The following is a 57,671-nucleotide window of genomic DNA, read 5'->3' on the forward strand; positions in this document are numbered from 1 at the left end:
CAAATGGAACCTACGAGTGATTTGTAACACCATTTTAGACTATGCCATTCAAGTGAAAGGGATCAGTCGCGAAGAGGGCCTCGATTTGTTAATGAATGGCGCTTTCCAAGAGCGCGCAGAGGCTGAAGGCAAGTGGCGCCGTGCAACCTTAAGCCAAGTTCAGCTCACCAGTTATTACTCAGGTTATCGTGAAATTTACGATTTCCGAGAAGCACAAAAGCAAAAGCTAGGTGATGATTTTGACCTCAAAGCCTTCCATGAAGAGTTCCTAAGTTTCGGCAGCGCGCCGGTCAAATACATTCGCCAACTAATGAGCAAATAACAATAACAATGCCAAAAGCATAACCATCTGCCACTCCCACACCATTGTGTGGGAGTTTTCCAGCAGGAAAAGTGCTTTTCATCTGCGAAACCTCAAACTATATCAACCCGCATTCATACTGGCTCAATTTGAGGGAGTAAACTTAGCTCTAACTTTGTTAACGACAAAATATACTTGCCTCAAATAGACCACTTAGTTAAACAAATGACTATAAAAATGCCGACAGGGTTGTCGGCATTTTGGACTAATCAAATTTACTTTGATTATTTCACAATGTTCATTTCATCAAGCAAGTTTTGAGCATTATCCACTTTGTCCATCACCCACAGCATATAGCGCGAGTCGACATGGATTGAGCGGTTTAGGTTTTTATCATAATCCCAGTCGCCGATGATGCTTTCATACACGCCATCAAACAATAAACCGACCAACTCCGCTTTACCATTAAGGGTTGGTGAGCCGGAGTTACCGCCGGTGGTATCCACATTCGATAGGAAGTTAACTGGTACTGTGTTCATGCCGCCGGTGTATTCGCCATACTCTTTATTGCGAATAAGCTGTTGCTGCTTTTTCGGTGCATTAAATGGCTCAGCGTCGGTATTTTTTGCCAGCAAGCCCTCTAAAGAAGTAAATGGCGTTGCCTGCATGCCGTCTTGCGGCGAGTAACCCTGCACGGTACCGTAGGTCACACGCAAAGTGCTATTGGCATCAGCATACACAGGTTTGCCTTGCGACTTATTAAAAGCGATGATGGCTTCCATTAAAGCTGGACGCGCCGATTGCTGCTTACCAGCCAGTTCCTTTTCTTGGTCTTCAATGCGCTTCATAACAGGATATACTGCCTTAGCGTATTGAATAAATGGATCGGCACTTTGGTTTAATTGTTCCAGCTCAACATCCATCATCCAAAGGCGTGCTTTTTCATCCGCAAGCTTGGAATTGGCGTACATTTCATCAAGTAATGCTTGCTGCTGTGCTTTATTAAAACCATTTTCAAGCTGCAGTTGCTTGTCCACTTCAGCTAAACGTTCCGATTTCGGTAAAGCAGCATATTGCTCAATAAAGTGCAACATAATGGCTTTATCTACGGCTTCATCATAACGGCGTGACATACGCTTTAAGCGTGCTTCAATTTTTGGTAAGTCTCGAGTTTGATAGCCACTTTCACGTTCCGCGTCCGGCTTTTGTTGCTCAACAGCTAAACGATAAAGCATTCTTGCTGTGGACATCATCTGCGAACGATGAATATATCCAACCATCATGTCGCGCTTATAATGCTGCTGCGATTCAGCAACCAGATCGCGCAGTTGTGATAATACCTCGCCGTATTTTTGTTGTCGCGCTTCATCGGCATTAATCCATGCCAACAAGTCTTGTTCAAACTGCTTTTTACGCTCAAACATGTCGCCTTTTTGGAAGCTTTCAATCATCGAGCCAAAGTTTTTAATGTAGTTGTTATACCCGGCAATGGTGCTTTCATAAGCAATACGGGCTTGCGAGCCCTGTGGCGCGTTTTCTTCAATCAAGGCAACATACTTGCTGTTATGCTTGCGTACCATGGGGTAAACCGTATTAAACACATAATCGACTTCAGAAGCGATGCGGTAACGGTTAGTACGACCTGGGTAGCCTGTCACCATGACAAAGTCCCCTTCTTGCACGCCCTTAGCGCTAACACTTAAAAACGACTCAGGTGAATAAGGGACATTGTCTTCAGCGTATTCAGCAGGCTGACCATCTTTACCGACATAAGCACGGTAAAAAGCAAAATCACCGGTGTGACGCGGCCACATCCAGTTATCGATATCGCCACCGTATTTACCTACGCCCATCGCTGGTGTGTACGCTAAGCGCACGTCTTTTATTTCCAACGATTTAATTAGGTAATATTCTAACCCGCCATGAAACGTATAAACATTACAGCGATAGCGCTCATCTTGCTCACATTCAGAAACTAAGGCCTTGCGCTTGCTATCAATGGCGTCAAAACGCGCTTTCCCCGCCAGTGAGGCTGTCCCTTCATTAACTTGCTCAGTGACGTTATTGACTTCTTTTGTCACATATATTCGTGAACCAGGTGCCGCTGGTAAATCTTCGCTTGGAGTTTTAGCTAAAAAACCATTTTCTAAAATATTGTTTTCTGTGGTTGAGTTGTACTGGATAGACCCATATGCACAATGATGGTTAGTCACCACCAGGCCTTTGGGCGAAACAAAAGAAGCGGTACAACCACCGAGACTAATTACTGCGTTCATCGGGAACTCGGTCAGTTTTGAAATGGACTCAGGATCGATTTCCAAGCCTTTTGCTTTAAGTACAGACTCAAGTTGAGGTAATTGATGTGGCTGCCACATCCCCTCATCGGCACTTACAAACGATGAGCAGGCCAACACCATGGCCGTGGAGATAGCTTTAAAGCGCATATTTCCTTCCTATTATTAATTGTTCGTCTTTACCACCTGCATTGCTTATGATGGTGGTTGCTTGCCAAAAAGATTGTGGCAAATGCTGACATTATTATTTTATTCAACCGTGATAATATCACCTTAAATTGACTCTGTTAGCAACTAAAATCGCTGAAGTTTATAAACCAATGTAAATATCACCACAGCTAAAGGCCTAATTTAAGCTCATTTTGCAGTGCAAAACCGCGCTAAAAGAACAGCAATTTTTACATCATTTATTCTGCATAAATGTTAGGATCGCGGCAATTTTCAGTAATGAGTCGAATTTATGCTTTCGTGTAATAACATCACCATGCAATTTGGTGCCAAACCCTTGTTTGAAAATATCTCTGTTAAGTTTGGAGATGGCAACCGTTATGGTCTGATTGGCGCTAATGGCTGTGGTAAATCCACCTTTATGAAGATCTTGAGCAAAGAGCTCGAGCCCAGCGCCGGTAACGTCAACTACGACCCCAATGAACGCATTGCCAAGCTAAACCAGGATCAGTTTGCCTATGAGCAATACTCAGTGGTTGATACCGTGATCATGGGCCACAGTGAGCTGTGGGAAGTTAAACAAGAGCGTGACCGCATTTACTCATTGCCTGAAATGAGTGAAGAAGAAGGCATGAAAGTGGCCGACTTAGAAACTCAGTTTGCTGAAATGGATGGTTATTCAGCAGAAGCAAAAGCCGGTGAATTACTGCTAGGTGTGGGTATTCCAACCGAGCAACACTTTGGCCCTATGTCTGAAATCGCCCCAGGTTGGAAGTTACGTGTGCTGCTCGCTCAGGTCCTGTTTGCCGAGCCAGATATCATGCTTCTGGACGAACCGACCAACAACTTGGACATTTACACCATCAAATGGTTAGAAGATGTGCTTAATCAGCGCGACTGCACCATGATCATTATTTCCCACGACCGTCACTTCTTAAACTCAGTTTGTACCCATATGGCGGATATCGATTACGGTGAGCTGAATGTTTACCCTGGTAACTATGATGAATACATGTTTGCTGCCACGCAAGCGCGCGAACGCTTATTAGCAGACAACGCCAAGAAAAAAGCACAAATCGCCGAGCTGCAACAGTTTGTATCGCGCTTCTCAGCCAACGCCTCGAAAGCCAAGCAAGCCACTTCACGGGCTAAGCAAATTGATAAAATTCAGTTAAATGAAGTCAAAGCGTCAAGCCGCCAAAACCCATTTATTCGCTTTGAGCAAGAAAAGCCGTTGTTTCGAAATGCCCTCGAAATTGACGCCTTATCACAAGGCTATGACGAAACTTTATTCAATAACTTAAATGCCTTGGTCGAAGTCGGTGAAAAAGTCGCTATCATCGGTGAAAATGGCGTGGGTAAAACCACCCTACTGAACACCCTAGCTGGACGCAAAGACCCACAAGCCGGTCACTACAAGTGGTCAGAAAATGCCAATATTGGTTACTACGCTCAGGACCATGCTGATGAATTTGAGCAAGACATGGACTTGTTTAAATGGATGGAACAGTGGCAACAACCGGGCGACGATGAACAAGTGGTACGCGGCTTCCTTGGTCGCATGCTGTTCTCACAAAACGACATTAAAAAGTCAGTTAAGGTCATCTCTGGTGGTGAACAAGGCCGCATGCTGTTTGGTAAAATCATGATGCACAAGCCCAATATTCTGCTGATGGATGAGCCAACCAACCACATGGACATGGAGTCCATCGAGTCATTAAACTTAGCGCTTGAACAATTCGAGGGCACCTTGTTCTTCGTTTCTCATGACCGCCAGTTTGTTTCATCCCTTGCAACCCGTATTTGGGAAATCAAAGACGGCAAAATCATCGACTTCCAAGGTACTTACGACGAGTATTTAGCGAAAAAAGAAGCTGAAGAGTTGTAAGCCTTAGCGTTTGGTGGCAGCGGATCCGTGCGCTGCTACCAACCCATTGTTGCGATTAGTAAAATACATCGAATTCATTCTTTTCCTCGAAAATTCTGATTAAAAAGTAGACTACTTGAAATTTGGTTGTTAGGCTAGGCCCTGAGTTTTGACACTAACAAGAGGATTCAGCAATGGAACGGTTACAGAACATGTATTCGATCATGCTGCTTTCGAAGCTTAAAGCAAACTTTCCCCAACCCTGTGAGCTCAGTGAGCAATCCTTAGCCATTCCTCACACCCAACAAGATCACTTCGAAGACGTCATTAACACCCATCTCAGCCAAGGTTTAATTGAACAAGTTCAACCTAGTCATTATACCCTTACGAATAAAGCACTTGGGATGTTTGGCGACTCAGAGTAATAATCTTAGTTAGCTAACCAGTACAGCAATTATACATTTGGCAGCAAGCGCTCGCCCTCCTGCTGTCGAATCAGAATTGATATAAAAAAAGCGCACCGAAGTGCGCTTTCAAGTTATTAACCCGAATAACAGGTTAACTAGGGACTGTTAGCATCAGACTTTTCTGCGTCTAAAGCCTAATAAACCAGCTAATAACGCCAGCGTACCAAACATAGAACCACCCGATGAACCATCATCATTATTACTGTTATCATTGTCATCCGGATCAGGTTGTTGATCGATTAAGGTGTTGGCCACTGGATCTAAATCTTGCGCGGTATTGGCCGCATCATCAATAATTACCACGCTGTTGATGGTGACAAAATTCGCAGCTCCAGGTTCGCTGCTGCTGTCTTTACACTGCTCATCAGTATAATCGACCAGCGGCACATTGCCACATCGTGGCACCTCTGAAATTGCCTCCAGCACCGCCATGCCATCACCCATTACTTGGCCAAACACAGTAAAGCCGCCATTGCTGACATCTAAATTCGCGCTGTTGTCAACGAGATTAAAGAACCATTGGCTGGTGGCGCTATCAGGGCGACCTTCTACCTTTGCCATGGCAATCGTGCCAGCTACATTTGACCACTTTGGCTCATTGGCAACTGGGTCAAAGGTTTCAATGGGTGTCAATGGGATCTCGCCATCGTATTTAAAGCCACCGGCTTGCACCACAAACTCAGGAATAACGCGATGGACAACACTCTCTTTGTATCTCTCTTGCTGCACATATTGCAAGAAATTATCGACAGTCTGCGGTGTAGACTCGTCGAACAGATTGACTTGAAAGCTACCATGGGTGGTTTGGAACTCCACAATGGTGGCATTGGCTGCGCAGCTAGCGAATACAGACGTCGCCAGTAAAAAGGCCTTTAACTTAAACATACTTCATCCAGTTCGTTGTTTTATTTATATTTGCAGTACAGCATAAAGGCATTCTCTCAGCGCTACCAGCAAATGCGCACTGAGCGTAACATTTAAAAACATTTCCCTTGATAACCTTTACAGCCAAAAAAAGCTCAACAATCTCCGGCAATAGCCAAGCTGTTTAAAATCCAGCCACACCCGCGCAACTTTCAATCAAATAATTACATTTCATCGCATAACTGCTCGGAGTAGACCGTTTATACATGCAACATTTAGTCATTTTTTATATGATGCGCCCGATTATAATTCAAAATCCAGGACAACAAGTATATGAGTAACCCTTCACAAGCAACGATGGAGATCCCCAGCCGCACCAGCAGCTGGACTAAGCATGACACCCATTGGGTGCTGAGCTTATTTGGTACCGCAGTGGGTGCCGGTATTCTATTTTTGCCGATTAATATTGGTATTGGTGGCTTTTGGCCATTGATCATCATGACGCTGCTGGCATTTCCAATGACTTATTTAGCGCACCGCGGTTTGGCCCGTTTTGTGCTGTCTTCAAAGCGCGATGATGCCGACTTTACCGATGTCGTAGAAGAACACTTTGGCGCCACCGCAGGACGACTCATTTCGCTGCTGTACTTCTTTTCTATTTTCCCAATCTTGCTCATTTATGGTGTTGGTTTAACCAATACCGTAGACAGCTTTATCGTTAACCAATTAGAACTAAGCTCGCCACCTCGAGTGGTGTTATCGGGCATTTTAGTGGCCGGTATGATTGCCATTATGCTTGGCGGTGAAAAACTGCTGCTGCGCGCTTTTGCCGTATTAGTATACCCTTTGGTGGCGGTATTACTGTTTTTATCACTTTACCTAGTACCGAACTGGCAAATGCCCACTATCACTACACCTGATGCCGGGCAGTTAACAGAGCTGCTGTGGTTATCGGTACCGATTGTGGTGTTCTCATTTAGCCATGCCGCAGCGATTTCAAGTTTTGCTAACGTCCAACGTCGTCACTACAAAAGTGAGGCAGTAGTAAAATCAGAAGCCATTTTGCGCAATACATCCATGATGCTGATTTTATTTGTATTACTGTTTGTATTCTCGTGTGTGCTATCGCTCACGCCTGAGCAAATGAATGCCGCAAAAGACGCCAACGTGTCAGTGTTGTCGTACTTGGCCAATGTCTACAATAATCCATTTATTGCCACCCTTGGGCCATTAGTTGCCTTTATTGCCATTACTTCGTCCTTCTTAGGTCACTTTTTAGGTGCCCGTGAGAGCTTCAATGGCCTAGCCACCAAACAGACTAAGCTGTCATTAGCCGCCGCCGACAAACTTGGCATTGCTTTCATGTTTGTGGCCATTTGGGCATGTGCCGTAGTTAACCCAAGTATTTTAGATATGATGGGCGCCATTTCTGGGCCAATCATCGCCATGATTTTATTTATCATGCCCACCATTGCCGTGTTTAAAATACCCGCACTCAAACAGTACAAAGGCCATTTAAGCACTTATTTTGTGCTGATTGTTGGTCTATTAGCGGTATCGGCTTTGCTCTACAATATGCTGGGTTAAACCGCATTCCCCTGTGTGCAGGTGCCCCGTGCTCCTGCACACTCTCCGCATCACTTCGAATGGCAGCAACGCTGATTTTATGGTAGTTTTCCATGTCCAACAGCAAGCCAGCAATACTGCCCATGAAATTTGACTTCTCGTCTAGTACCAATAACCAAATCAATTCGCTACATCAGTATTACCTTAGCTTACCTGAGGCCGAGCAGCAGCTGTTGCTGGTATTAGCTGTGGTCTACAAACCCATATCGGCTATAAAACTTAAACGCTTATTGCAGCGCTTAGAAAGCCAAGGGTTAATCGCAAATAGCGGTTTTGCTGACGGAGTATCCCACAGTCAAATCATGAGCTGGCGGGCGGCTGAAATGGTGACCTTCAACGAAGAAGGTGTGCAGATCAACTTAAAGCTGGCCACTTTGTTAAGCCAGCACGCTCTGCAAAACGATCTATTTCTTGCCATTCTTAATGTGGCTGAAGAGATAGCACCGGTACTCAATGCCTACGAGTGGGAACGCCAGTACAGTGATGAACAGCGGCTGTTAAGGGACTTTTTATTACTGAATCAACTGGCCAAGGCGCGCCCGCACATGGCCATCAACAAAAACCCACAGCAGGTTTGCTATAAAAGTAACCAAGCCCTGCTGCCATTGTATTTTTATCCGTTTCACGTTGATGACTTTATCACTCTAGCAGCAGACATTCAGTATCAAGCGTTTGCCACGCTGCTATACAGCTTAAAACAAAGCGGTGAAAACCTAGAACACGCCATTCGTTGCTTAGGGCAAGTAGAGCAGCAACAAGATAATGCCCTACTCACTTCTTTATTGGCGGAATATCGCCTTTACCAAGGCCAGCTGCAGCAAGCCCAGCGGCTATGCCAGCAAAGTGACAGCAGTTATAACCTCCAGCTGCAAGCAAGCTGTGCATTTTTTAACGGCGACGATAATGCCTTATCGCTATTTGATAAGGCCATTAAAGCCAAAGATAAAATCAGCAAACGCAAGAAGCAGTATTTGGGCAGAACATTGGGGGTTATTCACAAATTGGCGTTATTACAGCAGGCCAATAACAGTGACGCCAGTCAGTTTGAGGTGTTACAGCAACAGCTAGAATACCAAAGCCAAGACAGCAAAGAGCCATACAGTAACTTTTACGTCAATAATGTTTTACTGTATTGCAGCGAAAGCCTATCGCAGAGTCACAGCTACCAAAGTAGCCATCTCAATTACAGCAGTTTGGCCAATTCCCACCGCTTTGATTATATGCTTGGGCAGTTAATTAATGCTTATGCCCACTACTGGTGCGATCAACAGCTTGGTGCTGAGCACATTGAAGCCCTAGAGCGCTGCCAGCTTAGCTTTAACGAAATGGGGTTGACCCTGTTTGCGACTTTGGCGATGCAACTATTAGCCAAGTTACAAGGGCGTAGTCACTCACTGGATGCGCAAAACCAGTTTGATATGACGCAGTTAGTCGCCAAAAAATCCCCTTGGGATCTTGCCCTCGACAAACTCATTGCATTACAACCGCAAACCCAAAGCACAGCGCCCGTGGACACAGAGCAGCGCATAGTATGGCAAATGCGGCAGGGTCGCTTTGAGGTTGAGTTACAACCACGGCTGCAAAAACGCGGCAAAAATGGCTGGGGCAAAGGCAAAACCCTAGCCCTTAAGCAACTCAAAGAGCACCCCGAGCAGTTTCCGTTTTTGTCGACCAGTGATAAAAAGCTTCTCGATGCCATTACTGCGCAGTCTGGCTATGGTTACCATGGCCGCGCTGACTATTGCCTAGCGGGGATCCCGGCATTAAAAGCCGCGGTTGGGGCCGATAATATTTACCATGAAGAAGACTTAACCACCACCATTGCCATTAAGGCGCGCTCACCGGAGCTACTTATTCGCCAACAAGGCGATGAGTTATTGTTAACTATCCCCCATTTGCCCAGTTTTTTTGCCGTGAAACAAACTTACTCCTTAGTGCAAACGTCACCTCACGTTTATGAGTTTATTATTTTTAATCCGTCACATATGCAAGTGGCAGAGGTGATTGGTGAGTCGGGGTTAACGGTGCCGATCAGCGCCAAACAAAAAGTGCTGCAAAGTATCACTGCCATTGCCCCTTACTTAAATGTGCAATCGGATATTCCCGGCATTGATACTGGCCTAGACAGCATCACTGCCGACAGTCAGTTAGTGATAAACATTCAACCCTATCATCAAGGTCTCGATTTCCACTGTGTGGTCATGCCCTTCGGCGACCAAGGACCGATATTTCAACCTGGGATTGGCGCCGCAACCGTAAGCGCCGACATTGCCGGTAAACGCTTATCAACAACACGTGATTTAATCACCGAGCAACAGCGCCTAGACCAACTAGACCAGCATTGTCCGTTATTTTTACAAATGACCGATAACCGCCTGAGCTTATCGCAGATGGAAGAGGCCTTAGAAGTGCTGCAAGAGCTGGAGCAGCTAGTGCAACAAGACCCCTGCCCAATGGCATTAAAGCTGCGCTGGCCCAAGGGCAAAAAGGTAAAGCTCAGCAAAAAGTTAGAGAGCCAACACTTACAATTGGCAATGACCAAAAAGAATCAATGGTTTGATATGACCGGAGAGCTTAGTGTGGATGATGGTGAAGTGCTTGAGCTGAAGTCACTGTTAAAAATGGTGGCAACCAGTAACGGCCGCTTTATTGCCTTTGATGGCGAACAAGTGATTGCCTTATCGAGCGAGTTAAAGCAGCAACTTGATCTGCTTAATCATGCCACTGAACATGGGCAGTTTCACCCTTTAGCCAGCCCCATCGTCAGCGAAGCCACCACAGGTATGCGAATGAAAACCATACCGGCTTGGCAGCAACAAAGTGAAAAAATGCAGCAAGCCAGCAGCTTAACACCCGCCTTGCCAAGCACCTTACAAGCGCAATTGCGTGACTACCAGCACGCTGGATTTGATTGGGCCATGCGTTTGGCGCATTGGGGGGCTGGGGCGTGCCTTGCCGATGACATGGGACTGGGTAAAACACTGCAAGCCTTGGCCGTGGTGTTAGCCCGGGCAGAGGCCGGGCCGAGCCTTATCATTGCCCCGACATCGGTGTGCTTTAACTGGCAACAAGAAATACAAAAATTTGCTCCAACCCTCACTATTAAACGCTTCGCGGACTACGCCACCGCCAGCGAACGAGCGGAAATGCTAGCAGAGCTCGCCCCGTTAGATTGTGTCATTATTAGCTATGGGTTATTGCAACGCGAAGTGGAGCTGTTAAAGCCCATTACCTTTGCAACCATAGTCGCCGATGAAGCCCAAGCGTTAAAAAACCCCATGGCGAAACGCTCACAAGCCGCCTGCGCACTTAAGGGCCAATTTAAAATGATCACCACAGGCACCCCCGTCGAAAACAACCTTACCGAGCTGTGGTCGTTGTTTCGCTTTGTGAACCCAGGGCTATTAGGTAACCTCAAACGCTTTGCCGAAAAATTCTCACAACCCATTGAAAACGTAGAAGAAGACAGATTAGCGGCCCACCGCGCCCGAAAAGGCCTAAAGCAATTGATCCAGCCGTTTATTCTGCGCCGCATGAAACATCAAGTGCTCACCGAGTTGCCACCACGTACCGAGATCAATGTCCCGGTTCAGCTCAGCGAGGAAGAGCAAGCGTTTTACGAAGCGCTGCGACAAAATGCCATTGATGAGCTGGCCGCCGCCAGTGAACACGACAGCGCTAATGAGCAGCGCTTTAAAATGCTCGCCGCGTTGACCCGCCTGCGCCAGGCCTGTTGTCACCCAAAACTATTAATGGCCGAAAGCCAACTCAGCAGCGCCAAGCTAGCAGCCCTCAGTGAGCTGTTAGTGGAGCTGCAGCAAAACAACCATAAGGCCCTTATTTTTAGTCAGTTTGTGGGCCATTTGCAGCTCATTAAAAGCCACTTAGAGCAACTTGGGATACGTTATCAATATCTTGATGGCAGTACCCCGAGCCAAGCTCGTCAACACGCGGTAAACGCCTTTCAAAAAGGCCAAGGCGACGTGTTTTTGATCAGTTTAAAAGCCGGCGGCTCTGGCCTAAACCTTACCGCTGCCAATTATGTGATCCATATGGATCCATGGTGGAACCCGGCAGTTGAAGCGCAAGCCTCAGATAGAGCTCACCGCATAGGCCAGCAACGCCCTGTGACCATTTACCGCTTAATCGCAAAAGGCACCATTGAGGAGCAAATCGTCGCGCTGCATCAACACAAAAAAGATCTCGCAGAGCAGTTATTAGCAGACACCGACAAGGCCTTAAAACTGAATGTGGATGATGTACTAGCGATGCTTAAGGAGCCGCTGTAGCGCAGATCTTTGGCGCTTTGTAGGGCAGCTTCAGTAAGTCAAAGTAGTTTTGCCCCAGCGCAATGCGACGGAACGCAGCATCGTTTACCGCTTTAAATAAATGGCTATTAACGGCCACTTCCTCTCGGTAGTCAGCTAAGCGCTTATTGCTACTGGCAACAAAGTCAGTGCCTGGTAAAAAACGCTCAGGGTAAGCATTCAGTAACTCAACATACTGCTTGGCAATCTGTGGCTCATGGAAGTAAAAGTCATATAAGATCCGCCACGATAAATCGGCTTTAAATTTCGGGTATTGCTGAAATAATTGAGTGAGTGTCTCGATGTGTAACTGCGGCGAAATATCGCTCAACTCCTTTGAGAGTCCCATGTGCATCCAAACGATGTCGTTCTCTGGATACTGGGCCAACATCGCTTGCAGCAGTGGTAAGTAACGTAAAGGTTGCTGGTTATCCCCTAAATCGGCATGAATGGCTAATGGGATATTTTGCTCCCTAAGCGCTGCCATAAACGGCTGCCACTGGGCAATGGTCGCCAAGCTCACCGCTTGATGGCCGTTGTCGAATTGCGCGGCTTTAACCATATTAACCTCGCCCATCCAGCTGAACACATCACCATATTGCTCTTGCAGTGCTTGCATCGTGGGTAAAATGGTCGCGGGACGATTTAAGTCGGCAAAGGTCATGGATAAAGTAAGATGCACTTTATTGCCATCATAGGCTAAGAGTTGCGCTGCATTTTTACGGTCGTTCTCGAGCGTAGGCGCGATTATATTACTATAGCAACCGCGTTCTCCCACACAGTTTGGCTTACGCTGATAGGTTTGCCCTATGCCATAAATATTGACGAACAATACACCACTGTTAGCAGCCCAATCGACGAGCTTGTCAAAAGCCACCGCTTGGCCCCAAAATGGCTTAAAATGATGATGAGCATCGACCACAAAATGATGGGACTGGGTTGTGCGATCGTAGCATTGGCTGTTTGCAGGGCTAAATTGCGCTAGAGTTCGCGAAGCCGCACCAACATGCTGACAAGCAACCAGCATGAGACAAATCAGCGCCATTGCTAGCCTTTTTACTGCCATACAAATACGTTTAATCCCTTGTTACCAAGGCACTTTGCCACGGAGTATGTCTTTATACATCACCCAGTCTCCCCAGAGACTATAAAACGGGTGCTTGAAGGTGGCCGGTTTATTTTTTTCAAAGAAAAAGTGTCCCAGCCAAGCAAAACCGTAACCTGCCAGCGGTAACAGCCAAAGCAGTTGCCATTGCTGTGTCAGCAAGGCGTATAATAAAATGGCCAGTACCAAGGTAGAACCGATAAAATGCAATCGCCGACAGGTTTTATTTTTATGCTCAGCAAGGTAGTACGGGTAAAACTCGCTGAATGAGTTGAACTCAGCCGTGGTTTTTTTCATTGTTAAGGCTTCGATATTTGGATCACTACGCGACGGTTTTTGCCGCGACCAATGGCGTTTTCATTGGTGGCAATATGGCGTTTTTCGCCAAAGCCGTCGGTGATGATTTTGTTTTCTGCAACGCCAAGTTCTGCCATATAGGCTTTAATGGCTTCAGCCCGCTTTTTTGACAATACCAAGTTGGTATTACGACCGCCATAGCTGTCGCTGTACGCCGAGATATAAATTTGTTCAATGTTAGGATCGTTATTGAGGTATTCGCCAATCATATCGAGGCGTTTACGTGACGACTTCGTCAGCTCACTGGAGTTCTTTTTATAATTCATCACCGTAAAGGCAATGTCTTCAAAGCTAAACGGTAGCAAGTTATCGCGGCACTGTAAAAAGGCCCAATAGGCCTGTTTAAAATTCACCGACGACAAAGACACCGCAATGCGGTCAACATCGTTTTGCCAATCTTGGTAATAAAACGTTGGGAAAAAGCCCTTCTCCAGCTCACTGAGTAACTCCCAAGCCACGTCGTTGGTCAGTTCCCCATCGAACTTTTTCAGTAGTTTCATTTGGCCAATTTTACGTGCTGGCTTGCCCGCTCGCCACGCCGGCGGAACCGACTCAAGGCCGGCAAAATCGTACGTCTCAGGGCGGATCATCATGTCGAGGTTAAACGTGAGGTTTTTATTTTTACTGGCATTAGCTGAGAATATCGCCTCGCCGTAATAAGGCACTTCGTGATTTAGGGCGCAACTTAAGCGGCTGGCTTTATCGACATTCCAGTGCGAAGTATCTGCATCGGCAGCATATTGCCGCATCGCTGCATCGGCATTGATACTGACCCCTGATGCCAATACGCCAAGCCAAACTATTGATAATTTGAACATTCTCACTTGATACTCCACTACGTTTACAGCCGCACAGCGACGCCAGCTTGATGACTGCTATTGTTAAAGCCATTTACCGCGTATTCAAAGCAATAAATATACCAAAAGCAATTTAGCGACCCCTCGCATCTTGGCGGCGTATCAGTATAATAGGCCGCTCAATTTCATAAACCAAGAAGATTATGTCTGATACTGAGCAAACGCTATTTTCAAAACGCTTCCGCGGCTTCTTTCCTGTAGTTATCGACGTGGAAACCGCAGGCTTTAATAAAGATACCGACGCTTTACTCGAAATTGCCGTCACTATGTTAAAAATGGACGACGATGGCATTCTCAGTTTAGATCAGACCGTACACTTTCATGTTGAGCCGTTCGAGGGCGCCAATATAGAACAATCTGCTATTGAGTTTAATGGTATTGATCCGCACTCTCCACTGCGTGGCGCCGTCGCCGAAGGCGATGCCATCAAAGAAATCTGTAAAGCAGTGAGAAAAGCACAAAAAACAGCAGGTTGTACCCGCTCTGTGGTAGTCGCGCACAATGCCGCATTTGACCATGGCTTTTTAAACGCCGCCATTGAGCGCAATAAAATTAAACGTACGCCATTTCACCCCTTTGTGAGCTTTGATACCACTTCTTTAGCGGGATTAGCATTAGGCCAAACGGTATTAGCTAAAGCATGTCGCACAGCTGGCATTGAGTTTGATAATAGCCAAGCCCACAGCGCGCTGTACGATACCGAACGCACCGCCGAGCTATTTTGTTATATCGTCAATAAGTGGCAAGCGCTAGGTGGCTGGCCGTTGCCACAGAGCGATGTTGAAACCGAACAAGCGAGTGAGTAAATATTACTTTGCTTTGTTATGGGTTCAATTATGAGCAAGTATTAATGCAGACTGCGACTAAGCCGGTTCTGCAGTTTGTGCGGTAGTAAACTGTTGGGTAATTTTGCCCTCATGTAATTTGACATGGTTAGGCGGGTAAATTCGCGAGAATTGCTTTCTATCTTTAGCGATGGTGACTTCGGTACCCGGGTGCAGCAGCTCATTCACTGTTACCCGGCTTAATCGCGCTAAGCGCTGAATTTTTTGCTGCACTAAACGCATGTTACGCTGGTTGCGGGCATAGTGTTTGCTCACTTGAGTTTCACTGCTTTGCAATCGAGCTAAATAAGCGTCGCGCTTAGCTGAAGGCGCTGAGGCTTCCGCTTTATTTTTTGCTTGCTTAATATCGATGGCTTTGCCAGCCAGTACCTTCTCTAATTCAGCAAATTCACGGTACTTTTCGTGTAGTGAATCCCAGTCTTGGGCAATGGCAATGCGCGTCTTGGTACCCGATGGCGCGCCAATTTCACCGGCTTCGATGCGCATGGCATCGAGAATATTACCGCCAATAAGCTTACCTCGTGGCTTGTCACCCTTACCAATTTTTATCAAACGCTTAGAAGCCAGATCGCAGTGCAGGGCTTGGCGTTCAATGAGAATATCTTGCTCACTTTCCACATGGCAGTACTGGGCGTAACCCAAAGACACCGAACGTTTGGATTTAATACTGCACGAAAACGGCTCACCCTCAACACGCTTACGGCCAATAGCTCCAAGCATCACAGTAATGGCGCCGTTACTTTCTATTTCTGCTGACTCCACAAAGCCAATAACGGTAATATCGCCAGAGGCTTTGACGCGCATGCCGTCTTTAATGTCACCGCTGACGATGACACTGCCATCAAACTCAACATGACCAGTGGTCACATCAATATTGTCGTAACACAGCACGTCGTCTACGCGGATACCGCGAGGAATGGCCACAGGTACGCCTTTGGCGTCTGCAATAAGGAGGTTTACATCATCTGGGTCTAATTTTGTGCCCTCTGATACTTCAAGGGCCGCGTCTTTACCTGGTTTCGCTTCAATTGGATCACCAAACACAGTATAGCCAGGCTCGCCTTCGGTAGGTGGCACTTTCTTCATCAGTGGGCTGCCAGGCTTAACGGTTATAATAGCGCCTAAATTACGCATATCGACTTTACCACCACTGGCTGCTTGTGGGCTTAACACTCTGTCTTGAGCTGTCATGCATAACCGCACAAATTTCGCATCGCTGCCGTCTTTCGCACGCTGGCCGGTGGCAACAATACCACTGTAAGTATGGCCTGCAGGTGATTCTAACTGTTGGCCCAAGAGGTTATCGAGGGCTTTGGCGCTGACCCCTTTTTTGATCCCCGCTTTTCGAAGTGCCTGTTTGGCCCTATCCATGCATACCATTTTGCCACCTCTAGCGGTGCAAATGCGCGCTTCAGCCAACATATTGCCTTCTTCAATTTTTATAGTGATCTCAGCATCTATGGCCTTAGCAACAATCAACGAGTCTTGCTTTGGATCATCACTTTCAGTAAAAAGCTGGCCAATATTGGCATGAATGATTTCAAAATCCGCATACGGCGAGCCTTCGATCATCTCAACTAATTGAGACGTACTCGCCGGAAAACCGGATTCTACAGGATGAGAAAGCAAGTAAACGTAGCCTTCATCCTCATCAAAACGAAATAACGACATTCATTAACCCTACAAAAAAAAGCATTTAGTTATTATTCTTATGTTTAATTGACAAAATGCGCAATTGCTTCATTTGAGCACAACTTAAACAGCTTGTTAAGCTTAACCTTACCTTAATCGCTACAAATTATAAATGAATGTAAACGAATTTCTGCACAATCAACACAACTTATTATTATTGCTATAGTTATCGGCAACCAAGAAAAACACTTTAGCCCCCAGAGATAGAAATTAGAATATTCACACTAAAGACTTATTCCGCACTTTTAGCCACTTATAGACCAGTAAAAATTAGCAATGTAAGCAAGTGCCACTGCAGTGATAACATATCGCCTATCACTTTTATGCCGGTTTACTCAACAATGCCCCCCCCCTTGGTGTTGGCCTTTATCACCCGCTTACTAGCAACCACAGCAAATGCCCGCCACTTAACTCCATGATTAGTCGTTGAGAAAGTAAGCAAACAAGCTCGGCAACTATTAAATACCGTGATAAGCCATTGTAATGCCATTGTTCCCATGTATAATGAAAGCATAGTTAGCAAATAATTCAGCAAAGCTAACAAGTACTGAATTTATTCAGGGGCTGATTAGGATTCGACAGGATTCATGAAGCCTGAGGTGCATGTCGAGGTGCGGTTGGCCTCGTAAAAAAGCCGCATTTTAAAGTAATCGCAAACGACGATAACTACGCTCTAGCGGCATAATAGCCCGCTAGCACTTCCCAGGGAATGTTTGTGGTCCCTGTCACGAAGTGTCATCCTACACAAACTCGCTACGGAAACCCTGGCCGGGGTTGAAGGGCTAAAACTAAGCGGCCTCGCCTTTACTGATCGTGTTCGTCCGAGCTTTAAAGGTTAACCAATAGACGATACTAAACATGTAGGACCGAAGGTCGAGGTTTTCTGGACGGGGGTTCAAATCCCCCCAGCTCCACCAATACCAAGAAACCCTAAGTTACGATTAAAATCAATGGCTTAGGGTTTTTCTTTGCCTGCTATTCGGGGAACCTTTTTGGGTCAAACATCCACTTTCCATCCACAAAGTGTCCACATCGTGACCATATTCTTTCAAGAACGTGTTTTGGGTCAATCCATTTAGATATTTTTAAACTGTATCATTACCATCTAAAGTAGCGATGAAAAAGAGAGCTTTTATCACTCTAGGTGGCCTAATTGCTACAACAGTAATTAGTTATAAGCGGCTCAAAGAGTGAGTCGCGGCTGAATAAAGTCCAAAAATGCAGAAATTCGCGACGAGACAGCACTGTTTTTGTAGTACACAGCATGCACCGATTCGCGGCGATTGGGAGTGATGATTTCATTGGAAAAAACTGGAACGAGTGTCCCTTCGCTTATGTCTTTGTGCACCATAAAGTTTGAAAGCAAGGCCAGCCCTTGCCCGGCGATACAAAGCTGTCTAATTGTTTCACCGCTTGATGCCCGAAGGCCATAACGCAGTTCCACCTCTTCTCTGAGGGGCCATTTATTTAAACTTGATGAGTCGCTAAAGCCAATTAACTTATGACTGTTCAAGGTGTTTAATTTACCTGAAGCAGGGTGTTTTTTGAGGTACTGGGGGCTGGCGACTATGTGTAACTTACTTTTTCCTAGGTAGCGCGCGTGTAAGTTTGAATCACTTAAATCACCAATTCTTATAGCAATATCCGTTTTGTGCTCGAGAAGATCAATAATGCTGTCATGACTTGTGATATCGAGGGTAATATCGGGAAATGCTTCACTAAATTCGGCTACTAAAGGAGCTAACTGATGGAAGACAAACGGGCTGGCAGCATCCACTCTGAGCTTACCTGAAGGCGCACGCTTTAGTAGGCGAAGCGCTTCCTCTCCTTTTTCCAACACATTTAAACCGTCTCTGACATAACTCAAAAAGAGTTCCCCCTCCTCTGTCAGTTCGAGCCGGCGAGTGGTGCGGTTTAATAGCGTTACATTAAGCGTGCCTTCTAGGCGAGAGACAGCACGGCTTACTTTTGCTACCTGCTGATTTAATAAATTAGCCGCACTTGAAAAGCTGCCCGTGTCGACAACGCTCAGGAATGCCTCCAAGTCTTCTGTTTTTGATGAAACCGGCATCAGCCACCTAATATTTGCAATTTAAACAAATGTATTTTGTCATTAATACTGTTTTTTGCAAACAACAATATCGTCACACTGTGCGCACTGTATTAACGGCTCTTTAAGCACAGCTTTTGCTGATTGAGCCAAAAGTGAGGTGTCGCTATCGACGCCCTCATTCTTATTTACTATTGCGAGGATAAACATATGCCTATTGCATTACTTGCGCTTACGTTAAGCGCGTTTGCCATTGGCACCACAGAATTCGTTATTGTTGGCTTGGTACCCACAATAGCAGCAGATCTTGGTGTGACTTTACCTAGTGCCGGCTTACTGGTGAGCCTATATGCCGCTGGTGTGGCTGTTGGTGCCCCGGTTTTAACGGCCTTAACCGGAAAGTGGAACAGAAAAGACGTATTACTGAGCCTTATGGCATTGTTTGTTGCCGGCAATCTACTGGCATGGCAAGCCCCAAGCTACGAAAGCCTAATCGTTGCACGTATTCTCACCGGCCTGGCCCATGGAGTGTTCTTTTCTATTGGCTCCACTATTGCCACAGGCTTAGTTACCAAAGAGAAAGAAGCGAGTGCCATTGCCATCATGTTTACTGGGCTAACCGTAGCTCTGGTTACAGGTGTTCCTCTTGGTACTTGGATTGGCCAAAACTTCGGCTGGCGTGCTACTTTCTTGGTGGTATCGGCACTGGGTACTGTTGCACTTATTGGTAGCGCATTGCTGGTCCCGAACAACTTAAAGCAAAGTAAACCGGCATCGCTTAGAGAGCAAATGAAGGTGCTGGTTCAGCCGCGGTTGGTGCTGGTGTATCTGATGACCATTCTTGGCTACGGCGGAACATTTACGGCTTTTACCTACCTTGCGCCCATCTTACAACAAGAAGCAGGTTTCGCCCCCTCCGCCATTAGTCTGATCATGTTAATTTATGGTGTCTCTGTTGCTGTTGGAAATATTTATGGCGGTAAACTGGCTGACAAGCAAGGTCCTATCCAAGCACTCACAATTATCTTTTCCGCTTTATCACTCATTTTATTTGCTCTGACATTTACAATGGCAAGCAAAGTGGCCGCAGTCATCACCGTTCTGGTTTGGGGCGCATTTGCATTTGGAAATGTTCCAGGCCTTCAAGTTTACGTGGTGCAACTTGCCGAGAAGTTTACACCAAACGCTGTGGATGTGGCCTCTGGTTTAAATATCGCAGCATTTAACATTGGTATTGCCTTGGGCTCAGTTTTAGGCGGTGTCATTGTTGACGACATGCAGTTATCTGATACAGCTTGGGTTGGTGCACTGATCTCCGTAGCTGCACTCATGGTAACCCGTTACAGCGGCTTCCTTGATACACGTGCACTAAACAATACTACAAATGCCGAAAGCGCATAGGGGGTTCCATGAGCAATACCTTTGATAAATTGGCACAGCAAGGTTTCTCTGTGGGTGTTGAACTTCCTTTAGATAATGACTGGGCCCGCTTTGACGCAACCGCTGGTAAGCCGTTTGGCGTGCCTGACCTGACACAACATCATAGCCGTGTGCAGCTGGCTGATCAGTTGGGCTTTAAAGCTGCATGGGTAAGAGATGTTCCAGTTTATGATCCCAACTTTGGTGATGCGGCCCAAGTATTCGAGACCTTTACATACCTGGGCTACCTCGCTGGCATTACTGAAAATATATTACTGGGGACCGCGGCAGTGGTTTTACCCCTTAGGCAGCCATGGCTTGTCAAAAAAGCAGCGGCAACAGTGCAAAAGCTTAGCAATAATCGCCTAATCCTGGGAGTAGCCAGCGGTGATAGGCCTATCGAATACCCTCTTTTTGGTGTTGAGTTTGAAACGCGTGGCGAGCAGTTCAGGCAGTCGCTAAATACCATCCGAAACGGCAATGCACAGCTTACGAACGGCATGGCCTTGTTGCCTTCATCGACCGCGGCTCCACTCTACGTCGCGGGACTCGCTCAACAGAGCCCTACCTGGGTGGGAGAAAACATGGACGGCTGGCTCGCTTACCCAGGAACACCAACTGATCACGTGAAACGTGTTCAGTTATGGCGCAATGTGGCAGGCAATAAACCTTATGTCAGCTTTATTCACCTTAATTTAGTTGCAGACGATGAAGCACCGATAAAGCGTCACCGATTTGGGGTTGAAACCGGTGTCAATGGGCTTTTCGAAGAGCTAAAAGCAATGAAGGATGCTGGTGTCGACCATATTGGTTTGCATTTCAGGCGCAACACACAACCAGTAGAACATGCCATGCAAAGTATAGCAGAGCATGTATTACCGCAATTTCACTAATATTCAAAAGCAACAAGGAGACTTTATGACCAATACAAGTCAATTCACTGCAAAAATACCGTCGCTGGGTATGGGTACCTTTCGCTTAAAAGACGATGAAGCTTATAACAGTGTCACCATGGCCTTGGAGGTCGGTTTTCGCCATATCGATACAGCACAAATTTACGGAAACGAAGACGCAGTGGGTCGTGCCATAAAAGACAGCAAGGTTGCACGTGAAGACTTATGCGTTACTACCAAAGTGTGGAACGACAAGTTAAACAAAGCAAGCTTTGTCAATAGTGTGAAAGAGAGCCTAGCTAAACTGCAACTATCGTATGTAGACCTTCTTCTCATTCATTGGCCGGCACCAGAAAACGGTGAGAGCATGGAAGAGTACTTAGGCGAATTACTTCGTGTTAAAGAAATGGGACTGAGTAAAGAAATTGGTATTTCTAACTTTACGGTTGATCAAGTTAAGCAAGCGGTCAGCATTTTAGGTGAAGGTGTCATTACCACCAACCAAATAGAAGTCCACCCTTACCTGACAAATGAAAAAGTACGGGCAGCGTGTGACCAACACGGCATTGTGGTCACAGGGTATATGCCATTTGCCGTCGGTAAAGTTTTACAGGATGACACCATTATCAATATTGCAAAAAAGCATGGTGTTAGCGCAGCAGAAATTGTTGTGGCATGGGAGCTGGCACACGGTCTGGTAACCATCCCATCATCAACCAAGCGCAACAACCTCGAAACCAATTTCAAAGCACAAGCGCTGACATTGGATGCACAAGATATCGCAGCAATTGACGCACTTAATTGTGGTGATCGTCAGGCAGATCCAGATTTTGCACCTGACTGGGACTAAGTAAAATTAGCCAGACGATACTCATCGCTGGCTTCCTTCATACTTAAAAATGTAACTGATTTAAACCTTAGGAGGTGATATGCAGACCAAAGTATGGCAGTTTGACCAAGCAGGTGCAGCACTACAGCAAAAAGTTCAAACTTTAGCTGCGCCAGGCAATGGCCGCATTCTTGTGCGTAATTATGCAATCGGTGTTAACCCAGTCGACTGGAAGTTTATCGATAACAACCCGCTTGACTGGAAAAAAGGGCATGTGCCTGGTGTCGATGGCGCGGGAGTCGTTATTGCTTTGGCTGAGGACGTAGATCAAAGTTTACTGGGCCAACACGTTGTTTATCATCATAGCCTCAACGAGAACGGAAGTTTTGCCACTCATACTGAAGCATACGCTAACCGAGTCATAACTCTTCCCGATGGCCTTGACTTTGCGCTTGGTGCGGCACTGCCTTGCCCTATGCTAACCGCTTGGCAGGCATTCACTAAGGTGCCTGTTAGAAAAGGAGCGAAAGTCCTAGTTAGCGGCATAGGCGCTGTCAATAAGCTCCTGGTGCAAATGCTAGTGCAGGCAGGCTTTGATGTTCATGTTATATCAAGCAGTATTACTCAACGTCAGGCCGATGATATGGGTATAAGAGCCATCCATCGAGCCAGCCCTGAAGGACATGCATTTTATGCCCTGTTTGATGCAAATGGACCAGACTATGCGGCGTCATTGGTGCCACTGCTCGAAGCAAATGGTCATGTAGTGAGTATATTGGGTCGCATTGAAAAGCCCGTTGATGAGCCCTTCACTCGCACTATTTCCTATCATGAAATCGCACTTGGCGCACTCCACACTTACGGCGACACACCTCAATGGCAGCGGCTTATCAAAGACGGGGAGGCTTTACTGAAGCAAGTTGCTCAGGGGAATTTACAAGTTGAGACTCCCCAACTATTTAATTTTGACCAAGTAAATGATGCTCTTCGGTTTTCTAAAGAAGATAAGCGAAAAGCGGTGATCACAGTACCACAAAGCAGCTACCACTGCGATTTGACGCTCCAAAGTGCCCGCTGATACTACCCCGGCAAAGGAATAAACTCTTGATCATCATTTGGCACCTTGGCAAAGTGACCGGCTTGCCAATCGTGTTTGGCTTTATCGATTAACGCTTTGTCGCTGGCAACAAAGTTCCAGTCCATGTAGCGTTTGCCTAGTGAGCGGCCACCGATAAGGGCTAAGATTGTGTCGCTTTGTGCTGTTACTTGAATGCTTGCTTCATGGCTAAATACGGCCATGGTGTGCTCGTTAAGTTGGGTGTCTTTGCTGGTGAGTTTTCCTTTAACAACGTACACGCCTAATTCGTCGGTTTCTGGCAGTGTGAGTGTTTGTCCTGCTTGCAGACGAGCTTCGAGGTAGAGTGTCTCGGAAAAGGTTTTCACTGGGGAGGTAATACCATAAGCGGAACCTATTAATACTCTGATGGCCACACCATGCTCTAAGGTGCTTGGGATGCTGTTGCCTGGGTAGTGGAGAAAGTCTGGTTCACACTGTTCTTCATGCTCTGGCAGTGCTAACCACAGTTGCAGCCCATGCATACGTTGTGGTGCGGCTTTTATTTCTTCTCGTTGCCGCTCAGAATGGACAATGCCGCGCCCTGCCACCATCAGATTCACCGCACCTGGGGTGATCACTTGCTCTGTGCCCAGTGAATCGCGGTGCAACATTTCCCCCTCAAATAAGTAAGTAACTGTGGCTAAGCCAATATGTGGATGAGGCCTAACGTCTACCCCTTGCCCTTTGGTAAATTGTGCAGGCCCCATGTGATCAAAGAACACCCACGGCCCAATGCTGCGACACGCTTTTACTGGAATACTGCGCCGCACAGTAAAGCCACCTAGCTCTTTGTCTTTTGGCGTTAGCACCAGCTTTATCGCACTGCAACCATTGCTCACGCTACAATCTTGCTCTACAGAAGTTGATAAATTACTCATGACTCACTCCCCCTTCATGATCTCGCTTAACAGTGCAACACATTTATTGTGAGCATACACCTAATGACTTATTTTGCCTTTAGTCATTGATCTTAACCGCTGCCCACAGCTTTAGCTTTTCAATAACCTCTTGCTCAACAATGGGTTTGCTAATGTAATCGTTCATGCCTGCGCTTAAGCATTTTTGCTTATCGCCTTGCATGGCGTTGGCTGTCATGGCGATAATTGGCAACCCTACGTTATTCTGACCGGCCTCCCCGGAGCGGATGGCTTGGGTGGTTTGATAGCCATCGAGTTCGGGCATTTGGCAATCCATTAAGGCTAAGGTAAACGGCTCTGAATTGTCATGCTGTTTTAGGGCCTCAATTGCTTGTACACCATTTTCGGCGACGTGTGTTTTTATGCCGTGATTGCCAAGTAATTTAAGTGCCACCAGCTGGTTGACTTTATTGTCTTCCACTAACAACACATGTAAGTTTTCTGCCCAGGCTGTCATACCGTCAGAGTCTGCTTCGGCTTCAATGGCTAACGCGGTTAAGTTGTGTTTTTGCAGTCGACTAGCAACTTCTGAGCATACTAACGATAGCGACTTTATTAACGCCGCCTGTGTGATGGGCTTATAAATATAAGCGTCTAAATCAAACTCATCCATGCTTTGTTTGCTGTCTTGCTCACTCAAAGGCCCCATCATGACCCACTTTGTTTCACGGCTAAGCAGTTGCTTTGTTTTTTCGAGATGTTGTTTGTGTAGGCTGTTATCGAGTATCACTAAGTTATAATCACGCAGCTTTGCTATTAAGCTCTGCTGTAATATCTCCACTGCTGTTTGCAAGGTATCAGTGACTGTCACAGCTACGCCCCAACGTTCCAACTGCTTTCTAATAGCCGTTGTGTTTGCACTGTTACCATCCACTAACAACACGTTTAGGCCGAGGTCCTTGAGGCAAAGCGCGGCTTTTTCCCTTTCGGATATGACTTCCACTAAACAGGTAACCGCAAAACAACTTCCCACACCCATTTCGCTGGTGACGCTAATATCCCCTTGCAGTAATTGGCATAAGCGCTTAGTAATGCTCAGCCCTAAACCCGTGCCGCCATATTTTCGTGTTGTGGAAGCATCCACTTGGCTAAAGGCATCAAAAAGAGTGGCCAGCTTCTCTTGCGGGATACCAATACCGGTGTCTTGAATTTGGCAATGAAAATAGGCATACCCGGTTTCTTTTGCTGACTGCAAATGCGCGGTTATTACGATTTCACCTTGCTCGGTAAACTTGATGGCATTGCTGAGAATATTACTTAAAATTTGTCTTATGCGCCCAGGGTCAGACTTCACTTTAACGTCTTTAAGCTCTGCTAGGTCGAGCACTACCTCTACCCCTTTACTGTGCGCACTCAGAGCTAACGACTCGGCCAGCAGCTCAATCAGCTCGCGTAATTCAAACTCAAGGCGCTCTAATTCAAGCTTATCCGCCTCAATCTTAGAAAAATCTAAAATGTCGTTAATCAGTGTCAGTAACGAGTTGGCACTGGCATTGGCCACCTCAACGGCATGGGCTTGCTCCCCATTTAGTGTTGTGGACTTCAACAGATTGAGCATGCCTATAACACCATTCATCGGCGTTCGGATTTCGTGACTCATATTGGCCAAAAATTCCGATTTTAATTGTGTAGCAACATTGGCTTGCTCAAGCGCTACAGACAATTCTTTCGCCTGATTTTCTAACGAAGCAGTTTTTTCAGAAACCTGCTGCTCAAGCTTAGTGACAAACTGCTTTTGCCTGTTAATCTCATGCTTTTGTAGCCGAGTTCTTAAATAAATCGCCAAAAAAACAAGGCCAGATAACACCAGCAGATACAGCGCATATGCCCACCAGGTTTGCCACATTGGTGGCGCCACATGCAGATTAAGCTTGAGTGGGTTATCGCTCCACTGACCATGACTATTGGTTGCCTTAACCCATAAGGTATAAGAGCCGCCATCAAGATTAGTAAATGACACACTATTACGGTTTTCAATCTCAATCCACTGGTCGTCATAGCCCTCGAGCTTATAAGCATAAAGGTTCTTGTTCGGTGCAATAAAGTCTAATACGGCGAATTCCACCGAGAATACATAGTCGAGGTATGACAGCTCAATGTCTGTAACATAAGCGTAAGGTTTATCGAGCTTCACCGGCTCACCTAAGACATTGAAACCAGTTAAAATAACATTGGGGTTAAAATTGTCGGCGCGGATATCATCGGCGCTAAAGTACTCAATGCCGCGCTGGCTGCTGGTAAACAAAGTATCATTTTTGGCCACCACTAAACTGCCGGGGTAGTAATTTAAGCCTAACAGACCATCGTGACCATCAAAGTTCTTCACTGTTTGCGTGTCCGGTGAGTATTTAGACACTCCTTTATTGGTAGTGAGCCACAGGTTGCCCTTTCTGTCATCTGCTATGGCTCGGATCAAGGACGTTGGTAAGCCATCCTTTTCACTGGTGTGCTCAAATCCTTGTAGTTCGGGTATGTATTTATTCAACCCCTTTTGCGTTGCAATCCATATATCTCCCTCCGAAGACTGGTGTATATCCTGAACTAAGCTCCCCAATAAGCTATGGCTGTTGTCGTTGTCTTCTTTAAAGGCAACAAAGCGTTGCGTTTCTTCTTGCCAACGGCTGACTCCGCTGCCAGTCCCCACCCACATAGTGCCCTTGCTATCTCGGAATATTTTTAACACCTCAGGGTGGGTTAACCCTTGGCCTTTATTCAAGCGCTGGAACACCTTGTTACTATGGTCGTAAATATAAATGCCATGTTTATACGTCCCTATCCACAACTTACCGGTGTTATCGCTGCTCAGTGCTCGTATTTCTCTAAATTCTTGATAGCCTGGTTTGTCTCTGGGGTAATGAACAATTTCTATGGCCTGTGAGTTAAGATCAACTCTAGCCAACCCTTCATCTTGCGCTAACCACAAGGTGGTGCTGTTTTCTAAATACACCACAGGGCTTTCCAGTAACCGGTTCGGATCAAAGCCAGCTTCTGGGGTAAAAATTGCTTCATATAGGGGCATCAATTGCTGTTGCTCAACTTGCCACTTAAAAATTTCTGACTTGGAGTTTGCGATAACAACATCGCCATTTTTGTCCGCTGCAATACCATTGGGAGCCATTAACCTGGCGTCTTGCAAAGATTTAAACTGTCGATTTGGTACTAGTTTAAAGATCCCATGTACCTCATTGGTTATCCACAGTGTGTTGGCACGGTCTTCAAAAATGATGCGCAGCCCCTTGTTATGTTCTAAGTCTAGGCGTTTAATTTGATTTTCGGCGGGGCTGTAACGGTAAACGCCGTTGCTAGTAACAAACCATATAAACCCTGCATGATCTTCAATCATCGAATTCACTTGCCCAAGCGTTTCAGGTGCTACCGTTCCAAATGGCGTAAACTGGCCGTTTGAGTGATTAAAAACAAAAGGGCCTTGTTGCGTGCCGACATACATACTGCCATCACGGGTTTTTAATATATGACGGATTTCATTGCTACCGGTGGGGGTTTTATTGTTAGGCTCGGGGAAAAAGTAACTCGCGTGTCCAGTTTCTTTATTTACTAAGTTTAAGCCATAACTGGTGGCCACCCATAGGGATTGGCTATCGTGACCTTCTATGTCCCAAATGCGGTTATGAGAAAGCCCTGGGGTAGTCTCGGTTGCTTGCAATAGGCGTTTAAAGCGGTTATTTCCTAAAAACAGATTAAGCCCTTGATCATAAGTCCCCAGCCAAATACGGCCATCTTGGTCTTGGTAAAGCGACTGCACTCGGTTGGCAGAGAGAGAGTCGCCTCGCATTGGGTCATGCGTGTAATTTTTGAAAACGCCTGTTTTAGGGTCATATTGGCTTACTCCGCCTCCCCATGTCCCTATCCAAATTTTGCCACTGCGTGCGAGCATCAGGTTTCCGGCATCGTTGTGAGGCAAAGCATCGGGGTTCATACTATCAAATTCAAACCGTTTTACCGCCGTCCCGTCATAGCGCATTACGCCATTTTCTGCGGTACCAAACCAAATTCGGCCGGGATGATCTTGAACAATGGAGTAAATTTCGGAAGAAACAAACCCGTCCTCAGCACCGTAGGCTTGTACGGAATACTCGTTTGCTAACGGGGGCACTTTTGCATGAGTAGTATTGAGCAGCAAAATAAAAAATATACAAATAACCGGTACTAAGCCAAACGGTTTTGCCATAAGTATTTTTTTACTAAAGGATAGTGCTCTAAAGCCTAGTCGATAGAATGAAATTTAGCTATGTTAAACCGTGCTGTTTTGCTTGTGTTTCCAGCGCCACTGGCTTCCATGGCACTACTTATCTGAACGTCTTATTGGCTGTAGACTTAGCCCTTTTCCCTAACGGTAAAACTCGGGCTTGATGGCGTATTTTTGCGCAATTTCATCTAAACGGCCATCAAGTTTTAGTCTTAACACTCCCAAATCAAGCGCCAATAGCAGTGCTTCACTGTTCTTGTTGGTGGGCGAAAAAGCAATGTAAGCGGGCTCTAGTGGGCTAATGGATCCCACTGTTTGTAATTGCTCCACCACACCTAACTGCTTAGCTTGATACCACACCACCGGCCCAGCATCAACATACACATCAATGCGGCCACTGAGCAACAAGTTTAAACTGCGCCTTACCACATTATCACCCGATAACAAGGTCACTTTGCTACGATTATCGCCTTGGTGCGACTTGATGTAAGCATTAAGCAGGGTGCCATAATCATAGCCACGTACGGCGCCAAGCTGTATTTTTGCTAAGGATTGCTGATTTTTATAGCGCCAGCCGTTGTCTTTAAGGGTAAACAAGGTATTAGGACTCAGCTGTAAAATTGGCACCTTAGGAAAGTGAAAGTCAGGTGCATCGCCACTGAACGCCCCAACAATGGCATCCACCTCCCCCGCTCGAGCTTGATGTATTGCCCGCATCCACGGCATTTCTAAGTAGCGTACTTCATAACCTGATATCGCTAATGCTTCACTGGCCACCTCAATCATAAAGCCGGGGTTGCTGTCATTTTCTGAGCAATTCACTGGGCACCAATTATCGCCAGCAATGACTACCGGCTCGGTATCATTGGCACTCGAGCTAGCACTAAACGTCATCAGCAATAAAAAAGTAAACCACATGGCAGATAATAATTTGAGCCAAAGTACTACAAGCTTAGCCAAGCTATCCTGGTTGAGCAATTGGTCATATATTATTAGATGTTATGCCCTACCGCTGCAAAGTGGATGCTAACGCAGTGCTATAACAGCTGTTTTTTTCATTTTACCATAATCATTGCTGGGATTTGCGCGCTAACTACACTACTCTATTAACACAGAATTAGTCGTAGGAATGACAGTGTGCTTCACCCATCATTAAGTAATCGTCTTAGCAACAAAATAGTGCCGCTGATTGCCGCCCTTATTGTGTTGCTTGCCGGACTCACTTATGGTGCTTTTTTATATCATCATGAACAAAACTTACGACAAGAAAAACTCTATGCCGCCCTTTATAATCGCCTAGATCAAGTCAATGAGTCGGTCACTGAGCGAGTAAACCTGTATTGGTATGGGATCTTAGGTTTACGCTCAGCAGTGCACGCCAAACGCGATGCTCAGTTCGATTACACCGCTATGCAGCGCTACATGGACACCTTTGATTTTGCAGCAGCGTATCCAGGGGCTCGTGGAGTGGGCATGGTAAAATATGTGGAGTCACAAGAACTCCAGTCATTTTTAACCGAAGCAGCGGCTGAGCGCCCCGATAACGCCTTTGATATTCGTACCTTAAACCAACCGCAAAGTAGCCACTTTGTCATTCAATACATCGAACCTGAGGTGAATAATTATGAGGCTGTGGGCTTAGATATTGGCTCTGAAGCTAGTCGCCGCTTCGCTGCTCTAGAGGCGGCAAAAAACAATGAGCCACGACTCACGGCTCCTATTACCTTGGTGCAAGCCAACGACAAAGTAAAATACGGTTTTTTAATCTTGGCGCCAATATACCACTCACCTAAAGCACCGGAGCAAGTGCAAGGCCGCCTCGATAATTTACTCGGTTGGAGTTATTCCCCTTTGTTAATCAACGAAGTGTTATCGACCTTATTGGCGTTAAAACAAGACATATCGATTCAAATTTCAGATGTTACCTCCTCCGAAAAAGCCATGCCATTTTATCAAAGCTTAATTGCAGGCGAAGATCACACGGCTCTGGCGGTCAATGTCACCAGCAACCTTTTTGGCCGCACTTGGAAAATTGAAATTTGGCCTAATTCGCAATTTATTCGCAGCCTTAACTTAAATCACTCTCAAACCATTCTTAATGTTGCAGTCATCGTATCGATGCTACTGGCATGCCTAACCTTTATTGTCTTTTATGCTGTTGGCCGCCGCCGATTAGTGCGCCAACAAAGGCGCCAAGATGAAGCCGAAAAAGCCAGAGCACTCAGTGCCATGAACACCCGCTTAGAGCAAGAGGTGAAAGACCGCACCCAAGAAGTGGTTAAGTACAACCAGTTGCAAACCAGTATCGTAGAAAACTCGGGTTACGCCATTATTGCCGCGGATCCTGATGGCACCATCAGCCAATTTAACCCAGCAGCGGAGAAGCTGTTGGGCTATAGCCAAGCTGAGGTCATTGGCAAAACAACCCCTGCCATCTTCCATCTTGAGCATGAAGTGATAGCCAGAGCACAGCAGCTCAGTGCTGAGCTTGGTACTACTATCACGCCAGGCTTTGATAGCTTTGTAGCAAAGGCAAAACTTGGGGTAGTCGATACTAATCGCTGGACCTATGTCACTAAGTCTGGCAAGCACGTTCAGGTTCGATTGAACGTCACCGCTCTCACCGATGAGCAAGGTGAAATAGACGGGTTTTTAGGCATTGCGTTTGACTTAACCGAGCAAATTGCGCGAGAGCAAGAGTTGTCGCAAGCCAAAGAGGCCGCAGAGCTGGCTGCTCAGGCCAAAGCAGAATTTCTGGCTAATATGAGCCATGAAATTCGCACTCCCATGAATGGCCTCTATGGCACCTTGCAATTATTGAAGTCAGAATCACTCAGCGACAGCAGCAGTAATCTTGTTGATAAAGCCATTTACTCCATCAAATCATTAAACACCATTATTAACGACATTCTCGATTACTCTAAAATTGAAGCTGGAAAAATTGAGTTGGAGCAGCAACCCTTTAATATTGCGGTGTTAGTAGAGCACTTACGCTCTGAATTTGCGGTACTGGCTAACAACAAACAGTTAAAATTTCGTATCGAACTTAAATTAGAGCAGCTACATTGGTTAGGCGATGAAGTGCGAGTTAGGCAAATACTGCTTAATTTGCTGTCTAATGCCGTTAAGTTTACTCACTCAGGCAGTGTCAAAGCCACCATCGCGGCGCAGCCTAAACAAGCAGGCCTGGTATTAACAGTAGCAGACACTGGCATTGGCATGGGTCAGCAGGCATTAGAAAAGCTATTTTCACGCTTTGAACAAGCGGATTCCTCAACCACGCGTAAGTTCGGTGGCACGGGGCTGGGATTATCTATTACTAAGTCACTGGTCGAACTGATGAACGGCACAATCACAGTGACCAGTGAAGCAGACAAAGGCACTTGCTTCACCGTTGAGCTTCCTCTCAAGCCCACTGAACAACAGGCAGACTCACAAGCAGAAGCACTGGAGGAAATCAACCTCGGTGGTGTGCATGTCTTATTAGCGGAAGACAACCCAATTAATCAGCTAGTGGTGCGTACCATGCTAAGCAAAGCGGGCGCTCACATTAGCATCGCCAATAATGGGGTTGAAGCCGTTACTTTTTGCCAACAGCAAACGCCAGATCTGATTTTGATGGATATTCAAATGCCAGAGCTAGATGGCGTCGAGGCGTGTAAAAAAATTAAAGCGCTTCACCCAAATCTGGCTATCATCGCACTCACCGCCAATGCTTTTGCTGAAGACAAAGCCTTGTATGAACGAGTGGGATTTGATGATTACGTTGCCAAACCGGTTGAATTACACGTCTTGCTAAGTGCGATTGCTAAGCACTTACCCCGACGGTAAACGTTGAGCACCCTCCTTGTTGAGACCAAATACTTTGAATTAAACACCCGCCAGCGCTACAGTTAAATCAAGGGGATCCACTGTCGAGGAAGTATCGTTGCGGCTAGTTCTTATTATGCTGTTGGCTTGTAGTTTCTGTGCGCTCAGTCACACTAGCCAACTGTCTGACAAGGTCAAAAAGCTGGATGAAGCCAGTGACTATTTGACTGTTAACCCTGCCCAATCCATTACTATCTTAGACAGTATAAATGGGCTCCAACAAGCCTCTGTTGCTCTGTTTATTCGTTGGCACTTAATTAATGCCAGAGCCGCCGTGCCCACCGCACAGTATGATCGCTTGTACCAATCCATCAATGCTGTGTTTAGCCATCACCACAGCTATTACTTCCAGCAAAAGCTCACTACGATCATGAGTGCGCTTGGGATCTGGCTGCGCCGTGAAGAATATTTACCCGATGCCAAACTCAGCTTTCAATGCGCCTTTCGCTATGCCGAGAGCGACCGTCAACGCCTCACCTTGAGTAATAGTATGGCGCTATTAGCGAGAAGCCAAAACGATTATGAACAAGCTCGCAATTTATATGGCCAAAGCCATAGCCTTGCCATTAAACTGGCTTTACCTAATGTCGTTGCGATGATAGAGAATAACCTGGGTTACTTAGCTTTGGACGAAGGCAGAGTGGTCGCTGCAGAGCGCTACTTTCGCAGCGCTTTGAGTCGCTACCAAGCAATAGATAAGCGTGCTGGCCAGATTTCTGCCGGACTGAATTTACTGCTGGTATTTTTAGTACAAGAGCAACGGCTCAATTACGACCGGCTGTATGGACCAACAGCTACGTTAACCGAGGCGTTCCCTAATGATGCGAAGCAAGCGCTGCTACAATGGCTTGAAGCAGGATATGCTTATCACAAAGGCGATGCCCTGACGGCAGAGCACAAAGCGCAATTGCAGAGCGCATTTAAACAGCTGCAAAGCGATAAAATGCGCGCCATAATTTATCGCTATTTTGCCAAACCAATGCAGGTGACCGTTGATTTGCCACAAGCACCATCGCCAATCAAACGCTTTAGCAGCCCTTGGTTTGAACTGGTCAAAGAGTGCGCTTGGTAAGTGTCAGTAATCCTACTTACGCTGAGCCACCCTTAGTTTAATTCTTTGTCTTGCCAGAATTTAGTGCCCTTAATGGTGGCTTGTAAGGCCAGGCCGCTTTCAGTAAAAGTATAAACCGTTACGTCACCATAATATGCTTCACCTTCAACGGAAGCACCTTTTTTGGCGGCTTTGGCTGCGGCATCGGCATTACCACCAAAGGTCCAGCCAGAGTTGATAAACTGTGACATGGCATCTTGGCTATGGAACACCATCACAATGCGATAATCTTTAACTCCTACACCAAGGCCAACCCCTCCCTCAGCCATATTCATGTAGGTATTGCCACCAGTGGTATTATTGTGCACCACACCATACCCAGTGCCTGCTGCGACAAACAATAAATTAACGTTGGCATTAGAAAAAACGGCGTAACCGGGGGCGGCGGCTATTTGCGAGCGAGTGTCTGGTTTTTGTTGATACAATTGCGTTAAAACGTCACTGCGCATATCCAAAATGGCCCGTTGTTTATCGGCTTTACTGCCGCTTCCCATCGACGCACAGGCCGTAAGCATCATTAGTAGTAGCCCCATAAATAAAGCTGGTATCTTACTCATTGCTTCCTCATCACACCTAGATTAATAATCATCATACACTGCGACGCCTAGGAGGTAGCCTAAGCGGCATCGCAGATTGACCATGAAAGTATAAGCTTAGCCTAATAGATTGAATCTAGGATTAATCCTGTAAGAATATCTGTAACCGCTCGAGTCCACTGGCAAAGTCTTCTTTACCTAAGCCTAAACGAAAGTACTGCTGATGAGTTAAAGCAAATAACGACGCAGGTAAGAGTAGCGTTTGTAGCTCCTGAGCAAAACGCCTCGCCCAAGCTTTACCATCGCTAACCACTTTAACTTGCAGCAGGCTCAGCATACCTGCCGCCGGTGCAATCCAGTCTACTTTATCCTGGTTTCGTAATACAAACTGCTGCATTAACTGTACGTTGGTGGCAATGATGTCCCCATTGCGGCGCAAAATAACATCGCTATGTTCTAGTGCCGTTACCGCCAACATGTCATCGACGGCACTGCCACAGATACTGAGATAGGTTTTACAGTTGAGTAACTGCTGAGCAAGCTCAGCACTGCCACAAATCGCCCAACCAACTCGGATCCCAGGAAGCCCTAAGCTTTTTGATAACACCCCCAGCGTAATGGATTTACAATAAGTGACGAATTGGCCATTGTGGACGCACTCATCATTGGCGTTTTGTGCTGACACTTCATCGCTCAGTAAATAAGCATCACATTGCTCAGCAATACACAGTAACTGCTCTAGCTGCTCGCGGTTTAGCGTCGCCCCGGTGGGATTATGAGGCGCATTGATCACTATCATTTTAGTGCGGGCATTGACCAATTTAGCCACTTGCTGAATGTCAAACTGCCAATTATTTTCTGCACTCAGCGCAATAGCATGGACTTTAGCACCAAGTTGTTTCGGCAGGTTCAGCAAAGAGGGGTAACAAGGCGTAAACACTATCACTTCATCGTGTGGCTGTAACAAGCTTGCCATGGTGGCGTAAATAGCCTCTTGCGCTCCGGTAAAGGAAACGACTTGCTGATCCGCCACTGTGTCCGTTGAGCGTAAATGATACTGCTGTATTGCACTTTTCAGGGGTTCGCTACCTGCCACTGGATTATAACCCAGTGAGCTATCAAAGGGCAGCTCACCTCTAAACGCCAGTAACTCACTAAGCGTAACTCCTTGCGCGCAAGAGTCGCTGAGGTTAAAAGCTACTGGACCTGGCAACGATTGACTAAACTTTATGTGTTCGGGTAATGCAAATTCCATGGTCTTCTCAAGTAAAAATGCCAGCATAATCGCTGGCATTGTCGGTGGTATTATTTCAGCCGCCATAAGGTGAGCTGGCATAACTCCAACTCCACCTTGCGGGCATTTTTGGCAATCGCAGAGCTCACTTCTTCTTCCGCGATTAACTCAAAATCGTTTTCTAATAAAATGGCTAAACCGTCGCGGCCAGTGACATTTTCACCACTCACCTTATAACCACCTAACCAGTTTTCAGACTTAGTCAGCTCGCTATCCCATTGATAAGCGCTGCCAATGGCCAGTACACCGCCTGGATTAAGGCGCGATTTAATTTGATTTATAAAGGTTTTAGGTGAATAAAGGTATTCCACCAAACGGTGACACAAAATTAAGTCGTAGCCACTAAATTGCGGTTTTAAGTTATGACCATCGCCTTGGCAGAAGTGGATCCGCTCAGCCAGCTCGGTAAAACCTAACATGGCGGTAGATACTTCGTGAAAGTCAACAATCTCGCCTTCTTGCTCCGTAGCAAAACGCACTGGCTCGCCTTCTTTGAGTGCAAGGGCATGCTGAATATTGCGCGCAGTGAAGTCGATGCCATCAACCTGCTCGAAGTGCTTAGCCAACTCAAAACTGGCTCGGCCAACAGAGCAGCCTAAATCAAGTGCTTTACTGGTTTGACCTTGATAATGGCGCATCACTTTTTCTACGGTATTAAGCAGCGGGTTGGCAAAGTTCATCACCCCAGAGCCATAGTGTGTATTGAGATCGCATGCCACTTCAGGGTCCTGCTCACACAAACTGACTTTTTGCACTGGTACTTCAGGGGAATCCGTTTCAATGTACCTAAACCCGGCATGTTGGAAGAAGTGACGTCTAAAGGCGTAACGCGAATCTCTTACCGCTTCATTTCCGGTCGAGATCCAAGAGCCGCCTTTAATCAAATTGTGTTTGCCATCAAAGGTAGGCGTAGAGAAGTCATCGTACAATGGGTGCACTTTAAAGCCATTGTATGCGTCTATTGGGCTCTCGGTCCACTGCCAAACGTTGCCAATGACATCAAATAAACCTTTGTTCTCAAAACGGTTCACAGGACAACTCGAGGCACACACTTCTAGGTTGATATTACCCGGCGCTTCACTCCAAGTCGTCAGATCCGTCTCTAGTTGATCGCGCATTACCTGCCACTCAGCTTCCGTGGGTAAACGCACATAGCCGCTGCTTTGTTGTGATTTCCAGTTACAAAACGCTTTCGCTTCGAGGTAGTTCACCTCCACTGGCCAATTCAGTGGCAATGGAATTTCTTCGGCCAGATTACGCTGCCAGTAGCCATCGGCCTTTTTTAGCCAAAAACGCGGCATGCTCGACTGCGTTGAGGCCAGCCAAGCCTGCCCTTCTTCGCTCCACAGCTCTGGCTTTTGATAGCCTCCGTCTTCAACAAAGGCCAAAAACTCTTGGTTTGATACCAAATATTGGCTGGCTTTAAAGTCATCCACGCTAACATCAAGACGGCCATATTCATTATCCCAACCATAGGTTTGGTTTGATTCGGGCTTACCTAAGGTAATGTCACCACCGCTTACCGCAACCAGAGCGTTATTAGGGGCTTGTGCGTGTTCTTGGCACGGCTCCCAACCCGGCTGTAAGGTAAGGTCTTTTAGTGGCAGCATGCGAATAATGACCGATGACGTTTCAAGGTGAATGCGCTCATGCTCGATGCCCATCAGCACCACCCACGCCAAGCTATCTTGGGTGATGGGTAAACTCAGCTCCATGGTATCGATAAGGTCATTCATCAGCGCACACACTTGATCACGATACTGCTTCACTTGCGCAACGCTTGGCCAATCGTAGTTATTACTGTCTAAATCGTCCCAAGACATCTCATCCACGCCCACCGCACAAGTAGACTCAATATGAGGATTAATACGCTTGTTAATGTATTTACCCAGCATCAGTTTATTGATGTAAAAACACGCGGTGTGTCCGTAATAAAAAATAAGCGGGTGACGCAGCCGCTCAGCTTTAACGAAAAAGGCATCATCATTATTTATGTTACTAAATAAGGATTCATACTGCTGCCAGCTGTTATTGAAATAGGCTTTAATTTCAGCGCGTTTTTGTTCAACGTCATTACCTGCAAGCCAAATTGGCTTAAGTGTGTTTGGTCTTTCCATACGGTTATCTTCTTTAACTTGCTATTTCATTACATGTCGCTGCGCTGTGAAGCAGCTCTGACAACTCAAACTCAATGGGGTGATCCCACATCTGGCACACAAACTTTCAGGGTGCCAATAAAAAAGCCAATACGATACATAACTTAGCTTAGACCACTCTGGTATAAGTAAGACCTTAACTTATTCATATTTATTTTTCACGACGCCAATTGCTATTTTTGCAAAAGTGTCAAAAAAGAGCCTGTATGCTACCACCGCGCTAAAGCAAAGCTCTTTCTTACAGTTAAAAGGCTAAGCTGACTTAGCCGTATACTCTGAATTGCCACTTAAATACGTCACGACCATTAAGTTTGCAATAAACCAAAGATCTTTGATCACGAACTGGCCAAGCCCTGCTAGTAAGCTCGTTTCACTGAACGCCCCTGAAGCGCTAAATAAAAAAGTTTGGGTCATGACAAACACCGCGAGGCAACCCGCAACCGCCACTAAAATGATCAGTGGCCGCTGTAACCACAGACCAAGCCCAAGTAACAGCGCAAAGAAAATATCGTATATACCAATGAGGTTAGAGGCTTGCTGTACGGTGAAAAGCGTATACAACCACGACATCAAGGGCGAAGTTTCAACTAGCGGCACAATTGCTCGGGCTTCTAATTCTAAAAACTTCATACCACCAATCCAAACTAACACCAGTGCCACAGGGAAGTAATTAAGGTAGATCAGTGTTTGTTTGCTTAACCGCTTCACTGGGTATAAAAAGCAGGCTATGGCCAACAACGCAAAGTACTTGATCACGCCCTGACCAGAGCCAATTACAGGAAAACCACCATGCTCGGCAATCCAGCGCTGCGAGCTGAACAAAGTCAGTAACATCAATGTACTCAGCAAGAGTAATCCAGCAAAAGGCAACCAGTCAGCAACAATCCGGAATTGCTGAAGTAACATAAACGTGGCTGTAAGTAGCATCGCAAAACCAAAGAGCATTCCCGCTTGAGCAACTGGCACTACGTCATTTAGGCCGTAAAATTGCGTAACCACACTGACATTATTAGCCCCGCCACCAAATAAAATTGACAGCCCTAGCAATAACAAGCTCACAGCGACTAAAGCGCTAACCGCTATATTGATATGTTTAATCGTCATCGTTTTCTCTACATTTTTGATTTCAAGAGTAGACCTGAGTTTTGCTAAAAGGCATTCACACGCTTAGTAAAGTCTTAGCAAAAGCATGTTTGAGAGGCAGTTTGATAGTATAATCGCTGCTAAATTTTCTGCCGCTGGGCGGCAGTCGCTATCAGCCATTGCATCAAGGAGCTGCTGTGAAACTGGGTAAACGACTACAATACCTGCACGACATCATTACGCCTGACTATCAGCATATTTGGGATTGTTGCTGCGATCACGGCCAACTGGGTGCGGCACTATTGCAAAGCTCTCAAGCACATGTGCACTTTGTTGATGTTGTGCCCGAGCTAATAGACAAATTACAACTCGAGTTAGGACACTATTTTGCTGACTATCAACATCGCTACAGCACCTATGTTATGGATGTTGCACGCTTGCCTATTTACCAAGATGGCAGCAAGCAATTAGTGATCATTGCAGGCATTGGTGGCGACTTAACCGCGGAGCTAGTGTCAAAGTTAACGGCCAGCCTCGACGATAATATTGATTTGCTGTTGTGCCCCGTGCATCACCACTTTACCTTGCGCGAGCGCTTGAGGGAATTGGGCTGGAAACTAAAGCATGAATCATTGGTAGAAGAAAACCAGCGTATTTACGAGGTAATTTATGTAAGCCAAGAAAGCGCCGCGCAAACGGTATCTGCGGTTGGGCAATCTATATGGCAACAAGGAGCATTATCATCGCGCTATTTGGCTAAAACCCTTGCACACTACCAACGCGTGGCCAAGGGAAAACCTGAGGCACAGAGGATACTCGATGCCTACCAAGGCTTAGCTCCTTTATAAAACTTATTGCACTCGCCAGCGCGTTAAAATTTGTTGTTGTGTGCCATCGCTGGCCAAAGTCTTAAGCGCGGCTTCAATCCGCGCGGCAAGCGGCTCGGAGAAGTGGCTGTTAACGGCCAATGCCAGCTCATTAGGAAAGCGTGTTAACACCAATTTCTGCTCTATTTTCTCAGCGTCCAACGACAGCGTGTGCAGCTCCTTTTGTAAACTGAGAGAATTGGTAAACACAAAGTCAATGCGGCCTTTGTAGAGCAATTGCCAAAGCCGCTCATGATCCGACACCAACACCAATTCATAGCCTTCATTAAAGCCATGTTGTTTCAAAAACTGTTCGCTGTAATAACCCCGAATGGTACCAGTACGATAAGCTTTTGCTTCTGCCAAAGTGGTAATGGGTTTGTTTAATGTCGTTAAGCCAATAAGCGACGCTTCGGCATGGGCCATAGTGCCTAAAAAGCGAAAGTTAGCCGCTCTAGCGGGGGTTTTTAGCCAAGACAGTAGCGCCACATTGGTTTTGGTTTCAAACTCGTGCAGAACGCGCGCCATCGGCATTATTTCAACCACCGCGTTAATCCCCGCTTGGCTGGCAACGGCTCGCGCCAACTCCACCAGCGCACCATCCGGCTCTCCCAACTCATTGACATAGTGATATGGTGGCAAGTCTTCTGCCACAAAATGAACCACGTCTTGCGACTTTGCAGAGCTACAAAACGTTATAAATGCCAACAACAACCACAGCAATGACTTAACCATTCAACCTCTGTATGATTAGCGCACTTAATAGCTTTCTAGTGTGCACTTTTTCAGCGAATGATTCAATTTTAATCACAACACATCAGTATCTTGTGCTTAATCGTGCTTTACTGCTGCTAAACCTTGCCAATCTTCAAGTTCTTGCTGCGGATGCTGCAGCCTAAAATTACGATACAGCTCAATCCCTTGTTGATCTTCAATAATATCCACCTCAACTCCCTTGCTGCTCAATAAGGCTTCATTGCCTTGAGCATTAGTCACATCGCCTACCACCACACGTTTAAAGCCCCGCATATACAGCAAAGTGGCACACACATCGCAGGGGCTGAGACTGGTAAATAAGGTGGTCTGGCTAAAATCAATGCGACCCGCATCACGAATAGCCGCTGTTTCGCCATGGTTATACGGGTGGTTTTCTTGCACTAAGGTATTGTGGCCCTTCCCAACGATGCGGTTACTTTGGTTATCCACTATCACGGCACCAATGGGGCAACCGCCCTCTTGTACGCTTTTTTCCGCTAACAGCACTGCAATACGCATAAAGTCGCGGTCTGTCAGGCGATGAAAAAATGCCTCGCTGCACAGCGCTGACAAGCTAGATGTGGGCATGTGGGCAATGGCCGTTAATGCTGCCATGGTGATGTCAGAATCTTGTTGCAATAATGCCATATTGGCTTACTCCTTTTGAGACACAGCTTAGGCTAATGGTACTTGCTGGTTAGCAAGGCTATCACTGAGTAGCGCCACCATGTTAGCAAACTCTTTGTCCTCAGGTAATTCAAGACCATGAGCGGCATGGGCTATGTACTTGGGTGGTACAAATAAGTAGGTGCGCCTTTTGAATCGCCAATGACGCACTTTGTGCTTGGCTTGATGCTTTGATTCATCTAAGGCAGCCAAAGAAAAAATATCTCGAGGGTCGGGCTCTGTCATCTGAGCATCGCTATTAACGCTAAGCGGCTCTACTTTTAACAGCACCGCTGAGGTTTGCGGCACCCCTAGCAATAGCTCGCCAATAAAGAAAATACTGCCACCACGACATAACTTTTTTTGTTGCTCATCTAACGCTTGCTGCTGCGAAGGTTGTGCTTGTTGATAACCCATGCCATTGAACATAGCACCGCTAAAAGGCAGTGGCTGATCACCAAAGTCACGGTTTAGCACGTGTTGCAGCCATGCTTTGGTTAAACTGCGACCCACTCCTTCATGACTAAAGGTGCCTTGTTCAACATTGGTCTCCACAAATAAGCCGGAGTCCGCCAAAATATTCTTTACCGCTTGATAGTTAAATAATGAATACGGCCGCTTGGTGATCGGGTTCTCAGTACTGGCAAGCGCCTTGGTCATGGCGGCAAAAAACACACTGATATCGACAAACGCGGTTTTTAGCTCACCATCGAGTTGCTGCAGGCTATCTGGTGTAGCACAAAGCATAATATTGCCCGTTTCATTAAACACGTAATGTTTGGTAATGGCCTGATATTTTGTGTCTTTGCCCTGCACCTCTGGGGTTTTAGGTCGCCGAAACCAGCTAAATGGATTTGCCATAGGACTGCTTAGCTATCTTTTTTACTGGGGTTTGCCGCCGCAGTGGCTGGCTCCTCTGGCGCAATCGATGCCGTAAGAGAATCGATCAAATTATTAAACTCAGGATCAGACATGGCCTCATTTAAAGACGCAGCACGCTTAACAAACTCTGGTGGCACAAACAAAAAAACCGACTTGGTTAGGCCTAGCTTTACTTCAACGTGGTTGCCTTTCAAGCATGGCCCGGCTTGCCAAATGGTTTTTACCGATTGGGCATCGGCAGAGACAATAATAGGCGTAATTGAAATTGCGCCTAGCAAATATTCACAGACAAAAATAATGGTGCCTACTTTTTTACTCTGGCTAGTATTGCTCGCAGCAATAGTAATGGCCGCCTCCCCCATTCCAGCTATCATGTCGGTCAATGATTTGGCTAAACTCGCTAGGTTGCCACTGAGCCCCACCAAGGTCTGCAGTAATTGGCTAGAGAAGGTCACACCGGCTTGTTTGCTATGAAAGTCGATATCACTTTCGGTAACCTTAACAAATAACCCGGAACTAGAAATAATGTTATCGAGGGCGTCAAAGTCGTAGAGGCTTTTCCCTGACTCTGCCATGGCTTTAGTTAACGCGGCAAAAAAGACACTGACTTCAGCAAACGCGCTTTGTGCTTCTTGGGGGAGTAAATTACCATCAGCACTGTCGTTTAAGGTACTGGCAACAAATAAATTGCCCGTGGCATTCATTACAAATTGCTTGCTGGCAGGCACGTCATTGCTGTTATTGCTGGTGAGATTGGCGGCGCGAGTTTGGGAATTACTGGTGTACATTGCGCCAGTTTGCGAATTGGCCATACTATTTCCTTATGCACAAAAAGTGGTTGTAAGGTTCAGTATAGCCAACAAAGTTAACTATTTCATTACAAATGTAACTAGTTAAGTTCGGTATCAAGCAGCCTGCTTGTTCACTAAGTTGGTTTAGAAATCGGCCAAGGCTGCTTGCAATTGCTCCTGCGATTGTAAATTTTGCCCCGCTCTTGCAAACTGAAAAGTATCATTTTTATAGCGTGGAATAATGTGTAAGTGATAATGGTTGAGCTCATTAACATGGCCATTATTTTGCACTAAGGTAATGCCATCCGGAGAAAACTTATCCTCGATGCGAGCATAAATGACTTTAGCAACATCGTTAATCTCTGCCATCACCACTGCGGGAACCTCAAGTAAAGTCGCAAACGGCAGTTTGGGGCACACTAAAATATGACCAGGATTTATGGGGTCATGATCCGCAAACGCGATGACCTGATCCGATTCATAAACAATAACCGCCGCCGTTTGTCGCGCAACAATTTGCTCCACAACTGTCATTTACTCACTCCTTTATCTTATTGTGTATCAATCATTTAAGCCTGAAGTGCAGCGATAGCAGTCCAGCCTATGTGAATGAACATTAATAGGTATATCACCTTAAATAACCAGCGGCGCCGTTTTATAAACATGTCAATGCGGTTGTCGTGTAATGCTGCAAAATGACCACTTTGCAAAGCTGCATGAAAGTTCACCTTGGCGGCCTGCGGTGCATTACCTAAATTAGGCTGGCGGAGTTGTTGCCACGCTTGTGGGTAGGCTTGCTCAACATAGGCTTGCAACCACCTTAGCAATACATAATCAAGCAATAATAATAGCAAAATTAAAACGATTATAACGCCCTGCACTGTCCGCTCCTTCAACTATTAGATGTCTTATTTTTATTGTGTGGCCATCATTTTTCAAGTTGCTTAGGCAGAGAAGACTCAAGCATCTTCAGCTCGGCAATACGCGCTTGAACTTGCTCTAACTCAGCCGTACTCAATGGCCGGTATGCCCTTGGGTACGGCCAACCATAGCCCCACCTAAAACTAGTGGGTAAATAAGGAGTTCCGCCAATACGTACACCTAGCAACATGAGGCTGGCGACATCCGGTTCACCCAGTTTGCTGACACATTCTTTTAATTCCAAATCAGCACGTTCGCGGTCTTGCTCGCTGCCACCTTGCCAATAAGCCAGATCGTGGTCTGTGCAACAATCCAACCACAGCTGTTGCTGCACTAGGGTACCGTCAGGAAATACGCTGCAGCCGTCACTGGTAAAGGGCTTAAGTTCGGCGCTTAACAACTGACATGAAGCGGTTAAAAAAGCGAGATAAAAGCTGAGTTTTAGCATTGTGTTAGTGTTGATAGGCTCGTCCCTGGATGCAATGACTTAGTACGCTTAATACTGGCCGCCACTGCACCTTAGTTGAATTTACTTTTTTCTTTTGTTCGGGAATAGTTTAAACCAGAACAGCATCTCAAGGGCAAAGCCCAAAGCAATAAAGAGAAACACACCACTGCTAATGCCTTGACTATATGCAGCAATAGCCGCAATAAGCAGGGCCAGTAAGATGATAATTCGATGAACTTTTTTCATAGTTTATCCTGTTAATGCACTCCTTGAGTCTATCCTGTATAAATTTGAGAAACAAGACTCTCAGAGCCTCCTTTAATACCGACTGACACGCAAGTCAGCATTAATTACAAGAGTGAGTGTGCATTACCTCGGCTCAGTTAACACTTTCTTTATCCCTTCAGCGAACGGAGTAATGGTAAAATCGGGAAAACGTGCCTTGAACTTGTCCGCCAGAAAAATATTGTCCACCTGATAGCGTGGCAACAGTTCCAGTGTTTCTCGTATTTGTGGCCGCCATATTGCCAACAACTGCAGTTGCCACTTTTTGATGACCCGATAACGATAGTCTTGCCCTGTTAACTGCCGACACAAATCAATTAAAGCGCTATAGCTCATACGATTATCATCACACGGCAAGTGCCACGTTTGGTTGTAGGCTTCTGCTGTGTTACCAAGCAGCGCCATGGCACGACTGGCGTCGGGTGTGTAAATCAAAGAGCGCACCACATCGTCGCGCAAAAACATCTTAGCCGGCTCCCCTGCAGCCAGCTTTTCTAACACCGTGGCATTGGTAATACTTTGTGTTTTACCTGGGCCATAAAACTCTGGGGCTCGGCAGATCATCGCGCTAACTCTGCCCGACTCCATGGCCGTAAGCACTTGTTGAGCCAGCCCTGCTCTCACTTGTCCTTTTTTACCATAAGGCTGAAATGCGGTGGCTTCCGTCATGGGCACAGCGGTTTGTGGATACATATAGGTATTGTCAAAAAAGACTAATTTTGCTCCATGCTCTTGGCAAGCCGCGATAACATTCTCTACCATCTGCGGGAACTGAGTTTGCCACCTCTTCGTATCAAGTGGCAGACCGGCGGTAAAATACACCACCGCGGATCCTGCAACGGCTGCTAACGTCTCGTCGTAACAGGTTAAGTCCGCTGCAAACAGCGTATCACTGTCATTGACTTTAACTGGGTTACGGCTGACTAAGCGAATGTCCTCGGTATGGTTTTGTTTCAACGCCTTGGCAAGCTCTATTCCTATTTGCCCTGTTGCCCCTAATATAGTTTGCATAAGTGCCTCTGATAAATACTTAAGTTGCAGCACAGCTTATCCTTAAAGTTAGGTTTAAGGTCAATAGCATGACCATTATCCGGGCATTATTACCTTGCCAGCATTGCGCTATGCTTGACCTTAATGTTCACTTTAACGTTAGAGCTACCAACTTATCTGCGCAAACCACAACGACCTCTTAACGCCACCACAATGTATAAAAAACGTAATGCATTGTAATTGATTTGTTAACCACCTTGTACCATCTTTATTGAGTCTATGTTAGTCAGCCACAGCTAATACTGCATTGGTATTTCAACATAGCCGCTACCGTCATCCAGCTTGATGCCTTAAATAATAAGACACCAAGGCCGGAGTCTCAGCTAAAAATAGAGTGTTAAGGAGCATAACATGCCTAAGGAAACACAACCGTCATCTGTTCGACCCTATAAAGAATGGCAAGAGGGCCAACCAAAAGGTCCGCAATTTGGAATTTTATCAAAACTCAATGGCACTTGGGTTAACTGGAAAGATGGCCCCCGAGGCTTGCATACCACTTGCATGCCATCGCCCGGCACCTCATCAGAAACCATTTTTGGTGTGTTCCATTTCAAATCGCAAGAATACCGTGAGCAATTGACTTTTACTCAAGTAAATGAACCGGTGCGAAATCGTGGTGGCTCGAATGAACAATTTAACGCGGCCGTAAAATACGAAACCGCCATCATTGATAACGATGAGGTGTTACAACACTTTGAAAATGGCATGTATCTGTGGATTGGTGACAGCCAAATGCCATGGCAAGACGATAGCCCTTATCAAAACCCGCCAACCATGTTTAAGCACACTTCCAGCGCTGAGTCGGTGAAAGTTGACGCCGGTGAGCCGGTAATGGGCCCAGGCGAACTAGGCCCGCAATTTGTGCCACCTCATTCAATATCGCGCTCTGGTGTGATCCCTCATGGCACCACAATTCATATTACCGGTAAAGTCGCAGAAAGTAACACATCTGGAGATGCTCCTCACATTGCGGATTTATGGGAGCAACAATATTTGGCTATCTCCCCAACCATGGGGATGAACCCCTCACGGGATTTAATCGCCGGCTCATTGGAAAAACCGAAGTGGACCGAACTGCCAAGAAAAGACCAAGAAGGCGGCGGTGTTAACAGTGCCAGAGCGTACTTCCAACGCATATTTAATTACGACCAATTTGGTGCCAAATTCCCTTACACGGTACAGCCAAACCTTAAGCTCAGTGAGGCCAATCAAGGACTTAAATTTAAGCGTTACGACATGATTGCACTGGACTCGCAACATGAAACTGGTGTTCAAGGTGCTACCATCAACAATGTTATGATCGAGCGTTATTGCCGAGTAGCGCGTATGCGTCATCGCATGTGGCTAGAAGAAATTGAAATACCAGATGGTCAAGGTAATACCAAGGTAATTGACCAGTTACAGTACGAACAAATCGTTGACTTTGAATTTATGTTTGGCTCCAGCGGTGAAACCACCCTGTGGCCACATATTCAAGTAAATACCTTGCGCCGTTTGGAAGATATTCCAGAAGCAGACAGGCTCACCCCAATTAAATTAGACGAAGTTGCCGACAAAGATACCGTGAGTGCACCGAAAGGCGTGGTCCGTCGCATGAATCACACCAGCGAATAACAGCTCTATTAGTGCTGCAATTACCACAATAATTATTTCACTAACACAAAGCGTCATGTGCTGTTTTGAAACACCGGGATGTGCTTCAAAACAGCACTAGCGACTGGCTTAAAATGCTCGCTCTACTCTTTATACTCATATTTATAGACCTAGCAGGTAAGTGCTTAAAGGGACTATTTATTAGCTTCGATCAAATTACCGTCTAATTGTAAGTAAAACTCGCCATAATTTAAAAATTTAGTATATTCTTTTATTAATAAACACAATGATTAGCTGGTTATGGTGATGAATCGAACGATGAAATTAAAACTCACCACATTATGGAATGGCTTGTTACGCCGGCTCATGTTTAGTGATGACCGAGCTTCTGAGCAGGTTGCTTCATCTCAGCTAAGTTATGAAGCACTGAGCTCAACCCTCAGTGCTATTCCAGACCTTATGTTTGAGCTGGATAGTGAAGGCCGCCATTGGGACGCCCATGTATTGCGGCCAGAGCTATTAGTTGCCCCCGCTGAGCAGTTACTCGGCCATACCGTTAGCGATGTTATGCCGAAACAGGCCGCCAAGTTAGTGATGCAAGGCTTAGAAGTGGCACAGCAAAGCGGTTATGCCCACGGTATTCACATCCATTTACCCACGGCCATTGGCCCGCGCTGGTTTGAAGTGTCGATTGCTCGTAAGCAAGCATCCGCTTGCGAGCAGCAAGACCTACGTTTTATTGTGTTGTCACGAGATATTACCGAACGCAAACTGGCCCATCTAGAGGCCGAAAAGTTAGCCTATATTGATCAGCTCACTGAATTGCCTAACCGCCATGCGGTGCAACATGATTTACTGGCTCGGGTGGCATCGCAGCACCTACAAGGCTATTACAGCGCATTGTTGTTTTTGGATTTAGACGATTTTAAATCCATTAATGATAACCATGGCCACCATGTTGGTGATTTACTGCTAAAGCAAGTAGCACAGCGGCTGCGCGAAAATGTGCGTGAAGATGATATGTTAATCCGCTGGGGTGGCGATGAGTTTATTGTGTTACTCAATAAGCTCTCTGACAACCATGAGCAAGCACAACACTGTGCCACCACAGTTTGCGCGAAAATTGCTGACAAAATCAGTGAACCGTATTTCTTGGAACATATCGAATACCACTGCCACATCAGTATTGGCGTAAGCTTATTTCATGACCCCCAATGTTGTATTGATACCATCATCCAGCAAGCCGACAGTGCTATGTATAAGGCCAAAAGATCGCATTCTGAGCGTTATGCATTTTACCAGCAGACACCGGTTGTGACTGACAAGTAAGCGTTAACGCACGCTGCCAATCAAAGATACGAAAACCCCGCCATTACACCGTAACATTAAGCCTTTAGCCATTTACCTTGATACCGCTCACCTTTTATGCACAAACAATGAGCCCAAGTAATAAGAAGCAGCTGCAACGGCGTTCTTATCAATAAGTAAACCGGCCCCCATTGATGACCGCCCAGACCTATACTATGAAACGCGGCATAAATATTGGCAGGAAAGAAAACCACCAGCACGGCAATAGCAATTTTCGCCCCTAACACTTGAAACCGAGGAATGAACAGCATTACAGCAATCAGCAGCTCTAGTAGACCTGTGATGTAAACCAAAGCAACTCGCATAGGCACCCAAGGAGGTAACATTTCTACCATGCCTGCGGTTTTAACCCCATGACCAATAGCAAAAAACACAAACGCTAGTCCAAGTCCCCAACACGCGCTTTTCTGTAGGCAAAAACCATCACCGATAAAACGCTCTAACAGGTAGGTGGCAATAACGGGAGTGAGCAAAAGCAGTACGATTATAGTCGGTGTGATCATTTATTTATCCTTAAATAATGTCGTTAATTTATAATATTATGCTCTAGTTGGCTGCGCTGGATTTGCGCTCAACGCATCCGTATCAACTATCAGAACACCACAGCTAGCCGTTCTTATGAGATTTAAAAAGCTTCTCGCTATAAGTTGTAGTACTTAGACCATAAAGAGCAAGTTCTTTATGGTAAAAATGGACGGTGCCCAGCGGCATAAATCCCACTTTTTTTGCCACTGCCATAGAAGCCGAGTGATTCGGCTCAATCAAAGCATATAGCTGGGAAATGGCCCGCTCCTTACAAAACGATACCACGGCTTGGGCACACTCAGTTGCCACCCCTTGCCCCCAAGATTCAAAGCGAAAGCGATAACCAATGTGGATGATGTCTCGATCATCAAGCCGGTCGCATTTTAAGCCACAAAAACCCAGTAAGTTATCGGAGCTTTTATCTACCACAGCCCATGGACCAAAGCCATACTGTTGATATGAGGCAATACAGCTTTTAATAAAGTCTCGAGTCTGCGTTTGGCTCATCACGCCATTGATTGAGTGGGCCATGACCCTTTCATCGGCTAAAATATCGGCTAATGCCTTAGTATCATTAAGGGTGAATGGTCGCAGCAGAAACCTAGTTGTTGTGATCCTCATCGTCGCTCCATCGACCAAACCATACTATTTATTTGTTGTGTTCTAGGTCTGGTTTACGCTGCCACAACCAAAGCTTGGCAATTACGCCCGCACACAAACTCCAAAATAAGATAATTCCAGTAAGCACGCCCCAAGACGCCTTTATAGCTCCGAACTCAGCATACGTCACACTGGTATCTGCGAAAAGCGACTCGAGTCCGCTCATCAGTGGAACATTCACCCAAATCATGGTGCTGGCCACCAATAAAACCGGCTCTAGCTCGAGCGTTGAAAACAGCATTAACAGTAACGGCGGTGAATTAAATATCACCGCTAACAGTAAAAAACGATATAAAAATGGGGTTGAGAAAAACATCAATAGACTCCAATAAATCCCAGCATTTACGAGCAACTATACCAATGTTTTACTGTTATTGCTGCGCAGTTTTCGCCCACCACGGTTTGGAAAAATCAACCTCGTCTTCGGGCACTATGTGTGAATGTGGCTTATTCAATGCTTGCCAGAACGCCGTTCTCATCTGCTCATGGAGGATTTCAAAGTGACCGTTGGCTCTGCTGTCTTTTAAATATTGTTTCAATCGACCCACAGGCTAAGTATTAAACCTTTGCTGTCCGACCCAACTCGGTAACGGCGCATACGTATGCCCAGGCTTTATTTCCCGAGCTAAATACTCCCGTTACCCGAATATACTCATCCACCTCGTAGTCATCGGCTTGTGCAAGCTCTGCAGGCGTAAGCTCAAATACAGTGCCCGCTACGGTGTCTGAAGGATTACCGGTATACTTTAAAATTGGGTGAATGGCCTTGCCACTGACTTTGACAACAGCAGGATCTTTTATTGCCACCTCACTCAGTATATAGCCGACTAATGTGTCTTTATGACCAGTCAACTTACGACCAAAGGTTTCGATTTGTACATTTTCTTGCTGTAGTGTGCCGTACGAGAACAGTCTTTCCACTTACTACCCCTTCTATCAATACCATAATAACCGTGACTGCTTTATACCATGCAATTTTACAGCGATACTAAAATCAGGCCACTTAATACCCTATAATTAAACGTAATCACTTCCGTAAAGCGCATCAACCAAGCTCACTAAGTAGCCTTACTGACAAAGTAAAACCAAAAAAGGGACAAATCAAGGTATTCTTAAAACTAAGTGATGTCGCTTTGAGCTGAGATCAGTATTTTACTTCACCACTAAGGCAAGACTTTAAGTGCTCTGCAACCGGCATGGTTTGATCTAACTGGCTATCAACATAGTGCGCCACAAGACGCTCAATGTATTTTTCTGCTTTAAGCTCATCAATGGCGGTTTGTAAGTCGGAGATAATGTCAGGCGAGGTATTTTTATTTAAGGCAAGAAAGTTACCCACCAGCAGCTTATCTTCCAACTCTAACACAGGCACTACGTCTTTAGGGGTCAAATCGACATTTGAGAGCTGATAACCAAGTGTTAATGATGAACCAATGATAAGATCTAGCTTGCCGTTTTCAAACAAAATGATGTCTTCGTTTTTCTTGGCATAAGTTAAGTAATGATCGTATTCCACTAAGCCAATGTTCTTCAGTACCGACTCGTAAATGTCCCCTCTGGGAATGCCTATGGTATAACGACGCAGTGCTTTGCGACTTTCTAATTTTATATCTTCTCTATCGCGAAGCCGATAAATGCAAGAATAACTCGATGCTAAAGGTCCAACCCAAATAAACTTTTCTTCTCTTTGGGGTGTGCGAGAGGTCGAGAACACGCCTCGATTAGGTGCTAGTTGTGCATTCCTATACGCTCTTTTCCAAGGCAGTAAGGAAATGTTGCACTCAATTTTAGCCCGTTCACAAGCCTCGGTGATGAGATCGGTATTGATCCCAGCTAATTGGCTGTTAACGGAAAAGTTATACGGTGGAAAGGTCTCCGTATACAACTCCAGCACCTTAGCGCTAGTCATTGAACAACTAAAGAGCCCTAGTAGACCAAGCCACCACTTCATTGTAAACACTCTGGGTTATTATCGAAATTCATAGAAAAGGTAATAACTTATTACTATTAACTGCTGAATGGTTTCAATATAGTCAACTTCAAAACACTATACAATGGAATAAAGCCACTCTTTATTCTGAGGCTTTCATCATCTTTGGTTTTAAGAGCTCAGCTAAAAAAGAGATTCATTAAGCTAAAGCACGACTATAAATCGTTTACTTATGCATAATTTTTGAGTCTAGCCATGACTTATCAGACTTACTGTAGCGCATAACAACTGAGACACTTTAAATTTCTTTAAGGCCTTGTTGGTAACGCTCAAAAATCTCATTGGAAATATCATTGAGGTCTTCTTGAATACCACCAGCAGCTAAATTAGTGACAATAAAAACCCCCAGCTGTTGTTTAGGGTAAATTACCAACCAAGCTGAGCTGCCCATCGACCCACCACTGAGATAATACATCGGCTGGTTTGAGTTTTGCTGGTATGTGTTCCAATAAAAAGCATGCCCATGACCACGGCCACTTCCTGCAAGTAGCGTTTGTGATAAAGCAATTTCTGGAGAAGACGCATTGAGAAGATAACGCATATAGTGAGTCATGGATGCCGCACTCGTTGTTAAACCGCCCTCAGCTGAAGAATAGCGACTAAGTAAGGGTTGTTGTTTTCCCTGACCATCTATCCCTACTGTTATTTCAGCAGCCTCTGCGGCATTTAAGCGAAACTGAGTATCTTGTTCACCCGATTTATTAGTAATAAACTCGGCCACAAGCGCCGAGAGAGGCCTTTCATACACCTTTTCTAAAAGATAACCAACCAGTACTGTGCCCACATTGGAATAACGGTATTCATCACCGGGCTCTGAGGTAAGTTGATACTGGCTTAAGTCTGAAAAAAATTGTTGTTTAGAATACGATGCTATCTTTTCAAAAACTCGCCCGTTTTTTCTGTCTTCAGGGGTGTAGGAGAAGTCTTGCGGTAAACCACTTCGATGGGTGGCTAAGTGACGCAGCGTGATGGGCGTATTTGAATACTGTAGGTTTTGATAACCGTCATAACCTAGATAAGTTCTTATGTCTTCATCCAATACCACTTTGTTGTCTAAGACTGCTTGAGCAAGAAGTAACCCAGTGTAGGTTTTAGTGATGGAAGCAATTTCAAATAGGGTATTGCTGTTTGGCTTTTCACCGTTTGGTAATTGTCCAAAGAAAGCCTGATAGGTATGCTCACCACTGACAATGGCGACTGCCGCTACTTGCCTATTTTTGTTGATTAACAGCCCATTGAGCTCCTCTGCAATAAATGACTCAATGTCTTGTTTACTGCCACTATTACAAGCGCTCAACAGCAGCAGAGAAATTACACTAGCAGTTGCAATGGTTGGTTTTATTAGGTGTTGTAGCACAGTCATCCTTTTGTGTAGCGTGCAGTCCAATATCTCCAGCTTAATACCTTGGTTACCTTGAATAAATGCCTATATTGTAAAAATCTATTTCCTCAGCGCACAAACGAACTGAGCAAGTGCCTTATTTTTTGGGGAGTTACACTAGCGTTCAAGCACCGGCGCAGTTTAATGCGTACGAATGCTTTGACTTGTTAAATTTTTTACTAGGCTTAAATGCCATATTTTTTCGGCCTTAGTCCCAAAATACCAAAAGCTTAGAGCGAGCAGAGCAAAGAAAATTGCCTTATGCGTGCCCTCCCAAAAGTATTCAAAAAACCTTGTATAGAGGTTTATAAATATAAATGTCAGACCAAAACCTCTAGTCATTCTATCGTCATACTTTACACCATGGTATATGGCGGCAATTGCAGCTATCGCGAATAGTATTGACCAGTGAAATAACTCAATTTGTTTTGCTCTTTGCCATATTTCGGGATCCCCATAGTTACCAAAAATTGACATAATCCAAAGGGCAATAAATAAGAAAAGTAGCCCAACGGCTTTCGTTGAGTCTAAAAACTCACGCTTAGCTTGCCAATATTTAAATACGTATGAACCACAGAAAATTAATATCAGGCCAAAGAGAACAAACCGTAACGGATAGTTCATGCCAAGATAATAAGCTCCCCATCCAGATGCATAACCAGTTTCAGCACCGAACCAGCTACCCAATGAAAGCAATGAAAACAACCATACTAATTTAGAGGGAAACCAAAGGCCTAATATGGCATAAACAATTGCTGCAAGTAGCAACAATAATGAGAAATGCCCTGAACCCGTACCTATTACCTTTCCTAGAAAGGCAATAGAGATTGCCGTAGCGGCTACGCCCAGAAAAAAGATTGCTTCATTACTATAAACTTTATTTGGGTAATAGCCTTTTCTTTTAACCCCGAGAAAATATAAGCCGCCAGATACAGCGGCAAAGCCGATGCATTTTATGACGTCTGGTGCATTAAATAGTTTTCTAAATAGCTCAATGAGCCACTTATCAGCTAGTACAGCCGATATTGAAATAACAATGCAGGAAATGGATAACCAGAATGAGTATTTCGCTACACGCTTCCAGTCAAAAGAAGTTACTTCATAAGCAGCTTTAAGGTTTTGACTCTCTGTCTCAGAGATAATGTCTTCTTCTAACCAATGCTTGATAGCTGCATCAAGCACTTTTCCTTCTTTCTTAGATACTTGCATCGATGTCAATTCCTTGTATATTTAACACCGCCCCAACCAGCCAGTAACATTTTGCTAAAATATAAAATAAAGTGGAACCGAGCAAACTGTTACGAATCCGACTTTAAGGCCTTATTAGTTGGACATTTTCCCTAAACATTGCAGACAATAATTTAACCCACCATTTTAAATAAGAAAAATAAAAAACTAGCAAACGCCAAGAGGAAAAGTATAACCATTATTGTTAAAGTTTTAGATTTCCGCATTGAGCTTAACAATGCCAATTCCGTGTGAGGGATAAATAAGTCGGCAATACCATAAGAATTACGGCTCTTTGGATATTTATTTTTCATATAAATATAAGTCCCCTACTCGTCTGTTTGTGCAACGCCCGCAAAAGCCGGGAGCCCATCGAGTTGGCTGCTTGCGTTTGTTATGCATTTTCCGCTAATAGCTCTGAGACCGTAACAAATTTGTAGCCCTTTGCTCTCAGCCCCTTAATTATTGGCCCTATAGCGCCTCGCGACTCACTGTTTTTAGACCCCAAAACGTGTAAAAGAATAATTGAACCTGGAGTAGAAGAGTTAACAACATACTCTGCGATAGACGCGGAACTTCCTGCAACTTTAGAATAGGTTTCAGGCTCAACATTCCATGTGATTGTTTTTATTCCTTTCGATTTCAAATAATAAGGCAAAACAAAAAGCTTTTTACCATATGGAGGCCTAAAGTATATCTCGCTCTCAAATCCAATCTGGCGAATTAAGGCTGTAGTGGAGTCGATTTCCTCCCTCACTTCGTCAAGCCCCATTAACATCATCTTTTTATGATTGTACGAATGATTGCCTATCTGATGACCTGCGTTAACCAGATCTATAGCCGATTGCTTGTTTTGTTGAATTCCCGACCCATTGAGGAAGAACGTACCCTTTACATTATGATCTTCGAGGATATTCAACACTTGAGTGGCATATTTCGCCCCCCAGGGACCATCGTCAAATGTTAAGGCGATAACCTTTTCATTTGTTTCGGCCTTTGCGACTACCTCTCCAAAAAACTGAAAAGTCCTTGATTTACTTATATTCCAAGCTCCCAAAATCATTACTACAGAGAGAATCAATATCGTCAGGTATACTCTTTTCAATGGCTTTCATCCTTGTTTTCATAACTCTTGATAAAAAGCAAAAATAGCAGGCTAAAATTAGCGACGAAGGAATGCAAACCTGCTGTTTTGCGTCCTTGGTTTAGGCACTTGTTATAACTACTTTTCATCTTCTTCATAAATTATTGACGCAAGGGCTGGGCGAACAACAGCAAGAATTAGAACAATAATTACGAGTGCCCCCCATAATCAATTTAACTAGTTTAAAGAACCAAGGCCTTTGCCATATTTTTCCAGTTTCTTCCTCTAGCTTCTTTGGTTGATGAATTCATCGTAAGCTTTATTCAGGTCATTGTGTTTAGTAATTTCTGGGTACTCAATAACAATGCCGATTTTTGCCAACGAGACACGAGCCAATTCCGATTGGTCTTGGTTGACGTATAGCATATGATTTTTCACATCGGCATAGTAGTGAGTACGCTCTTGATCTAATACATCTGCGATTTTAACTCAGTCAACTACACGCATATCTTGAATTAGCGGTCTATAAATTGGGCTATCTTCATTTGCCCATTTAACGACAAAAACTGCAAGAAGCATTGATATACACAATACCAGAAGTAGTTTGTGTTCTTTTGTGACTAGTTTACTAATTTCATCTCTCCATGATATCGATTCTACAGCCGAATTTGCGAGTAGTTATAACGCCCGCCACAAACGCGAGCAAAATGTTGCGAGTCGTTTTTGATGGCGATTGTTATATTTCCATTTTAACTAAAGGTGCTCGTTCACCCTTGTAAATACTGACAGGAACTAGTAAACGCTTATCATCCTGCTCTCGAAGTTGATAATAATCTTCGGTGCATTCATAAGAAAATGAGTTATTTTCCCTAAGCACTAATTTTTGCATGACACCATTGCCGTTTATGGCGCTGAGTTGACCATTATCAAATGTCACAGTCATAACCGTATCGTCTGCACCTTTGTATGTACCAATCAGAGCGTTAGCTTGCTCCATGATATCATTCTCAGCGATTGGCGCAGGTGAAAGGTTAAGTTGCCTTGCAATCATATTTAACAAAGCTGGGCCTGGGTGAACAGCGTCATTGTTACTGAATGCTGTGCCAAGTAAATCATGAGATGGAAAATAGACTGACCATGCCATAAAACCTGGCACCTGCCCTTGATGACTGTACGACGGTTGATCACTTATAGGGTATACATCAGTACCTAATCCATAATTTACTGATTCACCGTTGTTTAATTTTGCTCTAGTTACCATCTGCTGATAATTTTCAGCCGAAATTACCTTCCCAAAACTTAAACCACGATGCCACAGGCTCATGTCATCAAGAGTAGATGCTATTGCCCCCGCTGCATAAATCCAACTGCGGTCAACGTTTTCGGGAGCCACATACAGGTCAGGCGCGTTTCTGCTTGAGGTATAGCCTTTAACAATTCGCTTGGAACTCTCCCCTTTAGTAACAACAAACGAATTCTTCATGCCTAAAGGAGAAAAAATATTTCGTTGTAAATACTCGCTATATGTCAGCCCAGAAGCAACCTCAATCACCTTTCCCAACAAAATATATCCGGTGTTTGAATACGCATAATCTACACCAGGCTCAGCCAAGACGGGCATTTTACTCACTAATTTAATCACTTCATCAATCGGAGCATACTTATCCCACCTCTGCCTGATCCCTGCATCAGAGTTGTAATTTGGTAGCCCAGAAGTATGGCTTAGAACACTTTTAATCGTCAGGCTTGCGTACTCTACTGGAAGATCTTCAATAAAATCCCCCAAAGTACTTTTTAAGGATAATTTTTTATTTTCAGCGAGTTGAAGTATTGCTGCAGCAGTAAACTGCTTTGAAATTGAGCCAATCTGAAAAGTATGTTCAACTTTTAATGGTTCGCGAGTGCTTATGTCTGCAACACCAAGAGCACTTTTGAAAACATGCTTTCCGGATTGTTCGATGCTTATTGCAAGTCCCGGTTTATCCGATGATGCATGGCAAGATAACATAGCTGAGAAATCGCCCTCTTGTGCATCAACACAGGTAGCAAAAAACAGAGAGCTGAACAGAAACTTTTTCAACATGGGATTAAACACTCCATTGCAAAGGAAATTTAACGCTAAGCACATGCGCCCGTATACGCAGTAGCCAAATTGATTGCCATAAACACCACCATTGATTTATACCCAAAATGCCGAATAAAACGGGTCGACATGGTGCGATTTGTTAGGTTTTCTTTACCACCTTCGGACGAACATGTTTCTTTTGCTCAACGTTCTTATCTTCAAGACTCTCAAGGAACTTTAAGATATTAGCAGTCGTTGATGTTGTCGTTGTTCGAGCATTACTTCTACGAGATGAAGGAATGACAGCAGTCTTTTGAGATTGAGCTTTCAGTTTCTCTACTTGAGCTTTTAAGTCTTTAACCAACTTATCTTGTGTTCTATTTTGACCCTTTGATGAATCAAGCTCACTAAACAAACGATCAATTTCAGCTATATTCTTATCATTTTCTTTCTTTATATGTACATTTTCTTGTTTTATCTGTTCAAGTTCTTGAGCCGTAGACTCCAGCTCATTTACTAACTCCTTAACAAAAGAACCCATTTCATCTGCGCTACCTGCTAGCCTATTAAATATTCTTAAAAAGTAAGAAACCTGCTCGTTATCTGAAAAGTTGGGATAACGCACCTTATGATCAATCTCGCTCCACCCCTCTTCAAAAATTGTACGAACTTGGACTTCTGTATAGATTTTCTGATTCAATGGCTGCGATTCAAAAACATAATGAATTGAACGATAACCAGCTGGATGTTGCTTTACTTCAAATCTATCAAGACCAGTAGTCGCCTCATCACCATCTCTGACATAGTAAACTGGTGTTTCTTTTGTATTCCATATCTGACAAAGATATTCATCAATTTCAAAGCAATCATCTTTAAATAAG

At 45.2% G+C, this 57,671-nt stretch carries 48 protein-coding genes and 1 other RNA gene (2 of these 49 only partly in view); 16 read left to right on the top strand and 33 right to left on the bottom strand.

Features of this window, described 5'->3' with window-relative positions; all coding sequences use genetic code 11:
- A protein-coding gene (locus R3P39_RS07615; RefSeq protein WP_336566682.1) for a DUF885 domain-containing protein crosses the window boundary here: on the top strand, positions 1-322 show its final stretch. 1,463 nt of this gene lie to the left of the window's left edge; 322 of the gene's 1,785 nt are visible here — the last part of the coding sequence; the start codon falls outside the window, past its left edge; its stop codon occupies positions 320-322.
- Positions 323-585: 263 nt separating this feature from the next.
- Here the strand turns inward: R3P39_RS07615 and R3P39_RS07620 are convergent, their stop codons facing one another.
- On the bottom strand, positions 586-2,745 hold the full coding sequence (locus tag R3P39_RS07620) for a S46 family peptidase (protein WP_336566683.1): 2,160 nt from the start codon (positions 2,743-2,745) through the stop codon (positions 586-588).
- 310 nt (positions 2,746-3,055) lie between these two features.
- Between R3P39_RS07620 and R3P39_RS07625 the strand changes: the two genes are divergently transcribed.
- Both R3P39_RS07625 and R3P39_RS07630 read left to right on the top strand, forming a co-directional pair.
- Positions 3,056-4,651: an ABC-F family ATPase gene (locus R3P39_RS07625; RefSeq protein ID WP_336566684.1), complete on the top strand. Its 1,596-nt coding sequence runs from the start codon at positions 3,056-3,058 to the stop codon at positions 4,649-4,651.
- A 173-nt stretch (positions 4,652-4,824) separates the two neighbouring features.
- Positions 4,825-5,055, top strand: a complete 231-nt coding sequence (locus tag R3P39_RS07630; RefSeq protein ID WP_336566686.1) for a hypothetical protein — start codon at positions 4,825-4,827, stop codon at positions 5,053-5,055.
- 153 nt (positions 5,056-5,208) lie between these two features.
- Here R3P39_RS07630 and R3P39_RS07635 read toward each other — a convergent pair whose 3' ends face one another.
- Positions 5,209-5,982: a peptidylprolyl isomerase gene (locus tag R3P39_RS07635; protein ID WP_336566687.1), complete on the bottom strand. Its 774-nt coding sequence runs from the start codon at positions 5,980-5,982 to the stop codon at positions 5,209-5,211.
- A 312-nt stretch (positions 5,983-6,294) separates the two neighbouring features.
- On the opposite strand from R3P39_RS07635, the gene R3P39_RS07640 reads away from it, so the two are divergent.
- Together R3P39_RS07640 and R3P39_RS07645 are read left to right on the top strand one after the other, a co-directional pair.
- Positions 6,295-7,548 carry an aromatic amino acid transport family protein gene (locus tag R3P39_RS07640; RefSeq protein ID WP_336566688.1) on the top strand — a complete coding sequence of 418 codons (1,254 nt, stop codon included), beginning with the start codon at positions 6,295-6,297 and terminating at the stop codon, positions 7,546-7,548.
- Positions 7,549-7,670: 122 nt separating this feature from the next.
- Entirely contained in the window at positions 7,671-11,876 is a 4,206-nt protein-coding gene (locus tag R3P39_RS07645; protein WP_336569273.1) for a DEAD/DEAH box helicase, read from the top strand.
- Here R3P39_RS07645 and R3P39_RS07650 read toward each other — a convergent pair.
- Genes R3P39_RS07650 through R3P39_RS07660 form a run of 3 tightly spaced genes read right to left on the bottom strand, consistent with a single transcriptional unit; the run spans position 11,860 to position 14,174 of the window.
- On the bottom strand, positions 11,860-12,960 hold the full coding sequence (locus R3P39_RS07650) for an amidohydrolase family protein (RefSeq protein WP_336566689.1): 1,101 nt from the start codon (positions 12,958-12,960) through the stop codon (positions 11,860-11,862). The genes R3P39_RS07645 and R3P39_RS07650 overlap by 17 nt on opposite strands.
- 21 nt (positions 12,961-12,981) lie before the next feature.
- Positions 12,982-13,296 (bottom strand): DUF962 domain-containing protein, encoded by a 315-nt coding sequence (locus tag R3P39_RS07655; RefSeq protein WP_336566690.1) that lies wholly within the window; start codon positions 13,294-13,296, stop codon positions 12,982-12,984.
- A 2-nt stretch (positions 13,297-13,298) separates the two neighbouring features.
- Positions 13,299-14,174 (bottom strand): flagellar protein MotY, encoded by an 876-nt coding sequence (locus R3P39_RS07660; RefSeq protein WP_336566691.1) that lies wholly within the window; start codon positions 14,172-14,174, stop codon positions 13,299-13,301.
- 182 nt (positions 14,175-14,356) lie between these two features.
- Between R3P39_RS07660 and rnt the strand changes: the two genes are divergently transcribed.
- Positions 14,357-15,019 (top strand): ribonuclease T, encoded by a 663-nt coding sequence (gene rnt / locus R3P39_RS07665; RefSeq protein ID WP_336566692.1) that lies wholly within the window; start codon positions 14,357-14,359, stop codon positions 15,017-15,019.
- 57 nt (positions 15,020-15,076) lie between these two features.
- Here rnt and R3P39_RS07670 read toward each other — a convergent pair whose 3' ends face one another.
- Complete coding sequence (locus R3P39_RS07670; protein ID WP_336566693.1) at positions 15,077-16,729, bottom strand: DUF342 domain-containing protein; 1,653 nt, start codon at positions 16,727-16,729, stop codon at positions 15,077-15,079.
- Between the two features lie 581 nt (positions 16,730-17,310).
- On the opposite strand from R3P39_RS07670, the gene ssrA reads away from it, so the two are divergent.
- Positions 17,311-17,667, top strand: a transfer-messenger RNA (tmRNA) gene (gene ssrA, locus R3P39_RS07675).
- A 266-nt stretch (positions 17,668-17,933) separates the two neighbouring features.
- On the opposite strand, the gene R3P39_RS07680 is transcribed toward ssrA, so the two are convergent.
- Complete coding sequence (locus R3P39_RS07680) at positions 17,934-18,821, bottom strand: LysR substrate-binding domain-containing protein (RefSeq protein WP_336566695.1); 888 nt, start codon at positions 18,819-18,821, stop codon at positions 17,934-17,936.
- 189 nt (positions 18,822-19,010) lie between these two features.
- On the opposite strand from R3P39_RS07680, the gene R3P39_RS07685 reads away from it, so the two are divergent.
- The 4 genes from R3P39_RS07685 (at position 19,011) to R3P39_RS07700 (ending at position 23,019) form a co-directional block, all read left to right on the top strand.
- Positions 19,011-20,201: an MFS transporter gene (locus R3P39_RS07685; protein ID WP_336566697.1), complete on the top strand. Its 1,191-nt coding sequence runs from the start codon at positions 19,011-19,013 to the stop codon at positions 20,199-20,201.
- 8 nt (positions 20,202-20,209) lie between these two features.
- Complete coding sequence (locus tag R3P39_RS07690; protein WP_336566699.1) at positions 20,210-21,112, top strand: TIGR03571 family LLM class oxidoreductase; 903 nt, start codon at positions 20,210-20,212, stop codon at positions 21,110-21,112.
- A gap of 25 nt (positions 21,113-21,137) precedes the next feature.
- The gene (gene dkgB, locus R3P39_RS07695) at positions 21,138-21,962 is read left to right on the top strand and encodes a 2,5-didehydrogluconate reductase DkgB (RefSeq protein ID WP_336566700.1); all 825 of its coding nucleotides are present in this window, start codon (positions 21,138-21,140) and stop codon (positions 21,960-21,962) included.
- Between the two features lie 79 nt (positions 21,963-22,041).
- Positions 22,042-23,019, top strand: coding sequence for an alcohol dehydrogenase catalytic domain-containing protein (locus tag R3P39_RS07700; protein WP_336566702.1), 978 nt, complete (start codon positions 22,042-22,044; stop codon positions 23,017-23,019).
- Positions 23,020-23,021: 2 nt separating this feature from the next.
- Here the strand turns inward: R3P39_RS07700 and R3P39_RS07705 are convergent, their stop codons facing one another.
- From R3P39_RS07705 to R3P39_RS07715, 3 genes are all read right to left on the bottom strand, one after another.
- Positions 23,022-23,936 carry a pirin family protein gene (locus R3P39_RS07705; protein ID WP_336566703.1) on the bottom strand — a complete coding sequence of 305 codons (915 nt, stop codon included), beginning with the start codon at positions 23,934-23,936 and terminating at the stop codon, positions 23,022-23,024.
- Positions 23,937-24,015: 79 nt separating this feature from the next.
- A complete protein-coding gene (locus tag R3P39_RS07710; RefSeq protein WP_336566704.1) occupies positions 24,016-28,164 on the bottom strand; it encodes a hybrid sensor histidine kinase/response regulator in 4,149 nt (1,382 codons plus the stop codon).
- 159 nt (positions 28,165-28,323) lie between these two features.
- Positions 28,324-29,142: a substrate-binding periplasmic protein gene (locus R3P39_RS07715; protein ID WP_336566705.1), complete on the bottom strand. Its 819-nt coding sequence runs from the start codon at positions 29,140-29,142 to the stop codon at positions 28,324-28,326.
- A gap of 177 nt (positions 29,143-29,319) precedes the next feature.
- Between R3P39_RS07715 and R3P39_RS07720 the strand changes: the two genes are divergently transcribed.
- Positions 29,320-32,013 carry a CHASE domain-containing protein gene (locus tag R3P39_RS07720; RefSeq protein ID WP_336566706.1) on the top strand — a complete coding sequence of 898 codons (2,694 nt, stop codon included), beginning with the start codon at positions 29,320-29,322 and terminating at the stop codon, positions 32,011-32,013.
- A gap of 97 nt (positions 32,014-32,110) precedes the next feature.
- On the top strand, positions 32,111-33,124 hold the full coding sequence (locus R3P39_RS07725) for a tetratricopeptide repeat protein (RefSeq protein ID WP_336566707.1): 1,014 nt from the start codon (positions 32,111-32,113) through the stop codon (positions 33,122-33,124).
- A 32-nt stretch (positions 33,125-33,156) separates the two neighbouring features.
- On the opposite strand, the gene R3P39_RS07730 is transcribed toward R3P39_RS07725, so the two are convergent.
- The 4 genes from R3P39_RS07730 to R3P39_RS07745 form a co-directional block, all read right to left on the bottom strand.
- A complete protein-coding gene (locus tag R3P39_RS07730) occupies positions 33,157-33,720 on the bottom strand; it encodes a YSC84-related protein (RefSeq protein ID WP_336566709.1) in 564 nt (187 codons plus the stop codon).
- A gap of 121 nt (positions 33,721-33,841) precedes the next feature.
- Entirely contained in the window at positions 33,842-35,035 is a 1,194-nt protein-coding gene (locus R3P39_RS07735; protein ID WP_336566710.1) for an aminotransferase class I/II-fold pyridoxal phosphate-dependent enzyme, read from the bottom strand.
- Complete coding sequence (gene ovoA, locus R3P39_RS07740) at positions 35,005-37,110, bottom strand: 5-histidylcysteine sulfoxide synthase (protein ID WP_336566711.1); 2,106 nt, start codon at positions 37,108-37,110, stop codon at positions 35,005-35,007. Before ovoA ends, R3P39_RS07735 begins: the two co-directional genes overlap by 31 nt.
- A gap of 291 nt (positions 37,111-37,401) precedes the next feature.
- The gene (locus R3P39_RS07745) at positions 37,402-38,253 is read right to left on the bottom strand and encodes a DUF417 family protein (protein ID WP_336566712.1); all 852 of its coding nucleotides are present in this window, start codon (positions 38,251-38,253) and stop codon (positions 37,402-37,404) included.
- A gap of 176 nt (positions 38,254-38,429) precedes the next feature.
- Between R3P39_RS07745 and R3P39_RS07750 the strand changes: the two genes are divergently transcribed.
- The gene (locus tag R3P39_RS07750) at positions 38,430-39,080 is read left to right on the top strand and encodes a tRNA (adenine(22)-N(1))-methyltransferase (RefSeq protein ID WP_336566713.1); all 651 of its coding nucleotides are present in this window, start codon (positions 38,430-38,432) and stop codon (positions 39,078-39,080) included.
- Between the two features lie 3 nt (positions 39,081-39,083).
- Here the strand turns inward: R3P39_RS07750 and R3P39_RS07755 are convergent, their stop codons facing one another.
- The 9 genes from R3P39_RS07755 to R3P39_RS07795 all read right to left on the bottom strand — a co-directional run bounded on the left by R3P39_RS07755 (position 39,084) and on the right by R3P39_RS07795 (position 44,858).
- Positions 39,084-39,833: a substrate-binding periplasmic protein gene (locus R3P39_RS07755; protein WP_336566714.1), complete on the bottom strand. Its 750-nt coding sequence runs from the start codon at positions 39,831-39,833 to the stop codon at positions 39,084-39,086.
- Positions 39,834-39,929: 96 nt separating this feature from the next.
- The gene (locus tag R3P39_RS07760; protein WP_336566715.1) at positions 39,930-40,502 is read right to left on the bottom strand and encodes a nucleoside deaminase; all 573 of its coding nucleotides are present in this window, start codon (positions 40,500-40,502) and stop codon (positions 39,930-39,932) included.
- A gap of 27 nt (positions 40,503-40,529) precedes the next feature.
- Entirely contained in the window at positions 40,530-41,381 is an 852-nt protein-coding gene (locus R3P39_RS07765) for a hypothetical protein (RefSeq protein WP_336566716.1), read from the bottom strand.
- 8 nt (positions 41,382-41,389) lie between these two features.
- Positions 41,390-42,214, bottom strand: a complete 825-nt coding sequence (locus R3P39_RS07770; RefSeq protein WP_336566717.1) for a hypothetical protein — start codon at positions 42,212-42,214, stop codon at positions 41,390-41,392.
- Positions 42,215-42,337: 123 nt separating this feature from the next.
- Positions 42,338-42,727 carry an HIT family protein gene (locus R3P39_RS07775; RefSeq protein WP_336566719.1) on the bottom strand — a complete coding sequence of 130 codons (390 nt, stop codon included), beginning with the start codon at positions 42,725-42,727 and terminating at the stop codon, positions 42,338-42,340.
- A 35-nt stretch (positions 42,728-42,762) separates the two neighbouring features.
- The gene (locus tag R3P39_RS07780; RefSeq protein ID WP_336566721.1) at positions 42,763-43,074 is read right to left on the bottom strand and encodes a hypothetical protein; all 312 of its coding nucleotides are present in this window, start codon (positions 43,072-43,074) and stop codon (positions 42,763-42,765) included.
- Positions 43,075-43,121: 47 nt separating this feature from the next.
- Positions 43,122-43,562, bottom strand: a complete 441-nt coding sequence (locus R3P39_RS07785; RefSeq protein WP_336566722.1) for a hypothetical protein — start codon at positions 43,560-43,562, stop codon at positions 43,122-43,124.
- Between the two features lie 81 nt (positions 43,563-43,643).
- Positions 43,644-43,808 carry a hypothetical protein gene (locus R3P39_RS07790; RefSeq protein ID WP_336566723.1) on the bottom strand — a complete coding sequence of 55 codons (165 nt, stop codon included), beginning with the start codon at positions 43,806-43,808 and terminating at the stop codon, positions 43,644-43,646.
- A 123-nt stretch (positions 43,809-43,931) separates the two neighbouring features.
- Complete coding sequence (locus R3P39_RS07795) at positions 43,932-44,858, bottom strand: NAD-dependent epimerase/dehydratase family protein (RefSeq protein WP_336566724.1); 927 nt, start codon at positions 44,856-44,858, stop codon at positions 43,932-43,934.
- Positions 44,859-45,248: 390 nt separating this feature from the next.
- Here R3P39_RS07795 and R3P39_RS07800 point away from each other — a divergent pair, with 390 nt between their 5' ends.
- On the top strand, positions 45,249-46,511 hold the full coding sequence (locus R3P39_RS07800; protein ID WP_336566725.1) for a peroxidase, FMP-type: 1,263 nt from the start codon (positions 45,249-45,251) through the stop codon (positions 46,509-46,511).
- A gap of 297 nt (positions 46,512-46,808) precedes the next feature.
- Positions 46,809-47,819: a diguanylate cyclase domain-containing protein gene (locus tag R3P39_RS07805; RefSeq protein WP_336566726.1), complete on the top strand. Its 1,011-nt coding sequence runs from the start codon at positions 46,809-46,811 to the stop codon at positions 47,817-47,819.
- Between the two features lie 56 nt (positions 47,820-47,875).
- Here the strand turns inward: R3P39_RS07805 and R3P39_RS07810 are convergent, their stop codons facing one another.
- The 10 genes from R3P39_RS07810 to R3P39_RS07855 all read right to left on the bottom strand — a co-directional run.
- Entirely contained in the window at positions 47,876-48,361 is a 486-nt protein-coding gene (locus R3P39_RS07810) for a DoxX family protein (RefSeq protein WP_336566727.1), read from the bottom strand.
- 103 nt (positions 48,362-48,464) lie between these two features.
- A complete protein-coding gene (locus tag R3P39_RS07815; RefSeq protein ID WP_336566728.1) occupies positions 48,465-49,004 on the bottom strand; it encodes a GNAT family N-acetyltransferase in 540 nt (179 codons plus the stop codon).
- Positions 49,005-49,032: 28 nt separating this feature from the next.
- Positions 49,033-49,359, bottom strand: a complete 327-nt coding sequence (locus tag R3P39_RS07820) for a hypothetical protein (protein ID WP_336566730.1) — start codon at positions 49,357-49,359, stop codon at positions 49,033-49,035.
- Between the two features lie 242 nt (positions 49,360-49,601).
- Positions 49,602-49,964 (bottom strand): gamma-glutamylcyclotransferase family protein, encoded by a 363-nt coding sequence (locus R3P39_RS07825; protein ID WP_336566731.1) that lies wholly within the window; start codon positions 49,962-49,964, stop codon positions 49,602-49,604.
- Positions 49,965-50,187: 223 nt separating this feature from the next.
- A complete protein-coding gene (locus tag R3P39_RS07830; RefSeq protein ID WP_336566733.1) occupies positions 50,188-50,994 on the bottom strand; it encodes a substrate-binding periplasmic protein in 807 nt (268 codons plus the stop codon).
- 277 nt (positions 50,995-51,271) lie between these two features.
- On the bottom strand, positions 51,272-52,390 hold the full coding sequence (locus tag R3P39_RS07835; protein WP_336566734.1) for a serine hydrolase domain-containing protein: 1,119 nt from the start codon (positions 52,388-52,390) through the stop codon (positions 51,272-51,274).
- Between the two features lie 165 nt (positions 52,391-52,555).
- On the bottom strand, positions 52,556-53,623 hold the full coding sequence (locus R3P39_RS07840; RefSeq protein WP_336566735.1) for a hypothetical protein: 1,068 nt from the start codon (positions 53,621-53,623) through the stop codon (positions 52,556-52,558).
- A 412-nt stretch (positions 53,624-54,035) separates the two neighbouring features.
- The gene (locus tag R3P39_RS07845; RefSeq protein ID WP_336566736.1) at positions 54,036-54,746 is read right to left on the bottom strand and encodes a polysaccharide deacetylase family protein; all 711 of its coding nucleotides are present in this window, start codon (positions 54,744-54,746) and stop codon (positions 54,036-54,038) included.
- 715 nt (positions 54,747-55,461) lie between these two features.
- A complete protein-coding gene (locus R3P39_RS07850; RefSeq protein ID WP_336566737.1) occupies positions 55,462-56,808 on the bottom strand; it encodes a serine hydrolase domain-containing protein in 1,347 nt (448 codons plus the stop codon).
- A 142-nt stretch (positions 56,809-56,950) separates the two neighbouring features.
- Positions 56,951-57,671, bottom strand: partial view of an addiction module component gene (locus R3P39_RS07855; protein ID WP_336566739.1) — the 3' portion only. The gene runs 350 nt beyond the window's last position; the window shows 721 of its 1,071 coding nt (coding positions 351-1,071); its start codon lies beyond the right edge, outside the window — the gene reads right to left on this strand; it ends in the stop codon at positions 56,951-56,953.

Source organism: Pseudoalteromonas sp. UG3-2, assembly GCF_037120705.1.
Lineage (GTDB): Bacteria > Pseudomonadota > Gammaproteobacteria > Enterobacterales > Alteromonadaceae > Pseudoalteromonas.

Excerpts from the sequence above, each read along its gene's own strand:
- R3P39_RS07620 (WP_336566683.1), bottom strand. The coding sequence starts at position 2,745 with ATGCGCTTTAAAGCTATCTCCACGGCCATGGTGTTGGCCTGCTCATCG.
- R3P39_RS07625 (WP_336566684.1), top strand. The coding sequence starts at position 3,056 with ATGCTTTCGTGTAATAACATCACCATGCAATTTGGTGCCAAACCCTTG.
- R3P39_RS07630 (WP_336566686.1), top strand. The coding sequence starts at position 4,825 with ATGGAACGGTTACAGAACATGTATTCGATCATGCTGCTTTCGAAGCTT.
- R3P39_RS07635 (WP_336566687.1), bottom strand. The coding sequence starts at position 5,982 with ATGTTTAAGTTAAAGGCCTTTTTACTGGCGACGTCTGTATTCGCTAGC.
- R3P39_RS07640 (WP_336566688.1), top strand. The coding sequence starts at position 6,295 with ATGAGTAACCCTTCACAAGCAACGATGGAGATCCCCAGCCGCACCAGC.
- R3P39_RS07645 (WP_336569273.1), top strand. The coding sequence starts at position 7,671 with ATGAAATTTGACTTCTCGTCTAGTACCAATAACCAAATCAATTCGCTA.
- R3P39_RS07650 (WP_336566689.1), bottom strand. The coding sequence starts at position 12,960 with ATGGCAGTAAAAAGGCTAGCAATGGCGCTGATTTGTCTCATGCTGGTT.
- R3P39_RS07655 (WP_336566690.1), bottom strand. The coding sequence starts at position 13,296 with ATGAAAAAAACCACGGCTGAGTTCAACTCATTCAGCGAGTTTTACCCG.
- R3P39_RS07660 (WP_336566691.1), bottom strand. The coding sequence starts at position 14,174 with ATGTTCAAATTATCAATAGTTTGGCTTGGCGTATTGGCATCAGGGGTC.
- rnt (WP_336566692.1), top strand. The coding sequence starts at position 14,357 with ATGTCTGATACTGAGCAAACGCTATTTTCAAAACGCTTCCGCGGCTTC.
- R3P39_RS07670 (WP_336566693.1), bottom strand. The coding sequence starts at position 16,729 with ATGTCGTTATTTCGTTTTGATGAGGATGAAGGCTACGTTTACTTGCTT.
- R3P39_RS07680 (WP_336566695.1), bottom strand. The coding sequence starts at position 18,821 with ATGCCGGTTTCATCAAAAACAGAAGACTTGGAGGCATTCCTGAGCGTT.
- R3P39_RS07685 (WP_336566697.1), top strand. The coding sequence starts at position 19,011 with ATGCCTATTGCATTACTTGCGCTTACGTTAAGCGCGTTTGCCATTGGC.
- R3P39_RS07690 (WP_336566699.1), top strand. The coding sequence starts at position 20,210 with ATGAGCAATACCTTTGATAAATTGGCACAGCAAGGTTTCTCTGTGGGT.
- dkgB (WP_336566700.1), top strand. The coding sequence starts at position 21,138 with ATGACCAATACAAGTCAATTCACTGCAAAAATACCGTCGCTGGGTATG.
- R3P39_RS07700 (WP_336566702.1), top strand. The coding sequence starts at position 22,042 with ATGCAGACCAAAGTATGGCAGTTTGACCAAGCAGGTGCAGCACTACAG.
- R3P39_RS07705 (WP_336566703.1), bottom strand. The coding sequence starts at position 23,936 with ATGAGTAATTTATCAACTTCTGTAGAGCAAGATTGTAGCGTGAGCAAT.
- R3P39_RS07710 (WP_336566704.1), bottom strand. The coding sequence starts at position 28,164 with ATGGCAAAACCGTTTGGCTTAGTACCGGTTATTTGTATATTTTTTATT.
- R3P39_RS07730 (WP_336566709.1), bottom strand. The coding sequence starts at position 33,720 with ATGAGTAAGATACCAGCTTTATTTATGGGGCTACTACTAATGATGCTT.
- R3P39_RS07735 (WP_336566710.1), bottom strand. The coding sequence starts at position 35,035 with ATGCCAGCTCACCTTATGGCGGCTGAAATAATACCACCGACAATGCCA.
- ovoA (WP_336566711.1), bottom strand. The coding sequence starts at position 37,110 with ATGGAAAGACCAAACACACTTAAGCCAATTTGGCTTGCAGGTAATGAC.
- R3P39_RS07745 (WP_336566712.1), bottom strand. The coding sequence starts at position 38,253 with ATGACGATTAAACATATCAATATAGCGGTTAGCGCTTTAGTCGCTGTG.
- R3P39_RS07755 (WP_336566714.1), bottom strand. The coding sequence starts at position 39,833 with ATGGTTAAGTCATTGCTGTGGTTGTTGTTGGCATTTATAACGTTTTGT.
- R3P39_RS07760 (WP_336566715.1), bottom strand. The coding sequence starts at position 40,502 with ATGGCATTATTGCAACAAGATTCTGACATCACCATGGCAGCATTAACG.
- R3P39_RS07765 (WP_336566716.1), bottom strand. The coding sequence starts at position 41,381 with ATGGCAAATCCATTTAGCTGGTTTCGGCGACCTAAAACCCCAGAGGTG.
- R3P39_RS07770 (WP_336566717.1), bottom strand. The coding sequence starts at position 42,214 with ATGGCCAATTCGCAAACTGGCGCAATGTACACCAGTAATTCCCAAACT.
- R3P39_RS07775 (WP_336566719.1), bottom strand. The coding sequence starts at position 42,727 with ATGACAGTTGTGGAGCAAATTGTTGCGCGACAAACGGCGGCGGTTATT.
- R3P39_RS07785 (WP_336566722.1), bottom strand. The coding sequence starts at position 43,562 with ATGCTAAAACTCAGCTTTTATCTCGCTTTTTTAACCGCTTCATGTCAG.
- R3P39_RS07790 (WP_336566723.1), bottom strand. The coding sequence starts at position 43,808 with ATGAAAAAAGTTCATCGAATTATCATCTTACTGGCCCTGCTTATTGCG.
- R3P39_RS07795 (WP_336566724.1), bottom strand. The coding sequence starts at position 44,858 with ATGCAAACTATATTAGGGGCAACAGGGCAAATAGGAATAGAGCTTGCC.
- R3P39_RS07800 (WP_336566725.1), top strand. The coding sequence starts at position 45,249 with ATGCCTAAGGAAACACAACCGTCATCTGTTCGACCCTATAAAGAATGG.
- R3P39_RS07805 (WP_336566726.1), top strand. The coding sequence starts at position 46,809 with ATGAAATTAAAACTCACCACATTATGGAATGGCTTGTTACGCCGGCTC.
- R3P39_RS07810 (WP_336566727.1), bottom strand. The coding sequence starts at position 48,361 with ATGATCACACCGACTATAATCGTACTGCTTTTGCTCACTCCCGTTATT.
- R3P39_RS07815 (WP_336566728.1), bottom strand. The coding sequence starts at position 49,004 with ATGAGGATCACAACAACTAGGTTTCTGCTGCGACCATTCACCCTTAAT.
- R3P39_RS07820 (WP_336566730.1), bottom strand. The coding sequence starts at position 49,359 with ATGTTTTTCTCAACCCCATTTTTATATCGTTTTTTACTGTTAGCGGTG.
- R3P39_RS07830 (WP_336566733.1), bottom strand. The coding sequence starts at position 50,994 with ATGAAGTGGTGGCTTGGTCTACTAGGGCTCTTTAGTTGTTCAATGACT.
- R3P39_RS07840 (WP_336566735.1), bottom strand. The coding sequence starts at position 53,623 with ATGCAAGTATCTAAGAAAGAAGGAAAAGTGCTTGATGCAGCTATCAAG.
- R3P39_RS07850 (WP_336566737.1), bottom strand. The coding sequence starts at position 56,808 with ATGTTGAAAAAGTTTCTGTTCAGCTCTCTGTTTTTTGCTACCTGTGTT.